The sequence below is a fragment of the Actinocorallia herbida genome (genome assembly GCF_003751225.1).
Taxonomy (GTDB): domain Bacteria; phylum Actinomycetota; class Actinomycetes; order Streptosporangiales; family Streptosporangiaceae; genus Actinocorallia; species Actinocorallia herbida.
This window is the reverse complement of the sequence record NZ_RJKE01000001.1, coordinates 4,986,831-5,044,364: the sequence shown is the minus strand read 5'-3', so window position 1 is coordinate 5,044,364 and position 57,534 is coordinate 4,986,831. Positions and strand designations below refer to the sequence as shown.

The window sequence follows — 57,534 nt, the reverse complement described above, 5'->3', positions numbered from 1 at the left end:
ACGCCCATGACCTTGGCCATCTGCTCGGGCCGGGCCGCGCGCATCGTGATCATCGTGCCGATGGGGACGAGCAGGCCGCCCGACAGGCCCTGCAGGGCGCGCGCGGCGATGAGGACCTCGACGGAGCCCGCCAGGCCGCACAGGAGCGAGGCCAGCGCGAAGACCGCCAGGCCCGCGACGTAGACCTGGACGGCGCCGAACCGGTGCGCCGCCCAGCCGGAGATCGGGATGGCGGCGGCCATCGCCAGCAGGTAGGCCGTGATGACCCACTGGATCGTGGCGAGGCCGGCGTGCAGCTCGTGGGTGAGCGTGTCCAGTGCGACGTTGACGATCGTCGATTCCAGGAAGGCCATGAACGCGCCGAGCGTGGTGACCGCGATCGCCCTGGTGAGCGCGGGTGAGAATCCCGGTCCGGTGGTGGGGGGTGGCGCGCCGTTCTCGATAGCTGACACGGTGGGTCTCTTTCCGGGTGGAGAGAAGGCTCCCGTAGTATGCGGAGCAGTGCTCCGCAAGCATATGGAGCACTGCTCCGCTTTAGCAAGGGTGGGTTTGGCATGGTCGGGCACCAGGAGGATTCGACGCTGCGCGCCGACGCGCGCCGCAACCGGGACGCGCTGGTCGAGGTGGCGCGCCGGGTGATCGCGGAGGAGGGGACGGACGCCTCCCTGCGTGACGTCGCGCGCCGCGCAGGTGTCGGCATCGGCACCCTCTACCGGCACTTCCCGACCCGCGAGGCACTGCTGGAGGCTGTGGTCAGGGACGGCTTCGACGCGCTGCGCGACCTCGCCGACCGGCTGCTGGAAGAGGAACCCTCGCCCCGCGCGGCGCTGGCCGTCTGGCTGCGGCGGTTCTCGGCGAACTCCGGCGCCTGCCGGGGCCTGTCGGGGTCGGTCCTGTCCGGCCTGGGCGATCCGGCCTCCGAGCTCCACGCGTCCTCCGAGGCGATGCACCTCGCCGCGACCCGGCTCCTGGCCAGGGCCCAGGAGGCGGGCGAGGTCCGCGCCGACGTCACGCCCACCGACCTCATCACGATGTCCGCGGCCGCGGGCTGGGTCGCCCAGATCAGCGGTGCGGAGCAGTCCCACCGCATGCTCGACGTCATCATGGACGGCCTCGCGCCCACCCCCTGAGGCGTCCCGACCCCGCGTCTTGATTCCCAGGTCAGCGTCCGCGGCCGGTAGGGTTCTGGCATGTCTTGGATGCCGCCTGCCGTCGCCGATCTGTCCGCCGAGGTTCAAGAGAACCTGGGAGTCGCCCCCGTCACCGAGCAGGTCGGTTCCGACGTCTGGCGGATGACGATCGAGAACGACCGCGTGAAGAACGTCATCGACTTCAAGCGGACCTCGGGGTCTCGCTGGATCTGGAAGAAGTCGATCCTCCTCGTCGACGGCGAGCCCTACCCGCCCCGCGACACCCACGCGGAGTTCTACGACCTGTTCCTCAACACCGACGAGGCCCTCGAACGCGCCGCCTCCGAGGAATCCGCCGACCACGACCACGACCACGGTCATGGCCACGGCCACGGGCACGGCCACTGATCGGACCACATCCCACCTGATCCGTCCCGCTTCGCGCTCCTCGGCGCGAGACGGAGCCGTCCGCCAGGGTCAGGTGGATTTCGCGCAGGGGATCATCGGCATCACCATGAGTGATGCTCCCGGAGGCGCGGCGCACCCGCCTTGACCCGATCTGCCGCTGCCGGCGGTGGTGCTCTCTGGCGCGCTCACCACCGCGGTCATCGCGATCCTTGCGGCGCTCTACTTCAGCACCAGCGCGGACTCCGCCTCGCTGGTGCTGGGGTCGCTCTCCCCCCGCGGCTCGCTGACTCCCCCGGGGACCCGCCGCGCCGTCCCCACCGGGGCATGTCCCCGGGCTCCGTCCGCCGCGCCGGCGCAGAGAACGAGGGCTGGAAGGGCGACCGGGCGGCGCCGATGCGCGGCGGACGTGCCGGCATCCGGTCGTCGGGGGAGGCCGCCGTCCGGCGGGTGCCCGTGCCGGTGGGGTCACCGGCACAGGCGGGTGCGGGTTCAGACCCGTCGGGGTCGGGTGGGGCCAGGGGTCAGAGGCCGGGGCCGGTGAAGGTGTACTGGCCGCTGACGTTGATCGTGGCGGGGCAGAGGCCGCTGAGGATGCCGCTGCCGGAGATCTTGCTGATGGAGGCGCCCGAGAAGGTGACGGCGATCGAGCCGCCGCTGAAGGAGCCGGCGGTGCCGGCGAGGGTGCCGCCGTAGAGGCAGTTGACGAGGCCCGTCACCTTGGCGCGCACCTGGAAGCCGGTGAACGAGGAGGCGGCGTTCGGGGTGAGGTTGCCGCCCCAGGGGGTGCCCTCGGGGGTGACGGTGAGGCCGGAGACGCCGTCGGCGGTGCAGCCGCTGATCGCGGCCGTGCTGACGACGAGGTTGGCGTTGCTCGCGTTGGTGCTGCCGCTGAGGGTGGAGGTGGTGCAGACCGCGTTGGCCAGGGAGACCGTCAGGGGCTGGGTGAGGGTGGCCGAGACGGAACCGCCCGTCCAGGGGGCGGCGCTGGCCGAGGTGGCCGTCAGGGCGACGGCGGCCGCGGCGGCCGCGGCGACCGCGGCGAGTTCGGTGATTCGGGACATGGGTCTCCTCTTTCGGGAGCGGGCGTGTGAGAGACGCCCTGGGGTGGGAGCCGGCCCGGCAAGGCCGGTGAAAGGACGGCGCGGCGGCACGGCCGCGCCGGGGGGTCCATCCCGCCGGGGTCGGGTGGGCGGCGGTGGATCCGCGACTTCGGACGGCGGTCGCTGTCGGGACGGCCGCGCCGGTCTTTCCTCTCTATCCTTTCAATGATGTGAAGTCTCTTAATGAAAGGTAACAAAGCGCACCGCGCAGTCAAGATCAACAAGGCCCCGCCCTCCCGTCTGATACGGCCAAATCCGGCCGAACCGGACAAATGGCAAACGCCGGGGCCGTTCCCGTGGATCTGGAACGGCCCCGACCGGGTACTCGTGTGGCCGTTAGGAGGCGAAGGACTGCTCGAGGCGGGGGATCAGGTCCTGAAGGTCCTGTTCCCAGCAGTAGGCGTTGTGGCCGCCGTTGCACTGGGTGCCCCAGCCCGCGCCGTCGCCGTAGTTGACGTAGTAGTAGGGCAGGTTCAGCGCGTCGAGGCGGGCCTTGACGTTCTTGGCCGCGCCGGCCACCCAGAACTCGAGGTCGACGGGGGAGCCCCCGCCGTCACCGGTGTAGATGGAGATGCCCATGCCGGCGAGCCGGTCCATGTGCTGGGACGGGTCCACCTCGTTCCACCGTCGGTCCCGGTTGAAGATCGGGTAGGGCGAGCCGAACAAAGCGTCGCTGTCCACGCCCGGCGCGAAGCCCTGGTCCGGGCTGCAGGTGCCGGACGACGAGGCGCACATCGCGCCCAGTGCGTCGGTGACGGAGGCCACGACGGCCAGTCGCAGGTCCATGGAGTTGACCGACAGGTCGATGTCGCCGGACAGGGACGCGGTCTGGCTGAACAGGTCGGGGCGGGCCTGGGCGTAGTGCAGGGCCCCGAACCCGCCCATGGAGATGCCGGCGATGGCCCTGGACTGCTTGGCGGCGATGGTCCGCAGGTTCGCGTCGATGAACGGGATCACCTGGTTGAGGTGGAAGTTCTCCCAGTTCTGGGCGCCGAGCGCGGTGTTCTGGTTGAGCCAGTTGGCGTACCAGCCCTTGGCGCCGCCGTCCGGGATGACGGTGATCATCTCGTCCGACGTGTACAGCGCCGGGTAGTTCTGGTTGATCGGGTCGTCGGGCGCGCCGTGCAGGAAGTAGAGCACCGGGTAGCGCCGCTCCGGCTGGTCGTGGTAGCCGCCGGGCAGGATGATCTTGATGTGCTGCTCGCCCTTGACCTGCGGCGTGGTCACGGTGAGATAGAAGTCGGTGGCGCTTCCCGTCGGCGTGCCGACCTGGGTCAGGCCGAAGCCGTTCGCCATCGCGGGCGGAGCGGTGTCGTCGGCGGACACCGCCGTGCCCGCCGTCGCGGTCATCGCCAGCGCGGCGACCGCAGAGGCGGCCAGCACACGCCACCGGTTCGCTCTGATCTGCACGGAGTTCTCCCTCGTTGAGTCTCGTCTTGTACGGCGCACACTCAGTCCAGGACCTTGGTCACCAGGACGGGCGAGGCCGCGATCTGCGCCTCGGTGTAGCGCTCGGTCACCCACTGGCCCGCCGAGAACAACCGGGTCTGGTCGGCGTAGTGCGGTGAGGTGGAGTCCGTCGACTGCGAGTAGGCCAGGACGGAGTACGACTCCGGCGGGCCGTCCGCGGTGAACCGCGTCTGCTGGATGAAACTGGAGCCGAAGACGACGTCGAGCTTGCCGTCGACCTGCCCTCCGTTGATCACGTTCAGCACGCCGAGTTCCCCGGGCGCGCCGTGGATCGGGATCTGCGCGCCGTTGCGGGTGACCGTCTGGACGGCCGACAGCGGCGCGTTCAACGGGATGCCCGCCTTGCGCAGCGCGATGACGGCGCGGCCGAAGGCGTCGCGGACGGCCGAGTTGCCGGAGTCCAGCGAGTTGGGCGTGTGCACCGGGTCGGCCGGGTCGAACGGAACCCGCCACGGCAGCTTCTCGACGCCCTGGCCGCCGAGCAGGTTGCTCCAGTAGTTCGCGAACAGCACGGAACCCCGGCTGGTCAGCGAGAAGTCGTGGTCGGTCCAGGCGGCCAGGATCGGGCACGCCTCGCTCACGTTGACCAGGGTGGCGTCCACCAGGATGAGCCCGAAGGGCTGGCTCTGGCACATCGTCACCGTGGCGTTGAGCGCCAGGTCGGCGGCCCTGCTGTTGTCGGCGAACAGCAGCTTGCCCATGTTCTCCGGGGTGAAGCCCCGGCCGGGCAGGCCGTCGGTTCCGTTGATCCGCTTCTGCGCGGTCAGGATCAGCTCCTGGGTGCGCAGCGACCTGGGGGCCGCCGTGTCGCCCATCACCCGCGGGTAGGACAGCGGCTGCGCGGGGTTGGCCAGCCACGGGCTGTCGTTGGCGTTGCCCGCGAAGTCGGTCCGGATCAGCCGGGGCTGCGCGGCAGGGTCGAGCAGTCCGGGCGCGACCGCGTTCGGGTCGTTCGGCCAGTCGCACGCGCTGCGCTTGCCGTCGAGGATGGAGATCGGCGGCACGATCGGCAGCCGCAGCTCCTTGTTGAACAGCAGTTTGCCCGTCTCGGTGAGGCAGGACTGCGCGTGCGCGTCGGTGATGTTCGGGACGGCCTGGATGTCGGCGTAGAGCGCCTTGCCCTGACGGTCGGTGGCGATGGTGTTGAAGAAGGGGACGCCCTGGGTCGTCTCCAGCACGTCCACCACATCGTCGACGTCCGTGGCCTGGTCGAGGCCGAACCAGGTGTTCAGCGCGCGCAGGTTGCCCAGGTTCGGGTCGCGCACCACGTGCGCGCTGACCAGCCACGGCAGCGGGAAGCCCTGGATCGAGGTGGTGACCGGGCCGTAGCGGGTGGACCACAGCGTCCTGGTGACCTGGCCGATGGAGCCGTTGGCGTTCAGCACGTCGACCGAGACCGCCTGCGAGGTCATCTCCTCCCAGGCGCCGTCGACCAGGTAACGCGTCGGGTTGTACGGGTCCACCTCCACGTCGAACAGCCCGAAGGGGGCCACGGTGGCCACCGTATGGCTCCAGGCCACGTTGTCGTTGTGCCCGATGTTCACCGCGGGGAGCCCGAGCAGGCCGGCCCCGGAGACGTTGAGCTCGCCCGGGATCGTCAGGTGGGTCTGCCACATGCGGTTCTTGCCCTGCCACGGGAAGTGCGGGTTGGCCAGCAGCATGCCGGTGCCGCCGGACACGCCCTGCGCGCCGACCGCCAGCGCGTTGCTCCCCATGCCCTGCTGACGGGCCGCCGCGATCGCGTCGCCGATCTTCTTCGCGCTCGTCTTCGGGTCCACGGCGGCCGCGGAGGTCGCCGCCGCGGACGCCGCCGATTTCGGCGGAGGCTGGGCGCTCACCTGGCCTTCCAGCAACGGGTCCGCGGCGCCCATGATGATCTCGGCGTGGGCGTGCCGGTAGACGTCGAGCTCGGTGATCGGCCGCACCCAGGCCGCCCCGCGGCAGGCCGGGTCGGAGATGCCGGCCGCGCCCGTCTCGGCCAGGTACCTGTTGTACCCCTGCACGAAGCCGCGGACCGTCTCCTTGACCTTCGGCGCGGGGCCGTGCGGCGCGGGCAGGTCGAGCTGCTGCTCCACCACGTGGCTGTCGTTGATCCGCTGGAAGTACAGGTCGCTGTTGAGGTTGGTGGTGCTGTTCTGGCTCTGGCCGGGGCTCGCCTTCCCGGTGGGCCCGAGATAGCGGGATCTCTGGGCGTTGACCATCAGATAGGTGTCGGCCAGGGCGCAGATGTTGTCCTTGGCGGCGGCGTACCCGTAGCCCGTGCCGAGACCCTCCCAGTCCTTGGCGATGATGTGCGGGATGCCGTACTCGGTGTAGCGGATCGTCGGCTTGTCCGGCCCCTCGTCGGCGGCCGCCGACCCGGTCGCCGCCGTCATGCCCAGTACGGCCGCCGCGGCGACGAAGACCGCCATCGGCAGTCTCGCTCTGTGTCTCCTCCGCACGATCGAGCCATCCTTTCCCTGCGGTGCAGGTCCGCTCCGGATGCGGCCGCGCGAGACGAAGGCCGACGGCGATGCGATGCCGCCGCCCGTCCCGGGCCGCGCTGAGATCAGGGAACCGCCGGGCCGCGCGGGTGTCACTCCGGAGCGTTCCGGATGCCCTGCCCGGGGCCCTCGCCCCTACGTTGTCGACGGCGTCCCACCGGACCGGTCCGACGCGGCACGCGGGCTCCCCGCCGCGCCCGGACACTTCGTCAGCTCCCGACCCAGGAGGTCATGTTGAGCGCACAGCAACCCACCCGCAGGAACATCCTGAAGGCCGCCGGAGGGCTCTCCGCCGCGCTGGCCGTGGGCGCCGGAGGCGCCCTGGCCGGCGCCACGCCCGCCGCCGCGTCCGGCGACGGGTTCGGCCTGCGGATCGTGGACCGCAACGAGAGCGACCCCCGGATGTGGTACTACCGGTTCCAGACCGCGGAGATCGGCTGGAACCCCGGCGTCAACGTGCTCCTGCCGGACGACTACCACTGGAGCGGCCGCACCTACCCGGTCCTGTACCTCTTCCACGGCGGCGGCACCGACCAGGACTTCATCACCTTCGACCGCGCGGCCGAGGGCGGCATCCGCGCCTGGACCGCGGGCAAGCCCATCATCGTGGTCATGCCCGACGGCGGCCACGCGGGCTGGTACTCCAACCCGGTCAGCTCGAACGTCGGCCCGCGCAACTGGGAGACGTTCCACATGGGCCAGCTCCTGCCCTGGGTCGAAGCCAACTTCCGCACCTACGCCGAGTACGACGGCCGGGCCGTGTCGGGGTTCTCGATGGGCGGCTTCGGCGCGCTGAAGTACGCCGCCAAGTACTACGGCCACTTCGCCTCGGTCAGCGCCCACTCGGGGCCCGCGAGCCTGCGCCGCGACAACGGCATGGTCGTCCACTGGGCCAACGCCAGCTCCGCCGCCCTGGACCTGGGCGGCGGCACGGTCTACGGCGTGCCGCTCTGGGACCAGAACCGGGTGAACGCCGACAACCCGGTGCAGCGCATCGAGAGCTACCGCAACAAGCGGGTGTTCCTCGTCTCGGGCACCAGCCCCGACCCGCTCAACTGGTTCGACTTCGCCAACGAGACCCATGTCCTCGCCGGGCAGCGCGAGTTCCGCGGCCTTCTCGGCAACGCGGGCATCGCGCACGAATGGTACGAGGAGCCCTACGGCCACATCATCCGCCCGGAACTGATGCGGCGCGACATCGACGGCATCATCGGCCGCCTCCGCAAGGCGTGACCGGCGCACCGAGTTCCGCGCACCCGTCCCAGCCATCCCGAGACGACCAAGGAGAGGAGCGTCCCGTGCCGATCGGAACCTCCCGGCGCACCCTGACCTGTGTCCTCGCGGCGACAGCCGCCCTTCTGCCGGCACTGGTGGCCACGTCCCCGGCCGCCGCCTACTTCCCGGCGGCCTGCCCGGCCGTCGGAGCCGTGTCCCAGCACTTCCACAGCGGGCACAACGGCGTCGACATCGCGGCCGACTACGGAAGCCCGATCTACGCCGTCGGTGACGGCGTGGTGACCATCTCAGGATTCGAGCCCGGATACGGGCAGTGGATCCGGATCCAGCACCCGGACGGGACGATCTCCGAGTACGGCCACATGTACGACCGGTACGTCTTCGAAGGCGACCACGTGGTGGCCGGCCAGGAGATCGCCCCGGTGGGGTCCGAGGGGAACTCGTCAGGCCCCCATCTCCACCTGCGGATCTGGGATGACCCGTCCGCCTCGCACGGCATCGACCCCGAGCCCTACCTCGCCGAGCGCGGCGTGACCCTGCCCTGTGTCCCGGGCACAGGTCCGCAGCCCGCCCCGCTGGTGTATCCGGCGGAGTCGGGACGGGTCGTGTCGGCGCGGTCGGCGGACGGCCGTCTCGAGGTCTTCGCCGCCGGCGCCAACGGGGTCCACCACGCCTGGCAGGCCGAGGCGAACGGGGCCTGGTCGGCGTGGGAGTCGCTGGGCGGCCCGGGCGGCGCGGAGCTGGCGATCGGCCCGAACAAGGACGGCCGTCTCGAGCTGTTCGCGATCAACGGCAATGTCTTCCAGCACCGCTACCAGCTGTCCGCTTCGGGTGGCTGGTCGGGCTGGGAGGAGTTCGGCGGGGGCGGCAAGGACATCGCCGTCGGCGCGAACGCGGACGGCCGTCTCGAAGTGTTCGCGTCGGGCCCGGTCGGGGTCTTCCACAAGTACCAGTCGGCCCCCAACAGCGGCTGGTCGGAGTGGGAGTCGGCGGGCGGCGGCCCGGCGAACAGCCGGCTGGAGATGGAGAAGGCCCCGGACGGTCGTCTTGAGGTCTTCGCGCTGAACGGTGACGTCTTCCAGCACCTGTTCCAGACCGCGGTGAGTGGCGGCTGGTCGCAGTGGGAGGCGTTCGGCGGCGGTGGCCGTGATCTGACCGTCGACCACAACCAGGACGGACGCCTGGAGGTCTTCGCCTCCGGACCCGTCGGGGTGTTCCACAAGTACCAGAACAGCCCCACCACCTGGTCGGAGTGGGAGCCCACGGGAGGCCCCGCCGACTCTCAGCTCACCAGCGAACGCTCCGCCGACGGCCGGGTCGAGGTGTTCGCCATCAACGGCGGCGTCGCCCAGCACCTGTGGCAGACCGGGGTGAACGCCCCCTATGGCCAGTGGGAGTCCTTCGGCGGCGGAGGCACGGAGATCACCGCCGCGGTCAACCTGGACGGCCGCATCGAGGTCTTCGGCACCAGCGGCGCGGGTGTCTACCACAAGTGGCAGACGGGCTTCGCGTCCTGGTCCGAGTGGATCTGGCTCAACAACACCGCAGGCCCCCCGATCAATTGAGGAGACATCAGATGACAGGACCAGAGGTGAACCCCGTGCGGCGTTCCCGGAGAGCGCGCCGCGTCATGCTGTCGGCGCTGGCCTCGCTCGCGCTCGCCGCGGGGGCCGTCGTCGGCGCCTCGCCGGCGTACGCCGCGGGGAGCGACCTGTGCGCCGAGACCGGCTACAACGCGGGCTTCCGCGGCGACGGCCTGGTGACCGCCATCGCCGTCGCGCTCGCGGAGTCCAGCTGCAACCCCTCCGCGACCAACACCTACAACAACACACCCCCCTCGAGCGACCGCGGCCTGTGGCAGATCAACGACCACTGGCACCCTGAGGTCGACGACGCCTGCGCCTATGACGCCCAGTGCAACGCGAACGCGGCCTTCGAGATCTCCTCCGGCGGCACGAACTGGCAGCCCTGGTCGACCTACAACGCCGGCCTGCACTGGCAGCACATGGACGAGGCGCAGGCCGCGGTGGACCGGCTCGGCCACCACGAGCCGGGACCCGCCCCGCTGGTGTATCCGGCGGAGTCGGGACGGGTCGTGTCGGCGCGGGGCGCGGACGGCCGTCTCGAGGTCTTCGCCGCCGGCGCCGACGGGGTGCACCACGCCTGGCAGACGAGCGTCAACGGCGGCTGGTCGGCGTGGGAGTCGCTGGGCGGCCCGGGCGGCGCGGAGCTGGCGATCGGCCCGAACAAGGACGGCCGTCTCGAGCTGTTCGCGATCAACGGGAACGTCTTCCAGCACCGCTACCAGCTCTCGCCGTCGGCCGGATGGTCGGGCTGGGAGGAGTTCGGCGGGGGCGGCAAGGACATCGCCGTCGGCGCGAACGCCGATGGCCGTCTCGAGGTCTTCGCGTCCGGGCCGGTCGGGGTGTTCCACAAGTACCAGGTCGCGCCGAACAGCGGCTGGTCGGAGTGGGAGTCGGCGGGCGGCGGCCCGGCGAACAGCCGGCTGGAGATGGAGAAGGCCTCCGACGGTCGTCTTGAGGTCTTCGCGCTGAACGGTGACGTCTTCCAGCACCTGTTCCAGACCGCGGTGAGCGGTGGCTGGTCGGCGTGGGAGGCGTTCGGTGGAGGCGGGCATGATCTGACCGTCGACCACAACCAGGACGGACGCCTGGAGGTCTTCGCCTCCGGACCCGTCGGGGTGTTCCACAAGTACCAGAACAGCCCGACGACCTGGTCGGAGTGGGAGCCCACGGGAGGTCCCGCCGATTCCCAGCTCAGCAGCGAGCGGTCGCCCGATGGCCGGGTCGAGGTGTTCGCCATCAACGGCAGCGTGGCGCAGCACCTGTGGCAGACCGGGGTGAACGCCCCGTACGGCCAGTGGGGATCCTTCGGCGGCGGAGGCACGGAGGTCACGGCGGCGACGAACGCCGACGGCCGCATCGAGGTCTTCGGCACCAGCGGCGCGGGCGTCTACCACAAGTGGCAGACGGGCTTCGCGTCCTGGGCCGAGTGGGCCTGGCTCAACACCACCTCGGGTCCCGCGGTCAACTGACCCGTCGATCCGTCATCACCCAGCGGCCGGCCGACCCCGTACGGGACGGCCGGCCGCACCCCCACCCCCCACCCCCACCCTGGAGAGACCCATGCTTCCGATCAGCCGACGGAACCTGCTGCGCGGCGCCGCCGCGGCGGGCGCGCTCCCGCTCCTGGGCGCCGGGCGCGCCTCGGCCGCGGACGTCCCGCCCCACCGGTGGGTCGGCGCGGGCCCCTTCACCTACGTCCATGACCCGTCCACCTTCGCCGGGCCCCGCTACCTCAACGACCACACGCTCGTCCGGGCCCAGGACCGCTGGCACCTGTTCGGCATCGTCGGCAGGAGCGCGCCGCGCGGCGAGGCGCCGGACAGCGCGGCGGAGATCGCCTTCACGCACGCCTCCGCCCCGGCGCCGACCGGGCCGTGGACCGCGCACGCCGACGCCCTCACCGTCGACCCGTCCTACGGCGAGGAGCACCTGTGGGCGCCGCACGTCATCGAGGCGGGCGGCACCTACTGGATGTTCTACGCCGCGGGCGGCGAGACCGGCGCCGCGATCGACCTCGCCACGTCCACCGATCTGCTCACCTGGACCAGGGAGCCGTCCGGCCCGCTGTTCCGGGGCATCGCCGCACGGGATCCGATGGTGGTCCGGATCGGCGGCGAGTGGATCATGTACTACACCGAGCTGTCGGAACCGGGCGGCCACCACATCGTCGCCTACCGCCGCTCCGCCGACCTGCTGCACTGGAGCGGGCCCGCGACCGCGTTCACCGACGCGAGCACCGACTCGACGGTCTCGGTGACCGAGTCCCCGTTCGTCGTCGAACGGGACGGCTGGTACTACCTGTTCATCGGCCCGCGGGGCGGCTACGAGGGCACCGACGTGCTGGCGTCGCGCGACCCGTTCCACTTCGACCTCGACGGGTACGCCGGACATGTGCCCGGCCATGCCGTCGAGGTGGTGGCCGACGGCGCGGACTGGTACGTGAGCGCCACGGGCTGGTTCCGGCAGGGGCTGTACGTCGCGAACCTGGAGTGGCTCGACGCACCGGTGCCGTGGCAGAGCCCCGACAACCCGGTGGCCTGTCTCGACGCCGCCGGCCGGCTCACCGTGTTCGCGCTCGACGCGGGGGACCGGTCGATGCTGCGCCGCGTCCAACTCGACCCGAACGCCGACACCTGGTCGGCGTGGGAGGTCTTCGGTGGTCCCGCCGGGGCGGTCCCCACGCTCGGCCGGAACACGAACGGCACTCTTGAGGTGTTCTCGCTCGCCCCGGGTGGCGCCAACCTGCACCACCGGGTGCAGCGGCCGGACGGAGGCTGGCACGGGTGGGAGGAGTTCGGCGGCCCGGCCGGCGCGGCCCCCGCCGTCGCCCGGGACGCGACCGGCCGGCTGGAGGTCCTCGCGCCGAGTCCCGGCGGCGCCTCCGTCGCCCGCAGGCGCCAGGCCGCGCCGGGGTCGCTCACCTGGGAACCCTGGGAGCCGGGATTCTTCGGCGCCGCGGGCGCGCCCCCCGTCGTCGCGGCCAACGCGGACGGCAGGCTGGAGGCGTTCGTCCTCGCGCCGGGCGGTGCCGCGATCCAGCACCGCTGGCAGGAAGCGCCGGGCGGGCCGTGGACCGCCGCGTGGCACCCGTTCGGGACCGCGGCGGGCGCCGCGCCGCGGGTGGCGCGGGACGGCAGCGGCCGGCTCACCGTCGCCGCGATCGGGCCGTCCGGGGTGGGGACGTTCCATCGTCGGCAGTCCGTGCCCAGCGGCGGCTGGGACGGCTGGCTGCCGCTCTTCGGCTGGAGCGCCGCCGCCCCGGCTCTCGTCGGCAACGCCGACGGCCGCCTGGAGGCCCTGTCCCTCGCGCCCGGCGGGGCACGGCTCGATCACCGCTGGCAGCTCGCCCCGGGCGGCGGCTGGGGCGCCGCCGCGGAGTTCGGGGAGCCCGGCATCCGCCTCGCCGCCACACCCGCGGCCGCGCTCGACGCCACCGGACGGATCCAGGTCTTCGCCGTCACCGCGGAGGGCAGGATCCGCCGGCGGGTCCAGGTCTCGCCGAGCAGCGGGTGGGGGCCGTGGACGGCCTTCGGCGACCGTCCGATCGCGCCGGTCGTGGCGGGCCGTCCCGCCCTCTGAGCAGGGGCCGGATCCCGCCGTCCGGCAAGGGCCGAGCCCGCCGATCACCCCCTTTTCCGACGGCTGCTATCGTTCCGCCCGTCCGCCACTCCAAGAGACGTGGTACCGGGGGAGCCGTGAGCGGTGTAGTCGTCCATCTTCCACGCGGCGCAGACGGCGCGGAACCGGTGACATTGCGGCTGGGCCCCGGCGAGGTCGCGCGCTTCGGGCGCGGTTCCGCCAGGACCCCGGTCGAACTCCGCCTGGACGACGACGCGGTGTCGCGGCTCGCGGGCGAGATCCGGGTGACCGACGACCACTGGCAGCTGACGAACCACAGCACCAGCCACAGCTACCTGGTGGAGAACCCGGAGGGGGCGGGCGAGTACCTGCGGGTTCCGCCGCGCCGGGTCGGCGCGCCCATCCCGTTCGAGTTCTCACGCGTGGTGCTGCCCACCCGCGCCCAGGTGCCCGTCGCCTTCCAGGTGTTCGCGCCCGACCATGTCTACCTGGATCCGGACGCCATGGGCGTGCCGTGGGGGAGCCGCACCGTCACGGCGTACTCCCTCGACGAGACGGCCACGTACTTCCTCGTCCTGGTCGCCCTGTGCGAGCCGCGGTTGCGCGACCAGTCGCGCGTCGCGGTGCCCACCACGCCCCAGATCGCGGAGCGGCTCAACGGGCAGACCACCTCCGGCGCCCTGACGACGCGGGCGATCAGCTCTCACATCGACTACCTCGCCGAGCAGAAGCTGCGCATCGGCCCACCGGACCCGCACGACCCCGGAAAGGGTGACCGCCGCAACGGCAAGCGCGAGGAGATCGTCGGGCTCGCGCTGCGCTTCGGGCTCGTCCGGGAGGAGCACCTCGCGCTCCTGCCGGCACCGGCGCGGTGACCCCGCTCCGCCGTCGGCGCTGACCGGCCTTCATACCATCCCCGTCGCCTTTCGCCGGGCACCTCTTGCCGGTGCCCGGCCTCGTGATCAAACTCAGATAGACAGTCATGTCTTTTTGTTGATAAGACTGCATCATGCCTGCCATCACGGTTCAGGGTGCGGTTCTCGGGGCGGGGATCTCGGGTGCGGCCGGTGCCACGGAAGAGTCCGTGGACCTCCTGCCGAGGGGCCACCGCGTGGGGAAGTGGACGGTCGGCGAACCGATCGGGGTCGGCGGCTGGTCCACGGTCTACGCGGCCCGCCCGTCCGGTCGCGCCGGAGGACCGGATCTGCCCGCCGAGGTCGCCCTCAAGATCATGCCGACCGCCGGACTCGCGCCCCGCCAGGCCCGCCGGATCGTCGAGTCCGCGCACCGCGAGGTCGAGCTCGGCCGCAGAACGGGGCACCCGCGCCTCATCGGCCTCATCGAGTCGTTCGTCCTCGGCGCGCCGGACCGCCCGGCGCTGGACGGTGCGATCGTCCTCGTGATGGAACGGGCCGCGGGCAGCCTGCGCGAGCTCCTCGACGCCGGGGTGCCCGAGGCGGACCGCGGCCGGCTGATCGAGGGCATCTGCGCGGGGCTCGCCCATCTCCACCGCGCCGGCTGGGTGCACGCCGACCTCAAACCCGAGAACGTCCTGCTCGGCCGGGACGGCTCGGTGAAGCTCTCGGACTTCGGCCTCGCCGCGGAACTGACCGGCACGCACGGCTACGCGCCGCCCCTCGGCACCCTCGACTACCTACCGCCGGAGCGCTGGAAGGCCCCGCTGGGCGCGCAGGGCGTGCAGGTCCGGCCGAGCGCCGACATCTGGGCGCTGGGCGTCGTCATCCACGAGGTGTTCGCCTCCGGCACCTCGCCCTTCGCCGGCGCCACGCCCCTGGCGCGCGGCGCCGCCGTCCAGGAGTACGGCGAAGGCCGTGCCCCGCTGCGCATGGACCATGCCGTCCCGCCGTTCTGGCGCCAACTCGCCGCGGACTGCCTGGCCCCGACGCACGAGGCACGCGCCGGGCACACGGCCGACAGCCTGCTCGGCCGCATCGCCGCCGCGCGGCGGACACCGCGCCGCAGGCGCATCCGACCGCGCGGCCGAGCCCGCGCGGCCCTGCTCGCCGTCGCCCTGTGCGCCACCGCGGGCGCGGCCCTCTCCGGCGGGACCCCCCGCGACGACCCCGCCCGGCCCACCGGCGACCTCACCGTCTTCAACGCCGACCGAACCTGCCGGAGCCGCCCCGCCCGAGAACCGCAGTGCAGCCTGGGACTGGCCATCGACCCGATGGCCCCCTACACCCCCGCCAACGTCGTCCCGATCCGCGTCTGGCACGGCGACCCCCTCACCGCGGAATGCCGGCTCCCCCACGGCCTCCCCATCGTCGACGAGGACGGCCACCGCTCCACCCAATGGTTCCGCGTCCACCTCCCCACCGGCTCAACGCCCCCCACCGCCTGGCTCCCCGCCGTCCGCACCAGAACCCACCCTTCGCTCCCCGACTGCCCGCACCCCTCCCCCTGACCCCGACCCCGTACCGTCCGACATGCCCACGCGTCAGAACCCGGCCGGGGGAGGGTTCCGGAGGGGCCGCGGCCGGGTGGGGAGTTCGATCGGCTGGTGCGGGAGGGACGGACGGCGCGTGGACCACATCCCCCGGCGGGCGTTCGTCGGCCTGCCCGACGGCGGCGCGTTCGCCGCCGCGCCCGACCTCCTCTACAACTACGACGCCCGCACCATCGGGCCCCTCGAATTCCTCCTGGAACCCCTGATCACCGCCCCCTCCTGACGGGGCCGCGGGCCCGCCCCGGCGCCGTGCGGGCGCCGGGGCGGACGGACCGCCGCGGGTGCCGGGGAGGGTCAGGCACCGTGGCTCCGGCGGCGGCCCAGGAGGGTCGACAGGGTGACGGCGCCGGCCAGCGCGAGGCCGTTGAAGAGCTGCTGGATCCAGGAGGCGGCGCCGATGAACTGGAAGCCGCTGACGGCGAAGGCCACGAAGTAGACGGCCAGGACGGTGCCGGGGACGTTGAACCTGCCGGGGCTGAAGGCGCTGCTGCCGAGGAAGGCGGCGGCGAGGGCGGGGAGGAGGATTCCGCCGAGTGAGTTCTGGGGGTCGCCGGACCCGGCCTGGCCGGTCTGGAGGACGCCCGCGAGGCCCGAGACGACGCCCGCGGTGACGAAGGCGGCGACGGTGATCCAGCGGACGCGCAGGCCGGCGAGGCGGGCGGCCCGCTCGTTGGACCCGGTCGCGCCGAGGTGGCGGCCCCAGGGGGTGTGGCCGAGGACGTACCAGAGGACGAGCGCCACCGGCAGCAGCCACAGCACTCCCTTGGGGATGCCGAGCCAGTTGCCGGAGCCCGACGAGATCAGGCCGGGTGAGATGTTCCCGGAGATCGTGTCGCCGCCGGTGTACCAGAGGACGAGGCCCTGCAGGACGGTGGCCATCGCGAGGGTGACGATGAACGAGCTGACGCCGAGGTGGGCGACGACGACGCCGTTGACCAGCCCGACCAGCGCCCCGACAGCGAGCGCCGCCGCGACCGCGACGGCCAGGTGCCGGTGCCCGTGGGACATGACGGCGGCAGTGACGATCGAGCAGGTGCCCATGATGGCGCCGACGGACAGGTCGAACTGCCCGGAGATGAGCGGGATGATCGAGGCCAGCGCGACGAGCCCGAGGACGGCCTGGGTGCCGAGGATGATGCGCAGGTTGTTGGGACTGGCGAACGGTTCGGAGACGAGCCCGAACACCACCATGACGACGACGAAGAGGCCGAGCAGTCCGAACCGCTCGATCTGCCAGGCGAAGGACGAGGTCCGGACGCGCGGGCCCCGGCCGGGCCGGGCGGTGTCCTCCCCGGTGGGCGCGGCGGGCGCCGGGGGCGAGGCCTGACTGCTCATCTGCGCGACTCCTTGGTGAAGAGGGGGTGGTACGGCGGGTGCGGAGGGTGGAGGGGCGGGTGGTGCGCCCCTCCACCCGGGCGGGGGAGGGTCAGCGCCGCGACCGGCGGGTCAGGAGACGCCCCACACCTTCTTGTAGGCGGAGACGAAGTCGACGGGGTTCACCCACGGGCCGGACGCCGGGAGGTTGTGGTCCTCGTCGACGAGCTGGAAGCCGATGCCCTGGTCGACGGCGGCGGATCCGGGCTCGGCGAACTCCCGGTTGAGGGCGTCCACGGCGGCCCAGCCGGCCCACTCGGAGTTGAGCACCACGCAGGCCCGCTGCGGGCCGCCGGACCGGATCTGCTCGATGTTGTCGGGCAGGCACTCGCCGCCGATCGCCGCGATGCCCTGACGGCCGGTGGAGTTGATCGAGGCGTTGAGGAACTGCTGGAAGACGCCGTCGGCGTAGGCGTGGATCGCGTTGGCGTCGGGGTGCCGCTGGAGCACGGTGCTGAAGGCGGCCCCGGCCCGGTTGGCGGCGAGGTCGGCGAGCGAGATCTCGTGGTGGTCGACGATCTCGCACTCGGCGCACTGGGCCTCGAGCGCCTGGGTGAACCCTTGGTCGGTGAGCTCGGTCATGAGGAAGCCGGGGACCCACAGAGTGACGGCCTTGGCCTTGCCGCCGGTCTTCTCGATGACCCAGGGCGCGCGGGCCGCGCCCCAGCCCCGGATCGTGTCGCCGACGGTCTCGTAGCCGTGGTACTTCACGAAGGTGGAGAAGACTCCGGGGCCGGTCTTGTCGGCCGGGTCGTCGCAGTCGAAGGCGTAGAGCCCGACGAGCGCGATGTCGGCGGCCTTGGCCTGGGTGTAGGGGCCGACCACGCCGGCGCAGTCGATGGCCTGGGTGAGGATGCCGTCGGCCCCCGCGGCGATGGCCTGGGTGATGCCCTGCCCGAACCTCGTGGGGTTGCGCTCGCCGTCGAAGACCGTGACGTCCCAGCCGATCGCCTTGCCCGCGGCCTCCATCGCGTTGACGGGGGTGGCGCAGGCCGTCGAGGCCTGGCCGCAGGAGATGATCCAGACCTTCTTGCCCGGCTGGGCCTTGGGCCCTGAGGTCGGCGGGGCGGTGGAGGTGCCCTGGTAGAGGGCTTCCAGCGCCTCGGCGCTGGTCCCCCACTCACTTCCCGGCACGGGGCCGGCGGCCGCCGGGGCCGGCGGCTCTTCGCCGTTCGCGGAGCAGCCGGCGACGAGCAGGGCGAGGACCGCCGAGACCGCCAGCGCGCCGCGCCGCAGCGCGGTTCTTTCAGAGGGACGACCCATCATGACCTCCGTGGTGCTGGGACGGATGAAGAGAGCCCCCGCGCTCTGTACTGATCGGTCAGTACCTGAGTACCGACTGATCGGTACGGTAAGTGGCCGATCGGTATCGGTCAATGGTTCATTGCGCGGGTGTTACGCGAATGATTTATGGAGAATTCACGATCTCTATGGAGAATTTCCTTTCGGGCATGCCGATGTCCCCGCCCTCTCCTTCGAGGGAGAACGGGGACTCGTGCGCTTTCAGGCCCGCGCGGACCCGGCGGTCAGCGGGCGGTCCACCCGCCGTCGACGGCGAGGATCTGCCCGGTCATGAAGGAGCTCGCGTCGCTGGCCAGCAGGAGCATCGCGCCGTCCAGCTCGTCGGAGCGGCCGACCCGGCCCATCGGGGTGTTGCGCCGCACCCAGGAGCCGCCCTTCTCGTCGGCGAAGAAGTCCTCGGTGACCTCGCTGGGGAACCAGCCCGGCGCGATCGCGTTGACCCGGACGCCGGTGCTCGCCCACTGGCAGCCCAGCTCCCGCGTCAGGTTCACCACGCCGCCCTTCGCCGCGCAGTAGGACGCCTGCGAGGACGGCGCGGCGGCGACCATGCCGAGGATCGAGGCGATGTTGACGATGCTGCCCTGCCCCGCCTCGATCATCGAACGGCCGAACAGGGTCGCCAGCGCGAACGTCGCGGTGAGGTTCAGCGTGAGGGTGCGCTCGAAGTCCTCGACCGTCTCCTCGAGGGCGGGCTTGCCCTCGCCGTGCCCGGCGTTGTTCACGAGCAGGTCGACGGCCCCCTGGTAGGAGCGTGCCGCGTCGTGCAGCTCCTGCCGGGCGTCGGCGTCGGTGACGTCGCAGGTGATCGGGACGATGCCGTCGACCCGGTCGGCCAGGGCGTCCAGCCGCTCGCGGCGGCGGGCCGCGGCGAACACGGTCGCGCCGCAGCCGGCGAGCAGTTCGGCGAACCGCATGCCCAGGCCGCTGGACGCGCCGGTGACGACCGCGACCCTTCCGGCCAGGTTCGCGGTCAGGGTTCCGGGTGCGGTCATCGCGGGTCCTCCGTGATCGGTGTGTTCTTCGGCGTGGCCCTCGCGGGGAGGGACGGGCGGCGGCTCACGTCCACCGTTCGATCAGCGTGGCGTTGGCCATGCCGCCGCCTTCGCACATGGTCAGCAGGCCGTACCGGCCGCCGCTGCGCTCCAGCTCGCCCAGCAGGGTCGCCGTCAGCTTGGTGCCGGACGCGCCCAGGGGGTGGCCGAGGGCGATGCCGCCGCCGTTGACGTTGACCCGGTCGAGGTCGGCGCCGAGCTCGCGCTGCCAGGCCAGGACGACGGGCGCGAACGCCTCGTTCACCTCGAACCGGTCGATGTCGCCGAGGACCAGCCCCGCGCGGGCGAGGAGCCTGCGGGTGGCGGGGATCGGCGCCGTCAGCATCAGGACGGGGTCGGCTGCGGCCAGCACGCCGTGCGCGACGACGGCCCGGGGGCGCAGCCCGAGCGACAGGCAGCGCTCCTCGCTCATCACCAGGACCGCCGAGGCCCCGTCGGTGATCTGGGAGCTGTTGCCCGCGGTCACCCGGCCTTCGGGAAGGAACGCCGGCTTGAGCGCCGCGAGCCGCTCGGCCGTGGTCTCGCGGATGCCCTCGTCCTCCGTCGCCATCGCGTCCTCGACGACGACCGCGCCGGTCTCGCGGTTCCGGCGGCGCACCTGGACCGGCACGATCTCGTCGGCGAAGCGGCCTGCGTCCCGGGCGGCGGCGGCCAGGACCTGGCTGCGCAGCCCGAACGCGTCGAGCTCCTCGCGCGTCAGGCCCCACCGCTCGGCGACGAGTTCCGCCGAGACGCCCTGCGGGACGAGCCCGGTCTCGCCGAAGGACTCGCGGCCGGCGTAGCGGGCGTGCACGGCGTCGCCGTACGGGTCGGCGCCCGCGGCGTTGGAGAACATCGGGACCGTGCTCATGCACTCCACGCCGGCCGCGACGACCACGTCGTAGGCTCCCGCGACCACGCCCTGGGCGGCGAAGTGCAGGGCCTGCTGGGAGGAGCCGCACTGGCGGTCCACGGTCGTCGCGGGAACCGACTCGGGCCAGCCCGCGGCCAGGACCGCCGATCTGCCGATGTTGGTCGACTGGGCGCCCACCTGGGTGACGCAGCCCATGATCACGTCGTCGATGAGTGCGGGGTCGAGGCCGGTGCGGCTTTCGAGCGCGCGCAGCGTCTCGGCGGCCAGTTCGGCGGGGTGCCAGCCCGACAGTCGCCCGCCGCGCCGCCCTCCGGCGGTCCGCACGGCGTCGACGATCACAGCTCGGGTCAATGCAGCTCCTCGGGGGAAGGAGGTCCGGCCCAGATCGGCCCGGACCCGTTGACGCCTACCGAAGAGTGGTTCTACTGTACTGATCAGTCGGTACGCAAGTGACCTGGAGCACTCCGCGCCCGGCTCCACGTTCGGAAGGGGTGAGGTCGATGAGCGGCCATGACCAGGCGGAATTCGCCCTGATCGCCGACGACCTGTCGAAGACCTACGCGGGCCAGAAGGCCCTGGACGGGGTCGGCCTGCGCGTGCGGCGGGGCACCGTCCACGCCCTCATCGGCGGCAACGGGTCGGGGAAGTCGACGACCGTCAAGATCCTTGCCGGGGTCCTGCACGCCGATCCCGGGGGCAGCGTCGTCATCGACGGCCGCCGCCAGGACGCGCACCGCCTCGGCCCCGCCGACGCCAAGGCCATGGGCCTGCACATCGTCCACCAGGACATCGGGATCTTCCCCGACCTGAGCATCGCCGAGAACCTGGCCATCGGCCGCGGATTCGAGCTCGCCCCGGGCGGCCGCATCCGGTGGCGGCGACTGCGCGAGCGGGCCCGGCGCGTCCTGGACAGGTTCGACCTCGACGTCGACCCCGCGCTGCCCATCGGCGACCTGCGCCCGGCCGAGCAGATGGTCGTCGCGATCGCCCGCGCCCTGCAGGACCAGGAGGGCGCCCACTCCGGTGTCCTCATCCTCGACGAGCCGACCGCGGCCCTGTCCGCGTCGGAGGTCGACCTGCTCCTGAAGAGCCTGCGCCGCTACGCCGAGCGCGGCCAGTCGATCCTGTTCATCAGCCACCGCCTCGACGAGATCTGCGCGGTGAGCGACGAGGTGACCGTGCTGCGCGACGGGCGGCGCGTCGCCACCGTCGAGAACGACGGCCTCGCTCCCGCCGACCTCGCCCGGTTGATCATGGGCGCGGAGGTCCCTGAGGCCGCCCCGCGCCTCCGGTCCGCCTCCGGCCGGGCCCGTCTGGAGGTGCGCGGCCTGTCCACCGGAGGGCTGCGCGACGTCTCCTTCGACGTCGCCGCCGGGGAGATCGTCGGCATCGCGGGGCTGCTGGGCTCGGGACGGTCCCGCGTGCTGCGCGCCCTGTTCGGCCTGGAGCGCGGCTCGGGCACGATCACCCTCGACGGGGAGCCCGGCCGCTTCGCCGGCCCGGCCGAGGCCCTGGGCCGGGGCGTCGGCTACGTACCGGAGAACCGGGTCGAGGACGCCCTGTTCGCCGAGCAGTCCGTGTCGCACAACCTGTCGGTCACCGACGTCGGCCGGTACTGGGGCCGGGGGCGGCTGCGGCACCGGGCCGAGCGCGCCGACGCGGTGGCCTCCATCGCCGAGTTCGGCGTCGTCGCGCCAGGGCCGGACGCGCCCGTCACCGCGCTCTCCGGCGGCAACCAGCAGAAGGTCGTCATCGCCCGCAGCCTGCGCCGCGCCCCTCGGCTCCTGCTCCTCGACGAGCCCTCCCAGGGCGTCGACGTGGGAGCCCGTCTCGACCTCCACCGCATCATCCGCGACGCCGCCGAGGGCGGCACGTCGGCCCTGGTCGTGAGCTCCGACTTCACCGAACTGGCCGACCTGTGCGACCGGGTGCTCGTCCTCGTGGACGGCCGGATCGAGACCGTGCTCCAGGGGCCGGGCATCGATCCCTCCGCGCTCGCCCACCTCGTCTACGGACCGGCGGGAGTCTCCGCGTGATCCACCCCATGCGCCCGGCACGATTGGGAGAACCATCTATCATGAGGCCAGTCGACCCAGAGAACGGCGGTTATGGTGCTGCGAGAGACATCGCAGAAAGAGCGAATTCTGCACGCTGCGGCGGAACTGTTCGCCCGGCATGGCTACCACGGGGTGGGCATGTCGCAGCTGGAGAAGGCGGTCGGTCTGCAACGCGGCGCCCTCTACCACCACATCGGCAACAAAGAGGCGCTGCTCTACGAGATCAGCGTCTCCCAGTTGAGGGTGATGGTCGAGTCCGCACAGAAGATCTCGGCCGCGTTCTCCGACGAGGAGGAGCGCATCCGGGCGCTGGCGCGGGCCATCCTGCGGAACATCGCCGAGCACCGGCTGGAATGGACGGTGCACTACCGCGATTTCAACGCGCTCACCGGCGAAAGGCTGCGGGACGTCCTGGACCTGCGCGCGCAGTACGAGCGGGCCTGGCTGGACGCCTTCCACACCGGCACCGCCAAGGGGCTGTTCCGGTCCATGGCCGACGACGTGGCCTTCAAGGGCATCCTGGGCATGTTCAACTACTCGTACGTGTGGATGGACCAGAGCGGCAGGGTCTCCACCGACACGATCGCGGACATGTTCTGCGACATCATCCTCTCCGGCATCCGGCCTCCGCAGGCGGTGGGCGGCTCCTCCGCCTGATCCGCGACGCGGTCCGGCCCGGCGCCCTCGAAGGGCGGGCCGTCCGGTGAAGCGCGCGCTCTTCGACGACGATCACGAGGCCTTCCGCGAGACCGTCGCGGCCTACCTGGACCGCGAGATGGTCCCGCACGCCGAGCGGTGGGCGCGCGAAGGCGTCATCGACCGCGCGGCGATGACGGCCGCGGGCCGCGCCGGCCTGCTCGGCTTCGCCGCCCCCGCCGAGTACGGCGGCGGCGGGGTCGCCGACTTCCGCTACAACCTCGTCATCACCGAGGAGATCCAGCGGCGCGGCCTGGCCGGCGCGGGCATGGCGATCACCCTGCACAACGACGTCGCCCTGCCCTACCTGCTGGACCTGGCCGACGCCGCCCAGCTCGGCAGGTGGCTGCCCGGGGTCTGCTCCGGCGACCTGATCTGCGCGCTCGCGCTGACCGAGCCGGGCGCGGGCAGCGACCTCGCCTCCCTCACCACCACCGCGATCCGCGACGGCGACCACTACCTCGTCAACGGCGCCAAGACCTTCATCACCAACGGGCTCAACGGCGATCTCGTCATCACCGCGGTGAAGACCGACCCGTCCCGCAGGCACGACGGCGTCAGCCTGCTGGTGCTGGAGCGCGGCATGCCGGGCTTCGAGCGGGGCCGCAAGCTCGCCAAGATCGGCCAGCACGCCCAGGACACCGCGGAACTGCACTTCACCGACGTGCGGGTGCCGGTCGCCAACCTCCTGGGTGAGGAGGGCCGCGGGTTCACGTACATGATGGCCAACCTCGCCCAGGAGCGGCTGTCGATCGCGATGACGGCGATCGCCGCCTGCGAGGCCGCCTTCGGCTGGACGCTGGCCTACGTGAAGGAGCGGTCCGCCTTCGGCAAGCCGATCGCGGACTTCCAGCACACCCGGTTCGTGCTGGCGGAACTGGCCACCGAGCTGGAGATAGGGCAGACGTTCGTGGACCGGCTCGTGCTCGAGCTCAATGCGGGCACGCTGACCGCCGAGCGCGCGGCCAAGGCGAAGTGGTGGTGCACGGAACTGCAGAAGCGGCTCGTCGACCAGTGCCTGCAATTGCACGGCGGATACGGCTACATGCTCGAATACCCTATTGCGCGCGCCTATCAGGACGCCCGGATCACCACGATTTACGGCGGGACCACCGAGATCATGAAAGAGATCATCGGCACATCGCTGGTCCGCGGCGGCGCGGCCGGCCGAGACGCAGAGAAGACCGCGCGATGACCCCGATCGCGCTTCCTCACGACCACCCCTGGAGTGCGCAATGAGCATGCCCGCAGCCGTGCGGTTCTGGGCCGTCTGGCGGCCCGACGGAATCGCGCTCCGATGCGGCGAGGAGAGCTGGACCTGGCGCGAGCTCGACCGGGCCACCAACGAGATCGCCGAAGGCCTGGCCCGTGCGGGCATCACCGCAGGGGAGCGCGTCGGAATCTTCTCCGACAACCGCCCGGAATGGTGCCAGACGGCGATCGCCGCCGGGAAGATCCGCGCGGTGGCCGTTCCGCTGAACGTGCGGATGACGGCGGCGGAACTGCGCTTCACGCTGGAGCACTCCGGATGCCGTCTCCTCGTCGTCGACGACGCCCACGCCGAGCGCGCGGCGACCGCGGCCGAGGGCCTTCCGGACCTGACCGTCGTCACGGTGGGCGAAGTCCGGGAGGGGTTCCGCCCGTTCGCGGACCTGGTGGCGGCCGGCGCCCCGGACCCCGAACAGGTGCCGGGGGAGGAGGAGATCGCCTACCTCTGCTTCACCTCCGGCACCACCGGACGCCCCAAGGCCGCCATGATCACGCACGGGAACGTGTCGGCCCTGGCGATGAAGAACGGCCTCGCCGACGGGCTCACCTGGGACGACCGGTCCTACCTGCCGACCTCCCTGTCGTTCACCGGGAGCGTCCTCACCGTCTGGGCGCCGATCGCGCACGCGGGCGGCACCCTCGTGCTGGCCCCCCAGTTCGACCCCGTCGAGACCGTCGAAAGGCTCAGTACGGACATCACCGTGTTCTACGGCCCGGTGCCGCTCTGGGCGGCCATGGCCGAGGTCCCCGGCATCGACGACCGCGACTTCGGCGGGCTGCGCCTCGCCCGCGCCGGCGCGGGCCCCGTGCCGCCCGGCCAGCTGAGGGCCTGGCAGGCGCGCGGGATCACCCTCGGCCAGGGATACGGCTGCACCGAGTCCAGCGGCTCGGGCATCATGCTGCCGCCCGCGGACGCCATCACCCGGAGCGGCTCCATCGGACGTCCGCTGATGGGCACCCGGGTCAGGATCGTCGCCGACGACGGCCGGGACTGCGAGACCGACGAGGTGGGCGAACTGCTCATCCGCGGCCCCGAGGTGATGGCCGGGTACTGGCGCGACGAGGCCGAGACCCGCAGGGCCCTGGCCGGCGGCTGGCTGCACACCGGCGACCTGGCCGCCCGCGACGCCGACGGCTACCTGCGCATCGTCGACCGCAAGAAGGACATGTTCGTCTCCGGAGGGCTCAACGTCTACCCCGCCGAGGTCGAACGCGTCATCGGCGGCATCCCCGGCGTCGCCGCGGCCGCGGTCGTGGCCCGCCCCGACCCGCGCTGGGGCGAGGTCGGCGTCGCGTTCGTCGACGCGGACCCCGACCGGATCACCGCCGAGGACGTGCTCGCCGCCGTCCGCGCCGAGCTGTCGGACTACAAGGTCCCGCGCGCCGTCGTGGTGGAACGTGACACCCTGCCCCGGACCATGTCCGGAAAGGTGATCAAACCCGCCCTGCGGGAACGCGCCCTGGCCGACCCCGCGGCCCGTTCCTGAACCTCCCTCCACCCGCTTCTCGAGGAGATCACGTGGAATCCTTCATCCAGTTCCGCAAGGGGACCACCCCGCGCCATGTCCACCGGGACCTCGACGGGCTCAAGGACGACGAGCTCGGCCGGATGGGCTTCGTGGGCCGTCAGGCGCAGCTCTACCGGCGCAACGACCCCACCGCCTACCGGTACGAGGGGCCGATCCGCCCGACCGACGCCCTGGTCGGCGACCTGGAGCCCACCGACCTGACGGACCCCGAAGGCGCCCCGGTGCCGTTGCTGTCCAACGCCGACGTCCGCTTCCTGCTGAGCCGCCGCAGCGCCCCCATGCCGTTCTTCGCGCGCAACGTCTCCGGCGACGAACTGTTCTTCGTGCACCGCGGCACCGGCGTGTTCCAGACCGAGTTCGGCGCCATCCCCTACGAGCCCGGTGACTGGGTCCTGCTGCCCAAGGCCGTCACCTACCGTCAGATCCCCGACGCCGACAGCACCGCCGGCGCGTTCCTCATCGTCGAGACCAGGGACGAGCTGACCGTCCCCAAACCGGGCGTCCTCGGTCGGCACTTCCCGTTCGACCCGTCCACGGTCTTCGTGCCGGAGCCGGAGGTCCTGACCGACGGCGGCCCCGAGTGGCGTGTGCGGCTGACCTCCGGCGAGCAGACCGGCTGGCTGGTCTACGACCACAACCCGTGCGACGTCGAGGGCTGGAAGGGCGACTACTTCCCCTTCAAGCTCAACATCCGCGACTACAACCCGATCACCTCGGAATCGATCCACCTGCCCCCGACCGTCCACCTGTTCCTGCAGGCCGAGGGCGTCGTCGTGCTGAACTTCCTGCCGCGCGGCGCCGAGATGAGGCCCGGCGCCGAGCGGATGCCCTGGTACCACCGCAACGTCGACTACGACGAGGTCGCCCTGTTCCACGGCGGCTCGCTCTTCGGCATCGACATGCCGCCCGGCCTGATCAGCCACGCCCCGCAGGGCATCCACCACGGTCCCCCGGAGCGGGCCCGCGAGCGCGCCCGCCGCAAGTTCCCCGACTACGACCGCATCGAGTGGGAGGTCATGTCGATCGACGTGCGCCGCCCCCTCACCGTCCACCCCGCCTTCTCCCACGCCGCCGGAGGCCCCGCGTGACTTCAGTGCCCTACCAGCGCACCCCCTTCATCGTCGTCTTCCCCGACTCCTCTTCGGCCCGCGACACCTACGGAGGCGGCGGCGCGAACGTCGTCCTGGAGGCCCAGCTCCTGAAGCCCGAGACCGAGTCGGACACCGTCGTGGTGTTCATGCACCCGATCGGCGGCGGCGCCTACCTCCCGATCACCCCCGCCCTGGCGCGGGCGGGGCACCACGTCATCTACTGCAACAGCCGCTACCGCGGCGTCGACTCGGCGCTCATCATGGAGAAGGTCGTCGAGGACCTCGGCGCCTGCGTCGCGCACGCCAAGAAGGAACTCGGCTACCGCAACGTGGTCCTCGCGGGCTGGAGCGGCGGCGGTTCCCTGTCGGTCTTCTACCAGCAGCAGGCCGAGAAGCCGACCATCACCGCCACCCCCGCCGGGGACCTCCCCGACCTGACGGCCCTCGGCCTCACCCCGGCCGACGGGCTGATGCTGCTGGCCGCCCACGTCTCCCGCCACGGCACCCTCACCGAGTGGATCGACCCCTCCATCCTGGATGAGGCCGACCCGTCCAAGCGGGACCGGGAACTCGACCTCTACGACCCGGAGAACCCCAACCAGCCGCCGTACACCGAGGAGTTCCTCCAGCGGTACCGGGAGGCGCAGATCGCCCGCAACCGCAGGATCACCGCCTGGGTCAAGGCCGAGCTCGCCGCGCTCCGGGAGGCCGGGCGGCCGCTGGACGAGCACGCGTTCGTCGTCCACGGCACGATGGCCGACCCGCGCTGGCTCGATCCGGCCGTCGACCCCAACGACCGCGAGCCCGGCACCTGCTACCTCGGCGACCCGCAGGTGGTGAACAACAGCACCGTCGGGCTCGCCCGCTACACCAGCCTGCGCAGCTGGCTGTCGCAGTGGAGCTACGACGACGCCCGCGGCGACGCGCCGAAGGCCGCCGCCGACGTCACCGTGCCGGTCCTGGTCATCGGCAACTCCGCCGACGACGCCTGCACCCCCAGCCACACCCGCCGCCTCTTCGACGGGTTCACCCAGGCCGACAAGACCTTCCACGAGGTCGCCGGCGCCACCCACTACTACCTCGGCCCGGACCAGCGGCCGCAGCTCAGGGAAGCCGTCTCGGTGATCGGCCGGTGGCTCGCCGAACGCGGCTGGGCGCCCGAGAGCACGGCCTGATCCGTCCGTCATCCCGGTGGACGCCCCTCGGCGTCCACCGGGCGGCGGGACCCCCGCAGAAAGGAACCCCATGAGCCGAGCCACCGCCGCCGCGTTCTTCGCGGCGATCGAGTCCGGGGACATCGACGCCGTGCGCGCGCTGTACGCCCCCGACGCGGTCATCTGGCACAACGACGACCTCGTCGAGCAGACCGTCGAGGAGAACCTCATGGTGCTCGGCGGGCTCCAGCGGATCGCCCGGCACCTCCGCTACGAGATCCTCCGCCAGGCCGACACCGGTGACGGCGTCCTCCAGCAGCACATCCTGCACGTGGGCCTTCCGGACGGACGGGACTTCGGGCTCAACGTCGCCATCTACGTGCAGGTCAAGGACGGCCGCGTCACCCGGATCGAGGAGTACCTGGACTCCGCCCAGCGCGCCCACATCAGCCGCTTCCGCGAGGCCCTCGCCGACTGAGCGCCGCGCCGCCCGCCCTCCCACCCTAGCGAAGAAAGGCCGATCCGTGCTGCTGGCCGACATCGTCGAACGGAACGCGCGTTCCTTCCCCGACCGCCAGGCCCTCTGGTTCGACGAAGACACCACCCGGTCCTGGGCCGCGCTCGCGCGCCGGACCCACCGCCTGGCGAACGCGATCCGCGGCCTGACCGCGCCCGGCGAGCGGGTCGCGATCCTCGCCGAGAACTGCCCCGAGTACTACGAGTGCTACTACGGCGTCCCGGACTCCGGGCGCGTCCTGACCCTGCTGAACTACCGGCTGCACCCCGAGGAACTCCTCTGGATCCTCAACGACGCCGAGGCGACCGTGCTCATCGCCCAGTCGTCCTACGCGGCGGTCCTCCAGGACCTGCGCGCGGAGCTGCCCTTCCTGCGCGAGATCGTGACGGTGGGGCCCGAGGTGACCGGGACGTCCTCGTACGAGGCACTGCTCGGCGCGGCGAGCGACGGGAGGTCGCCCGAGGCGGACGGCGACGACCCCGCGTGGATCGTCTACACCAGCGGCACCACCGGACGTCCGAAGGGGGCGATGCTCAGCCATCGCAACCTCCTCACCGCCGTCGTGCAGTCGGTGGTCCACTACGCGCCGGGCCCGCGGGCGCGGTTCCTCAACGCCTTCCCGCTGTGCCATGTGTCCGGGTACATGGCGATCACCCACCAGTTCCGCGGCGGGACCGTCCTGCAGCAGGGCCCGTGGCGGCCGGACGCGTGGCTGCGGACCGTGGAGGAGCAGGGCGTCACCAGCGCGGGCATGGCCCCGTCGATGATGGCCGACGTCCTGGACGATCCCGCGATCGGCCACCGCGACGTGTCCTCCCTCGCCGCCCTCGGCTACGGGTCGGCCGGGATGCCCGTCGGCACGCTGCGGCGCGCCGTCGACAGGTTCGGGCCGATCATCTTCACCGGGTTCGGCATGACCGAGACGGCCGGGAACGTCCTGGCGCTGGACCGCGAGACCCACGCGCGCGCCGCCCGGGGCGACGACTTCCTGCTGGAGTCGGCGGGCGCGGCGATGTGCATGTCCGAGGCGAGAATCGTGGACGAGGACGGCGCCGAGGTCCCGAACGGCACGGTCGGCGAGCTCGTCGTGCGCGGCGACCAGACCACCCTCGGCTACCTCGGCCGCCCCGAGGCCACCGCGGCGGCGTACGCCGACGGCTGGCTCCACACCGGCGACCTCGCCCGCAAGGACGACGAGGGCTTCTTCTACATCGTCGACCGCAAGAAGGACATGATCATCACCGGCGGCGAGAACGTGTACTCGACCGAGGTCGAGCACACCCTGGCCCGCCACCCCGCCGTGGCCGAGTCCGCCGTCTTCGGCGTTCCCGACCTCCACTGGGGCGAGGCCGTCGCCGCCGCCGTCGTCCTCCGCCCCGGCCACCATCCCACCGCCGACGACCTCATGGACTTCTGCCGCGCCCACATCGCCGGCTACAAACGCCCCCGCCACGTCTTCTTCACCGATGCCCTCCCGAAGACCGTCACCGGCAAGGCCATGAAGCACGAACTGAAGCGGTCCTTCGGCCGGTCCCTTCCGTAGGACCGCGCGGCGGCCGCACCGTCACGGGGCAAGTCGCGCGTGGCGCTCGTCAGGTGGAGCCCAGTCGGGAGAAGCCCGACTCGTGCAGGCCGGAGGCCTGGGCGAGGCGGGCGGCGAGGGCGCGGCTCCGCGCGATCTGTTCCGCCTCGTCCACGGTGGTGCACGCGTGGTCGGCCACGACGCGGCGGCCGTCCACCCACACCGAGCGGACCGCGCGGGGGGACGCGCCGTAGACGAGCTGGCCGCACGGATCGTGCAGGACCGAGACGCACACGGAGTCCTGGAGCAGCACGAGGTCGGCGCGTTTGCCGGGTTCCAGGGACCCGACGAGGTGGTCGAGGCCGAGCGCGCGGGCGCCGTCCAGGGTGGCCATCCGCAGGACCGTCGGGGCGTCGATGACTGAAGGGTCCAGCGCGTGGACCTTCTGCAGGAGCGCCGCGGCCTTGACGGCCTGGAGCATGTCCTGGCCGTCGTTGGAGGCCGCGCCGTCGGTGCCGATGCCGACCGAGATCCCGGCGGAGCGCAGCCGCGGCACGGGACAGACGCCCGAGCCGAGGATCATGTTGGCGACGGGGTTGTGTGCGATCGCGACCTCGTGCGCGGCGAGGATCTCGATGTCGGCCTCGGTGACCCACACCCCGTGCCCGGCGATCAGCGGCCGGTCGAACAGGCCGAGGGCGAGGGCGTGCGGGATCGTCCGGCGGCCCCACCGCTGCGCGGCGGCCACAAGTTCCTCGCGCACCTCGGCCAGGTGGGTGTGCACGGCCCAGCCGCGGTCCCGGCAGACGTCGGCGCCCGCCTCCAGCAGCGCGTCGCTCTGCCCGAGCAGGGTGCCGATCCCGTACCGGAAGGAGACGAGTTCGGCGGCCGCGCACGCTTGCGCGAGGGCGTCCTGCTCGGCCATGACCCGGTCGACGTCCGCCCAGGGCGGGGCGCCGGGGATCGCGGCGTCCTCGGCGCCGAACGACACGACGCCGCGCAGGCTCGCCTCCTCCAGCCCCGCGACGACCCCGACACTCGCCAGGTCGTCGGGATTGCCGTGGACGAACATGTCGTTGACCGTCGTCACCCCGGACAGCAGCATCTCGACCGCGCGCAGCCGGGTGCCCTCGCGGGCGTCCTCTGCGGTCAGCACCGACCCGAGCGGCCCGACGATCCGCTCGCCCCACTCGAACAGCGTCAGTTCCGACCCCATCCCGGTCGCCAGCGCCTCCGACAGATGCGTGTGCGTGTTGACCAGGCCGGGGATCAGCAGGCCCGTCCCGTCGCCCTCGACCGGCAGGCCGGGCAGCCGCCCGCGCAGCTCCCGGTACCCGCCCACCTCGACGATCCGGCCGTCGCGTACATGGACGGCGCCGTCTTCGATCTCGCCGCCGGGCCCGACCGTCAGGACCCACGCGGCCCGGACCAGGACCTCCTCACGCGGCACACGGTCGGCGGCGGTGCGGGCGTTCGGCAAGGGTTCCTCCCGGTGGGTCGGCTTCGCGGGCGCGGAGGGGGTTCCGCGCCTGGCCGGATCAGGGCTTGAGGCCGATCGCGGGGTCGATGAACTCGTTGGTGACGAGGTCGTCGGGGGTGATGCCCGTGATGTCGGCGTCGGGCGCGTACTCGCCGATCAGATCGATGAGGGTCTGCACGCGCTCGAGGTCGTAGTTTCCGAGCGTGGCGTCGTCGCCGTTGCCGACGAGGCCGAGGTCGACCTGGGCCTTGACCGCGGCCTCGGCCTGGCCCGAAGTGTAGGTCCAGCTCGTCCGGTACTCCTCGACGAGCTCGGTGATCAGCTCGTTGGTGGCGGCCGGGTCGGTGATGTAGTCGACCTGGGCCTGCTGGAGGATCGGGACCAGCTTCGTGAGGCAGTCCTTCTCCTTGGTGACGTCCTCCTCGCGCACGACCACCGACTGGAAGTACTCGGGGAAGCCGGTGTCGTGGATGAGCTGGCCGACGACGGGCTTGCCCCAGGCCTCCGTCTCGACCTCGTACATGTAGGGCTCGGCGGTGATGAAGCCCGTCTCCGCGACCTTGCCCCCCTCCGCGACGAACGTCGCGGGCTTGGGCGAGTCGCTCTGGTCGACCTGCGCCTTGTCGACGAGGCCGGCGCCGACGAGGTACTCCTGCCAGACGGTGGCCTCCGCGCCGAAGAGGATCTTGACCTTGTCCTTCTTGAGGTCGGCGATCGTCTTGGCGGCGGGGTAGGTGGCCGGATCCCAGTAGACGGCGTACGGGCTCTTCTCCAACTGGGCGAAGACCGAGACGACGGGGGTGTCCTTCTGGGTCACCAGGTGTTCCGACACCCGGCCGTACCCGAGAAGGATGTCCTTGTCCTGGTAGAGCAGGGGCTGGGCCGTCTGGTAGCCGACCGGGGCGCCGCCGATGCGGAGCTCGACGTCCACCCCGGTGTCCGCCCCGGACGCCAGAAGCGGCCCCCTGACGGACTTGGCCTCCACATCGGCGGTGTGGTCGTCGCCGAGAAGCCGGTAGAGCCCGCCGTGCTCGGCCTCCGGTTCCCAGTCCGTCTGGATGACGACGGTCGCGGGGCACACGCCGGACAGGACGCCGGAGCGGGGCGCCGACTCGGTGGCCTGCTCGCCACCGCACGCGGCGAGGAGGGTGAGGGAGGCGGCGAGGGCCGTGGCGCCCAGGACGCGATGGGAGGGGAGGCTGGACATGGCTCGTCCTTTTCAAGGGGATGGGGAGATGCCGAGAGAGCTGAAGGGAGAGCCGCCGGTCAGGACCCACGGGCCGCCCGGTCGCCCGCGCCCCAGGCCTCCGACCAGCCGCCCACGACCCCGCGGCCCAGGGCGCCGAAGACCCAGAAGACGACGACCCCGAGGAAGGCCGCGGCGAAGACCGTCGCCAGCATCTCGGCCGACTGGAGCCGCCCGCTGTAGCGGGACAGCAGTAGCCCGAGCCCGATGGCGCCCCTGCCGAAGAAGAAGTCGCCGACGACCGCGCCCACGATCGACAGCCCCGCCGCCGTCTGGAGCCCGACGAACACCTGCGGGAGCGCCGCCGGGATCTGGAGCTTCAGCAGCCGGGTCAGGGGTGTGGCGCGCGCGAGGGTGAGCAGGTCGTGCAGGCCCCGGTCGGTGCCGAGCAGGCCTTGGAGCGGGTTGATGACCAGCGGGAAGATCGAGATGATGACGCAGACGACGACCCGGGCCGTCAGCTCGTAGCCGAACCAGAAGCCGATGACCGGCACGATCGCCAGGATCGGGACCGTCTGCAGGAACACCACCCACGGGTAGAGGGACCGCTCGATCCAGCGCGCCTGCGCCATGAGCACCGCGAGCAGGAAGCCGAGGACGAACGCGATGGCCAGGCCGATGAGCGCCGCCTTCAGCGTCTCCCAGCCCGCCAGCAGGATGTCCTCGCGGACGCGCTCGTCGAGGAACCCTTCGGTGACGACCTCGTCGGGAGGCGGCAGCAGGAACCTGCGGTCCTCGGCCAGCGCCCCGTAGGTGACGGCGTACCAGCCGGCGATGATCAGGGCGAACACCCCGAGCGGGGGCAGGGCCCGGCCCAGCGCGGCCACGAGGCGCCCGCTCATGACGCGTCCTCCAGCGCCCGCGCCACCTTCCCCGCGAGGCCGGTGAACTCCGCCGTGTAGCGCAGTTCCGCCGGGCGCGGGAAGGCGAACGGAACGGTGAACTCGGCGGTGATCCGGCCCGGTCCGGCCGACATCACGACGACCCGGTTCGACAGGAACACCGACTCCTCGACGGAGTGGGTGACGAACAGCGCGCCGAAGCCGCGTGCCACGAACAGGTCCATGAGCTGGACGTTCAGCCGGGTCCGCGTGATCTCGTCCAGCGCGCCGAACGGCTCGTCGAACAGGAACAGAGCGGGCGACATGACGAGGGCCCGCGCGAGACTGGCCCGCATCCGCATCCCGCCGGACAGCTGCCGGGGCAGCCGCCCGGCGACGTCGGCGAGCCCCACCGACTCCAGCGCCGCCTGCGCGCGCACCCGCACGTCCTCGCGGTCGGCCCCGGACAGCTCACCGAGCAGTTCCACATTGCGCCGGACCGTCCGCCACGGCATCAGGGTGGCGTCCTGGAAGACATAGGCCACCTCGTCCGTCGCGGTCTCCACCACGCCGGAGGACGCCTCGTCCAGCCCGGACGCGAGCCGCAGCAGCGTGGACTTCCCGCACCCCGACGGCCCGATGACCGAGACGAACTCGCCCCGCCCGACCGTCAGCGTCACGGGGTCGAGCGCCCGCACCGTCCCGAATCGACGGGTCACCTCGCTGAACGAGAGCAGCGGCCCCGTCACACCGGCCCGCCCATCGCATGATCCAGTCCCACGACGACGACGATGCCGCCACCGGCGGACCACCACAAGGCCTCAATGTTGTCGCCGCGGCGGCACCTTGCCGGGCACGAACCCTGTGCGCTATACCCCACCCGGTTCCCGCGGGTGTCCGATCGAGGGGCGGGAAGGACGAGGGACCGAGGGTCCCTCGTCCGTGGGTTCTAGTCGATGGCTTCGGCGCGGTCGATGACGATGTCGTGCAGGGGGACGTCGCCGTGGCCGCCGCGAGGGCCGGTGGGGACCGCCTTGAGGGAGTCGACCACGTCGCGGCCCTCGACGACCTCGCCGAAGACGGCGTAGCCCCAGCCCCGGGGCGTGGTGGAGGTGTGGTCGAGGGCCGCGTTGTCGGCCACGTTGATGAAGAACTGCGCCGTGGCCGAGTGGGGCTCGTTCTTGCGGGCCATGGCGACGCTGTAGGCGATGTTCTTGAGCCCGTTGTCCGCCTCGTTCTCGATGGGCGCGCCGGTCGCCTTCGGCGTCAGGCCGGGCTCCAGACCGCCGCCCTGCACCATGAAGCCGTTGATGACGCGGTGGAAGATCGTCCCGTCGTAGAAGCCGTCGGCGACGTAGCCGAGGAAGTTCTCGACCGTCTTCGGCGCGTTCTGCGCGTCGAGCCGGATGACGATGTCGCCGAGGCTGGTGCTCAGCTTGACCTTGGACACGGGAGTCTCACCTTCTGATGCTTTCCGAAGGGCACCCATGATGGCAGGCGCGCAGCCCGCCTCGCCCGGCGACGGGCCCGCCGACACCGCCGCACGGTGCGATCTGAGAATTGCCGCCCGCTCCGGAAAAGCGTTTTTCCCGATGGTCGACGATGTTGATGTCTCTCTATTGGACAATTGAAATTTTAATCACGGGCCTGCCGAGATCTGTTAGATATAACGCGACGAGGTAAGGAGCGAACAGAAAGTGACTACTTTCTTTTTCTTGATCCGTGATCTATGTTGTCTTTCGAGCAGGGCTTGATCGTCGAACGCCCGAAGGGGCGGAGGAGTGATCGGAATGCGCAAGAAGACCACGTCGACGCTGGTGCTGGCCTCGGTCGTCGCGCTGGGGGCGCAGGCCGCGCCCGCGGCGGCGGCGACCACCACCTGGACCGTCGTCAACCCCGACGCCAATGGCGGTTTCACCGCCACCGCCCCTGGTCTGACGGTGCAGAGCGGGAGTCGCACCCTTTTCACCTGCGCCGGCTCCGTGACCATTCAGGGGAGTATCGCGAGTAAGTCGAACAGCGATGTCGCGCTGGGCGGCGGGACCGTGGGGTGGACGCCCGAGTGCACGGGAGCGGACGGCAGCACGTGGGCCGGGATCCTGAGCGTTTCCGCGGGGCCGAACACTTTCAGGGCCAGTGCCTATAACGCCTCGACCGGGGTGACCACGCTCAATCACTCCGCGCCGGCTTCGTTCCCGGTCTGGACGTGGGTCAGGACCGACTCCGACGGCACGTGCTGGTTCATCGCGACGTCGGTCGCGGCGACCTACACCAACGCCACCTCCGTCCTGAAGACGACGACCGCCAAGGTCTACGTCCCCCCGACCGCCAACGGCGTGCCCAACTGCGTGGGCCAGGTCACCGACGGCGCGACCCTCACCCACACCGCGTCGTTCAAGGTGACCCCCGCCATCAAGATCACCGCCGTCACCTCCTGACCCGTACCGGCCCGCCCCGTCGACGCGCCCGCCCCGGCATCCGCCCGGGGCGGGCGTCGGGGCGTCGGGCCCCATCGCGATCAGCGAACGTCGGGGGCGGCGTCCAGCACGGCCTTCAAGAGGGCGTCGGGAGCGTCGCGCATGAGGTTGTGGCCGCCGTCGAGGGCGTGGACGGTCCAGGACGGGTCGGCGCGCAGCCGCTCGTAGGTCGCGGTGAAGGGCGACGGGCCGGGCCAGCCGGCCGCGTACACGTAGACGCTGCGCCGGACGTGCGCGAGGTCGCCGGTCGTGCGCAGCGGTTGGAGCAGGGACGCGAGGGGGTGCGGGGTGGCTCGCGGATCGAAGAACGGCAGCGGGCGGACGGCGTCGCCGGTGTCCACGACGTCCAGGTACCAGTGCCGCTCCCGGTCGGAGACCAGAGCCCACATGGTGTCGCCGTTCCCGGGCACGACCGCGTCGACGTAGACGAGTGAGCGCACCCGGGACGGCGCGCGGTCGGCCGCGCCGGTGATGACCATCCCGCCGTAGCTGTGCCCGACGAGCACCGCGTCCTCGACCTGTTCGGCCTCCAGAAGGGCCGTCACGTCCTGGAGGTGCGTCTCCAGGTTGACGCCGGCGTGCCGGAGATGGCTCCGCTCGCCGACGCCGGTCAGCGTCACCGGCAGGACGCGGTGCCCCTGCTCGCGCAGGCTCTCGGTGAGCTCGCGGTAGCACCATCCGCCGTGGCACATGCCGGGGACGAGGACGAAGGTGGTCACTGGTGTTCTCCTTGTTCGGGTGCGGTCCGGCCCGCGGGGACCGGAAGAAGGGACGCCGGGCCCGGAGGGGGCCGGACGGCGGCGGCGACGAGGGCCGCGGCGGTGCACAGGGCCGCGGTCCACGCGAGGGTCGCGTCGGTCGAGGTGCGGTCGGCCAGGACTCCGGCGAGCCAGGGGCCGGCCGTCTGGCCGAGGGCGAACAGCATCGTGAAGGCCGCCAGAGTGGCCGTCCAGTCGCCGGGCTCGGTGCGGCCGCGGATGAGCGCGGTGACCGCGGCGGGCACGCACATGAAGGTGGCCCCGTAGACGAGCGCGGACGCGAGCACGACCGGGAGCGCGGGGGAGACGAGTGCCAAGGCGGCGCCGCCGCCGAGGAGGGCGAGCAGGACGGCGAGGGCGCGCCCGCCCGGCCAGGTGGTGAGGGGCCCGCTCCAGAGGACGGGCGCGGCCACGACGGCGAGGCCGAGGACGGTCCAGATGAGCGTCACCTGGGCGACCGAGGCGTGCCGGTCGGCGAGGTAGGCCGACAGGAAGGTGATGTAGGTGATGTATCCGGTGGCGAACAGCAGGTACGCGACGGCGACGCGCCACAGCGGACGGACCCGGGCCCGTCCGGCCGCCGCGGAGGGCGGCGCCGCCCCCGCGGGGGCGGCCGACCAGCTCACCGCGGCCGCCGCGGCCCCCGCCGCGCCGAGGACGAGCCAGGCCGTGCGCCAGTGCCCGCCCAGCGCGGGGACGACCGCGCCGCTGAGCGCGATGCCGAGGCCGGTTCCGGCGAAGTACAGGGTGAGCGGCGCGCCGGAGGCGACCCGTGCGGCGAGGCGCGCGGCGATGACGCCGCCGGTGATGAAGACGACGGCTCCCGTCAGGCCCGCCGCCGCTCGGAGGGCGAGCAGCACGGGGTAGGAGCCGGTGGCGGCGGTGGCCGCGAGTGCCGCGGCGGTGAGGAGGATGCTCCAGCGGAAGGCGGCGGCGTCGCCCGCGCGCCGCACGGCGAGGGGGGTGAGCAGCGCGCCGAGGAGGTAGCCGAATCCGTTGGCGGCGCTGAGCGCCCCCGCCTGCGCGAGGCTCCACCCCAGGTCTTCGCGCATGGCGGGCAGCAGCAGCCCGTAGGCGAACCGGGCGAGGCCGAGCGCCGAGGCGGTCCCGAAGGCCAGCCGGACCGCCTGCGCGATGGGCGACCTCATCGACGGCTCCGGGCGGGACGGGACGGCGCGGGCGCACCGCGCGAGAGCACGTGCACAGGAACTCCCCAAGATCGAACCGATCGTTACGATCTCGGACGCTAGCAGCTCATCGAACCGGGCGGTACCATCTTCGTCATGCCCGTTCCCAAGGGATCCACGATCGACCCGGCCCGCACCCGGGCCGCCATCCTCGCCGCGGCGACGCCCGTGCTCTACGCGCGCGGCCTCGACGGCATCGGCGTCGCGGAGCTGTGCGCCGAGCTCGGCGTGTCCAAGGAGACCCTTTACCGCCACTTCGGGACGAAGGACGGCCTGGTCCGCGCGGTGCTGGAGCGGCGCAGCGACCACGTCGTGGGGTGGCTGGCCGAGGCCGCGGAGGCGGCGGGCGACGATCCGGCGGCCCGGCTCGGCGCGGTGTTCGACGCGCTCGGCCGCTGGTACGCCGAGCCGGTCTTCCGGGGCTGCGCGATGGTGAACGCGGCGGCCCAGCACCACGCCGAGGACGTCCGCGCCCTCACCGCACGGCACCTGGACCGCTATCTCGCGCTGCTCACCGACCTGGCGGTCCGCGCCGGAGCGGCGGCCCCCGCGACGCTGGGCCGCCAGCTCCTCATGCTGGTCGAAGGGGCCACGGTCGTGGCCGCACACCAGGGCTCGCCGGGCGCCGCCGCCGACGCGAAGGCGGCGGCCCTGGCCCTGCTGGGGGCGGCCACCCGCTGAGGCGGGACACGCGCTGCGGACGCGCCCGCCGCGTCACGCCGGCCCGAGTCAGGGTCGTCGTCTACGGGGTCTGCGGGTCCAGGAGGCGGGAGGGGTGGAGGCCGTCCACGGCGCCGATGAACGGGGGGTGGATGCTGTAGCCGAGCATGCGGCGGATGTCGGGGGAGACGGCGCGGGCGGTGTCGCGCGGGGTGGACAGGGCGAACGCCTCCTGGGTGCGCAGCCATGGCTCGCAGTACTGGGCGGTGGCGGCCAGCCTGGGACGGCCGGTGCGGTTGGCGCCGCCGCCGTGCCAGAGGGTGCCGAGGAACAGGATGCAGGATCCGGCGGGCATGACGGCGGCGGTACGCGGGTCGGCGTCGACGGGTTGCCGTCCGTCGGGCCAGCGGTGGCTGCCGGGCACGACGACGGTGGCGCCGTTCTCCTCGGTGAAGTCGTCGAGCGCCCAGATGGTCGCCACGGACAGCGCCTTGCGGGGCCTCGGCACCGGATAGAAGCCGTCGTCGGGGTGCGGGAGCTGGGCGTCCTCGCCGGGTCCGATGCTGATGATCTGGAGTTGGGAGAGCAGGTAGTTGGGCCGGAGCAGCCGGTCCAGCAGGGCCAGCACGTGCGGATGGTCGACGAGGCGGTCGGCGGCGCGGGTCTTGGCGAGCACGCTGTACACCCGCCGGGTGCGATGTCCCTCGAACGCGTTGCGGCCGCGCGGCCCGAGGAGCGGCGTCACGGCGGCGCGCAGCCCGTCCAGCTCCGCGCTCGACAGCAGGTCGGGCAGTACCACGTAGCCGTCGCGGCGCAACGCCGTCAGCTCGGACTCCAGCCTTCCGGCGTCCACGCCGCGATCGCCGCCGTGGTCGGAACGGTGCGTCCTGGCCAGGTCGGTGGCGAGGTCCTCCAGCCGGTGCACCTGCGGATCGGTCATGACGCGTGCCCTCTCTCCTCGGGAGCGCCGACGGCTCCGGTGACGAACGCCCACAGCTCCGGCGCGACCCCGGCCCGCGCCGGCCGGGGCGTCCGGCCGAGCGCCAGCACCACGGCCTGCTGCACGCCGCCCAGCACGGCCGCCGCCAGCAGTTCGGGATCCCGGTCCGCGGGCAGGTCGCCCTCCCGCTGCCCACGCTGAGTCGAGTTCAACTCAATTTCAACACCGGAGACCGATGAATTTCGACCTTACGGTCGATTCGGTCGAGCGAGGTCGGACGGGCCGGCGATCCGCGGACCCGGAAGAGGGCTCAGATGTCCTTGAAGCGCGGTGGGCGCTTTTCGAATCTGGCGGCGACGGCCTCTACCTGGTTCGGGCTGCCGATCAGGGCGGCGATCTCCTTCTGCTCGGCGGCGAATCCGGAGGCGAGGTCGGTGCGGCCGGCCAGTTCGAGCAGCCGCTTCGCCGCGCGGATGGCGTCCGGGTTGTGCCGGGCGATCTCGCCGGCCATGGTGAACGCCGCCGCGAGCGGGTCGGGGTCGGTGCGGGTGGCCAGCCCGATGCGGGCGGCCTCCTCGCCGCTGACGACGCGCGCGGTGAAGGTCAGTTCCTTCGCGACGTCCCGGCCGACGAGTTCGGGGAGCAGTTGCGTGCCGGTCATGTCCGGGATGAGGCCCCAGGCCGCCTCGAAGACGCTGAGCCGGGCGTCCGGGCTCACGATCCTGATGTCGGCGCCGAGGGTGATCTGCAGGCCCCCGCCGAGCGCGTTGCCGCGCACCGCGGCGATCACCGGCACGGGCAGTTCGGTCCACACGTACACCGCGCGCTGGGCGACGGCCCGCGCGGGCCCGGTCGAGGGCGGGAGCTTCGCGGGCGCGGAGAACGGCTGCCCGTCCCGCATGGCCTGGAAGGCGGTGAAGTCCAGCCCCGCGCAGAAGTCCGGGCCCTCTCCCGAGAGCACCACCACGCGCACGCCAGGCTCGGTCTTCAACCGCTCTCCGGCCAGCGCTAGCGCCGCGAACGTCTCCAGGTCGAGCGCGTTGCGCTTCTCAGGCCGGTTCAACCGGACGTCGGCGACCCCATCGGTCACCGAGACGGTGACCCTCTCGGACGAATCCACCATGCGCGTTCCTCTCCTGGCCCAGCGATCTCAGCCCTAGTCACTTAGCCCCCTCCCCCTCCCGCCGTCAACCCGCGCCGACATCGCCCACGCCCACCGGGCGCTGTGGTGGTGCGGTCGTCCGTGGAAGGGGTACGCGGGTGGATCGTTAGGGTTTGCGGCCGACCGCGCCGACGCTCCAGAAGGCGTCCGGGGCGACGGCGTGCGGGGCGGGCTCGGGGTGCCAGGCGGGGAGGGGGACCAGGCCGGGGGGCAGGAGGTCGAGGCCGTCCAGGAGGGCCTGGATCTGGGCGAGGGTGCGGACCTGGCCGCGGCCTTCGTCGAGCAGGCCCTCGTCGGTGAAGAGCCTGGTCATGTCCGCGGATTTGCGTTCGGCGGAGTCGCGGACGACGTGGATGAGCAGGAAGCGGTCGCCGGGGGAGAGCCGGTCGACGAGGCGCCCGGCCACGGTCGCGGCCGTGGCGTCGTCCATGACGGCGAGGATGTTGCGCACCAGGACCGCGGTCGGCTTCGCGGGGTCGAGGAACCCGGTCAGTTCCGGGTGGTCGAGGATGCCGTCGGGGTCCCGGGGGTCGCCCTGCAGTACCCGGACGAGCGGGCGGCCCGGCGTGACGACCTTGCCGCTGTTGTCGAGGATCGCGCGCCCGTGCACCACGACGACCGGATCCTCGTCGACGTAGGCGACGCGGGCGTCGACGCCGAGGTCCTGGAGGATCTCGTGGGGGCTGCCGCAGGTGGGCAGCCCGCAGCCGATGTCGACGTACTGGCGGATCCCCTCCTCGGCGAGGCGGGCGATCGCCCGGCGCAGGAACCTGCGCTGCTCGGCGACGATGACCGGCAGGTCGGGGGCGATCCCGAGGAGTTCGTCGCCCACCTTCCGATCGACCGCGAAGTGGTCCTTTCCGCCTTCGAGGTAGTCCATCACGCGCGCGAAGTTGGGGACTCTCCCATCGATCCGGTGCAGAGGCTCACTCATCCCCGGAAGCCTAGACGTACCACACGGTCGTGTCACATCCGTCACATCCCAGAAATCCTGGAGGCAGGGGCCACATAGGGACAAAAGTGGTTTGCGGGGGGCGGGTGGGTGAGGATGTGTGTGAAAAGTTCTCACGTTTGGGAGGCGGCATGCCCGTTCGTCAGGCTTTGGGCCGGATCGGCCTGGGCGGTGCGCTGGTCCTCGCGGGGATCGCGGCACCCGTGGTGGAGGCCGGTCCCGCCTACGCGGACGGCGCGCCGCCGCCCGCCATCACCGACGACCTCGGCCGGACCCTGATCCTGCACGGCCTCAACACCGCGAGCAGCGCCAAAGGCCCGAGCGGGCTGCCGTGGATCGACCGCGACGACGTCGCCCGCGAGGCCCGCGACATGGGCACGAACTCCGTGCGGTACCTGATCCAGTGGAAGAACGTCGAGCCGGAACCCGGCCGGTACGACGACGCGTATCTGGACGCCGTCGCCGAGCGGGTGGCCTGGTATCGGGAACAGGGCATGCACGTCATCCTGGACATGCATCAGGACGTCTACGGCCCCGCCGCGTGCGACGGCGCGGGCAACGGCGCACCCGCGTGGGCCACGGTGACCGACGGTCTGCCGTGCACGCCGCAGGATCCGTGGGTGCTGACCTATGTCCAGCCCGCCGTGCTGCGCGCCTTCGACAACTTCTGGAACCACCGCGGGACGCATCCGGAGCTGAGGCAGCGGTACGCGGCGATGTGGCGGCACGTGGCGGAGCGCTTCGCCGACGAGCCCGCCGTCCTGGGCTATGACCTGATGAACGAGCCGTTCGGCGGGACCCGGCACTTCGGCTTCTTCGAGGGTCCGGTTCTCACGCCCTTCTACCAGCAGGTCGTCGACGCGATCCGCGAGGTCGACGCCAACGGCTGGATCTTCGTGGAGCCGGAGTCGCTCAACGCCAACCAGGGCGCCCCGTCGTCGCTCGGTGTCGTCGCGGACCCGCGCCCGGGGACGCCCCGGATCGTCTTCGCGCCGCACTTCTACCCGGGCGGGGTCGATCTCGGCGGTTCCTACGACGGCGTCGCGAAGGCGCTCGTGCGTGCGCAGTTCGCCCTGTGGAAACGGAACATGCCGGCCGCGGCGCGGCGCCTGGGCACCCCGATGTGGCTCGGGGAGGTCGGCGGCATGGGGCAGGGCGCGTCAGGCGCGGCCGACTTCACCCGCGACTGGCTCGCCATGGCCGACGACCTCGGCATCGGCTGGTCCTACTGGTCCAACGACCCGGGATCGTCCGGGGTCATCGACGGCGGGGGAGGGCCGACGATCTTCACCGGGCTCCTGGCCCGTCCCTACGCCCGCGCGATCGCCGGCCCGCTCACCGCGATGTCGTACTCCGCCGGCACCCTGACGGTCTCGTGGCGGACCGTGCCCGGCGTCGGCGGCCCGACGGAGATCTGGTTCCCGTCGGCGCCGCGGATCACCTCCACCGATCCGGCCGGCACCTGGACGTCGGCCTGGGACGAGACCCGCCATGTCCTGTCCGTCTGGGCCGACCCCGGCACGGCCGCCCACACCGTCACCGTCACGCCGTGATCACCGGCCACGTCCCCGGCCGGCAGGCGAGGGGCATGCCCGTCAGGCGGTGCACGAGGGCCCGCCCGGGACGTCCCGGTCGCCCGGCGGGCGGCCTGATGCCGATCGGGTGCGGCGGTTCTTGGAGGAATTTAGGTAAATATAGTGGATTGTCCGTGTGCTGTTCTTGGGGAATGGCCGGCGATGGTGCTCCTCGGCAGGGATTTGGGGGCGCTTTAGGAGGTGTCGGTAATCTGACGGGATGATCGCTGGGATGGCGGGGCGGAGCCGATGAGCTCATTTCTTCGGGTGCTGGGCAGGGTCGTCTTCGACGTTCTCCTGCATTGCAGATACTGCGCGCTGGTCGCGGTCAACGTGCCGTTCGTGAGTCCCGACGCGGAGGCGGGAAATCCGCCGGCGTCGCATCCCGATGTGCAGGCGGCGGCGGCGTTGACGGACCGGGAACTCAGGGCGTGGCGGGAGATCGTCGAGGCAGGGTTCGGGCGGGCGGGCCTGCCCGGGGGCGCCGAGTAGGCGCCGACGCCCCCGCGGGTCGTGCACGTCGGCCCGGTAAGGCCAGGCCGCCGAGGGCCTTGGCGAGGTGCGGGCGGCGGCTCACGTTCAGCTTCCGGTAGACCCGGGTGAGATGCTGCTCGACCGTGCTGACCGTGATGAACAGCCTGGTCGCGATCTCCCGGTTGGACAGGCCCGCCGCGGCCAGCGAGGCCACCCGCTGCTCGGCGTCGCTCAACTCCGTCGCCGAGGGGCCGGGCTCGGTCGGGGACTGCGCCGGGGCCGGGCCCTCGAACGGGGACTCCATCCCGGTTCTGGCGATCAGCGCGCTCGCCCGCTGCCAGGTGGCCTGCGCGGCGGTCGGCTCGTCCACCGCCTGCAGGGATCTGCTGAGCTCGGTGAGGACGTGCGCCAGCCCGACGAGGTCGGAGGTCTGCTCGAGCGCCGCCGCCGCCTCGGTGAGCACCTTGATCCGGTCGGCGCCGTCCATGAGCAGGGCCAGCACGCCCAGCGTCCCGCCGCGGGTCCGCAGGTCCCAGGGCTCGGTCAGCTCCAGCTCCTCGGCCAGCAGCGACCGGGCGTAGGCGGTGCGGCCGAGCTGCAGCCCGGCCAGCGCGGCGCCGCTCCGCCACGGGATCAGTCCCGGCTGGTCGATCCCCCAGGAGCGCATCAGGTCACCGCAGGAGTTGTAGTCGGCGAGCGCCGTCGGATGGTGCCCGATCGCGGTGTGGTGACGCGCCCGCGCGTGCATGTAGTAGAGGCCCGGCAGGGTCTGGAACATGCCGTCGGGCAGCGGGACCGCGAGCAGCGCCTCCGTCTCGTCGTGGCGGCACCGGTCGGTCAGGGCGTTCATCGCGCTCGACAGCGGAAGTCCGATCGCCATCCCCCAGCTCCGGTTGGACAGCAGGGACAGCGCCCGCCGCGCGTCTGCGTCGGCGGAGCACAGGTCGCCGCGGCGCAGGTCGATGATGGACAGCGCCGTGGACAGCAGCGCCTGCCACGTCACCGAGCCGCGCCGGTCGGCGGCCCGCAGCAGGATGTCGATCCAGGTTCCGGCACGTTCCAAGCGCTCGGTGTAGACGAGGACGGCGAGGGCGTTCAGGGCCGGGACCAGGGCGGAGTCGTCGAGCCGGGTCTTCAGCAGTGCCTGCTCGGCCGCGATGAGCATGTCGTCGTCGATCTCGATGCCGGGGATCACCGCGTCCTCGACCGAACGGTCGCCGTCCGCCGGAAGGATCTCCGGGATCAGCGACGGGTAGAGCCAGGAGCGGAAGCGCTCCGCCCAGCCGTCCGGGGCGGCGATGGCGGTGCCGCCCGTCAGGAGCGCCTCGGCGTTCTCCCGCTGCCCGTGCCAGAGCAGATAGGTGACGAGGTTCTCGGCCTGGGAGGCGTTGAGCCTGCCCTCCCGGGCCGCGGTGTCGAGGTCGGGCAGGAGGCGGACGACCGAGAGCGGGTCGATCTGCCATTCCGCGGCGGCCAGATCCGAGGTGATCTGGGCGTGCTCCGGCCCGCCCCGCACCGAGGCGTGGCGGGCCAGCCGCAGGTAGCGGACGGCGCGCGGGAAGTCCCCGCTGCGCTCCTCCTGGTCGGCGGCGTCCCGCAGGACGTCGACCATCCACGGCTCGTCGACGTCGCCCGCCTCCGCCAGCAGCCTGGCGAGGCGGATCGGTGGTTCCCCGTCGTCCCGCAGGACGGCCGCCGCGCGCCGCAGCAGTTCGGCCTGGCGTTTGGCGGGGATCTTGGACCGGATGCTGTCGCGGGCGGCCGCGGCCCGGAACGTCTGGCCGCAGAGCAGGCCGGACGCCTCAAGGGCGTGCAGCCCTTGGGCGGCGACGGTCGGGTCCATGGCGAGGATCTCGGCGAGCAGGCCGGGCGTGGCCTCCCCGTCGAGGACCGCGATGGCCTGCGCGAGCTGGGTGATCACCGGGTCGCTGCGGTGCAGGAAGCGCCACACCGCGCGTACGTAGTGGCCTCCCGCCACCGCCGCCTCGGCCGGGGGCCGGTGGTCGCGGGCGTCGGCGATCAGCGCGGACAGCAGCAGCGGGTTGCCGGCGCTGAGCCGGAGGAAGCTGCTGTGGTCGGACTCCGCCGCGGCGGGGCCGAGATCGCGCCGGATCGCGGCGGCCACCGCCGTCGGCGGCAGCGGGTCGAGCCGGACGTGCCGGACGTGCGGCTGGCTGCTCATCTCGGCGGCGAACTGGGGACGCTCGTCGAGCGGGCAGGACGACAGCGTCACCACGACGAGGATCGGCACCGTCTCCAGCCGCCGCGTGAGGTACAGCAAGGCCCGCAGCACATCGGTGCCGGCGTGGTGGGCGTCGTCGATGCCGATGACCACGGGGGTCCGCTCGGCGAACTCCTGGACCGGCCGCCACACCCGGTACAGCTGGGCGGCGGACGGTGGGCGGGCCCTGTCGCCCCAGAGTTCGGACAGGTTGCCGACCGTCGACGACGGAATCCGCGGATGCAGCAGGAGTTGGCCGAAAAGCTCGACGGCGTCGTCGTCGGCGCGGGGCGCGGTCGCACTGAGGAAAATGGCGCCACGGGCCACGGCTTCGTTGCCGAGAGACCGCAGCAAACTGGTTCTGCCATAACCGACGAGACCGGTAACGAGGGCCGCGCCTCCTTTCCCTTGGAGGACATCGGACAGAAGCGAGGAGAGGATCTCGAACTCAGCTATGCGTTCCATCGTGACACGCACACCCCAGAGGCGCTAGGCAATGGATGGATTGTGCGATGGTTCCCGGGACCGATCCGACTCTCTCATCCGTTCGGCGCACCGGGCAAGAAGCAAGGTCACGATTGCTTTATACCCGCGTGACCGGCCGAGTTTCGGCCCGGCTACACTGTTCGGCCGACCAAGATCAGTGCTGGATTCGCCGCACCTCATCGAGGCGGCCGAGCCCGTCCAGCGCGGTCTCGGTGTCGATGCCGAAGTCGACGAGGCAGGCGAGATCGTCGACGCCGATGTCCTTGAGCGTCTTGACCGTCTTCAGCGCATCCGACACGGTGCCGAACAGGCCGCCGGTGTCGAAATAGCGGTCGAAGGCGCGGGCCACGAGGAAATCGAGGTCGGCCGGGGTCAGCCGCTCCAGGTCGATTCCGGGCATGTCCGCGCCGATGGCCCGCTTGAACAGGCCGAGGGAACTGCGGAGGTAGGTGCTGAAAGGAGCGCGGACCAGCTCCCTGACCTCGTCCCGGTCGGTCCCGATGTAGGTGTGCAGCATGAGCGCGACGTGGCCGGGCCCGCCGTGGTGCTCGGCGTGGGTCTCCCGATAGACCCCGATCTTGCCGGCCAGGTCGTCGAGGTCCTGGCCGAGCAGGTGGGTGAGGACGCCGACGCCCAGCTCGCCGGCTTTGCGGAAGGTCTCGATCGAGCCCGCGCTGGTCAGCCAGACCGGGAGTTCGGGCTGGATGGGCGGCGGGAAGATCCGCACCGCGGAGGTGCCGCCCGCGCCGTCGACGAACTCGAGTTCCTCCTGGCGCCACAGCCGCCGGACCGCCTCGACGGTCTCGCCGAGCACGCGCTTGCTGTCGCTGAAGTTCTCCGGCCGCAGCGCGAAGTCCACCGCGTTCCAGCCGGAGGCGAAGGCGATCCCGGCGCGGCCTCCGGAGAGGTTGTCCACGACCGACCACTCCTCGGCGATCCGGACGGGATGGTGCAGCGGCGCGACCACGCTGCCCGCCCGGACGCCGACGCGCTCGGTGACGGCGGCGACGGCGGCGGAGGTCACCGATGGATTGGGATAGAGGCCGCCGAAGGAATGGAAATGGCGTTCCGGGGTCCACACCGCGGAGAAACCGTGGGTGTCGGCGAACTTGGCGCCCTCGATCAGGAGTTGGTATCTGTGCTGTGCCGCGATACCGGTGTCGGCGAAGTAGAACAGACTGAAATCCACGGGAGCACTCCCTGTCAGCACAATCATGATGGCGAATGGCGGTGCCGTTCATGTCCTCGGCCGAATCGCACAATAATGGCTGCGGTCCGGGCCATGACCCCTAACCGGGCCCCTATTCCAGGACCCTCCCGCGGCCCGTGCGGTAGGGGTTGCGGGGTGGGCGCGTGGCCGAAAAGCACTTCGGCCGGACCGCCCGCAGGGGTGGTCCGGCCGAAGGCGGTCGGTGCTAGTCGGTGACGCCCAGTGGCTTCTCCTGCGGGACGGGGTCGGGGGCGGCGTGGGGCTTGGCGGGCTCCTTCAGGCCGCGCGGCATGAGGAAGGCCGTGACCGCGGCGCCCACGAGCGCGACGCACCCGCTGGTGATCGCCGCGGCCTGGAGGCCGGAGCCGAAGGCCTCGGTGGCCTCGGCGGCGATCCGTGCCGCGTCGCCGCCGAGCCGCGCGGTGGCGGCGAGGGCGCTGCCGAGCGAGTCCTGGACGGCGGACCGGTCGGCCTCGCTCAGCCCGTCGAGGGACGGCAGCGCGTTCTGGTAGGCCGAGGTCATGGCCGTGCCGAGGACCGCCACGCCGATCGCGCCGCCGACCTGGAGCGCGGTGTCGTTGACCGCGGACGCGGTGCCGGCCTGGTGGTCGGGAGCGTTCGCGAGGATGCCGTCGACCGACGGCGGGATCGACAGGCCGATGCCGAAGCCCATGACGGCGAGGCTGATGAGGACCGTCGTCTCGGCGTCGACGGCGGCGGTCGACAGCGCGAACGCGCCGACCCCGATGAGCACCATCCCGACGATGATGGTGAGCTTGTCACCGATGATCTTCACGAGGCTCGGCGCCAGCGGCGAGGAGATGATCAGCGTGCAGATGGCCAGGATGCGCACGCCCGAGGCGAGCGGGTCGTGGGCCCTGGCGATCTGGAAGTACTGGGTGAGCACGAAGAGGCTGCCGAAGAGCGCGAACGCCTGGCAGGCCAGGGCGGCGGCGGATCCGCTGAACCGCCGGTTCGCGAACAGCGACAGCGGCAGCATCGGGTTCGCCGACCGGGCCTCCCAGGTGATGAAGGCGCCGAGGAGCACGGCTCCGCCGAGCAGGGAGGCCAGCGTGGCCCCGCTGCCCCAGCCGCGCGAGGACGCCTCGATGAGGCCGTAGACGAGCGTCACCAGGCCGGCGACCGACAGGAAAGCGCCGACGAGGTCCAGCTTGATGACCTTCGCCGAACGCCAGCTGGGGATGAGCAGGACGGCGCCCAGCAGCGCGATCGCGACGACCGGGATGTTGATCAGGAAGATCGAGCCCCACCAGTAGTGGTCGAGCAGCAGGCCGCCGACCACCGGGCCGAGCGGGATGCCGATGCCGGCGGCGCCCGACCACACGCCGATCGCCTTGGCCTGCTCCTCGGGCGGGAAGACGTGCTTGATGATCGCGAGGGTGGCGGGCATGACCATCGCCGAGCCGATCCCCATGCCCGCCCGGAACGCGATGAGCGTGCCGGGGCCTCCGGCGAACGCCGCGGCGACGGAGAAGGCGAGGATGAGGACGAGCCCGCCGACCAGCATGAGCTTGTGGCCGTAGCGGTCGCCGAGCGTTCCGGCGAGCAGGAGCAGCCCGCCGAACGCCAGCGTGTAGGCGTCGACCGACCACTGCATCTCGCCGACGGTGGCGCCGAGATCCATCTGGATCTTGGGCACCGCCATCGCGATGACCAGCGCGTCGAGGCCGCTGATCACCAGGCAGAGACTCAGAACGGAGAGGATCAGCCAGCGTCGGCTGTGAATTCGAGCGGCATCCATGGCGTGGGGTCTCCTAGACAGGGGAAGCGCCGGGTTCAGGGTGCCGTCGTCGCCATCGGTCCGGGACTCAGTCCGAGCACCGTCAGCTCCACCATCTGGTGCAGCCTGCGGTGCAGCGACTCGGGCGGGGCATCGGCCTGGCTGATGCCGACGACGGTGTCGAGCAGGAGTTCTGCGCAGTCGCGCGCCGAGATGACCGTCCCGAGGGAGAGCTCACCGGACGATGCCGCGAGCAGATCCTCGATCAGGTCCGCGAACTTCTTCTTGAAGGAGACCAGCAGGTCCGCCGCGACGGTGCCGGCCTCATTGAGCAGCTCGCCCCGGTGCTCGGCGTCGACCGAGCCCAGCACGAGTTCGAGCTTGACCGACAGGGCCGCGTACAGCCTGTCGACCAGGGAGCCGGGCGCGCTCGCGGCGTCCCGCGCGGTGCTCAGCACCCCGTCGAGCATCCGGGTCCCCATCGCGCGGAAGACGTCCTCGCGTCCACTGAAGTGCTGGTACAGCGCAGGACGCGAGATCCCCGCGGCCTTCGCGATCAGCTCCATGGAGGTCCTGCGGTAGCCGTAGCGGCCGAAGACGCTCATGGCCGCGGTGAGGATCTCGTCACGCCGATCCTCGGGCGTCCTCCTCGTTGTCATGCTGACACTCTGACGTCAGGATGTCAGAATGTCAATCCAGTTAGGGCCGCTGGGGCACGCGGAGCCCCAGCAGGCCGCCGTCGATGACGTGCACGGTCCCGGTCGTGGCCGCCGAGAGGGGCCCCGCCAGGTGGCAGATCGCCTCGGCCACCTCGTCCGCGGTGATCAGCCGACCGTTGGGCTGCCGCGCGTGGACCGCCTTGAGGGCCGCCTCCGGGTCGGGCGCGGCGGCGAGTTCCCTGCGCACCCACGGGGTGTCGACCGGCCCCGGCGCCACGCAGTTGACCCGTACGCCTTCGTCGAGCAGGTCGGCCGCCATCGACAGGGTCAGCGAGTACACCGCGCCCTTGGACGCGCCGTAGACGGCCCCACCGGGCATCCCGACCAGCGCGGTGATCGAGCAGGTGTTCACGATCGCCGGATCCCGGCCCGACCGGGCGGACGCGCGCAGCCACGGCATCGCCGCCCGGCTCACCCGGACCGTCCCGAGGACGTTCACCTCGAACACCCTGCGCCACTCGTCCAGCGGGTTGCCCTCGAAGGAGCCGCGGGCCAGCAGCCCGGCATGGTTGACCAGGATGTCGAGCCCGCCGAGGAGCTCGGCGGCCTCCGCGACGACCTCGGCGACGCCGTCGTCGGCGATGTCGCCCCGCAGCCCGGTCAGCGGGCCGTCGACGGCGGACGGGTCCAGGTCGACGCAGGCGACGGCGGCGCCGCGGGCGGCGAGCATGCGGGCCGTCGCCAGGCCGATCCCGGAACCGCCGCCCGTCACCAGGGCGGTGGCGCCGGCGAAGGGCCCCGCGGGGTCGGTCCGCGGCCGGGTCACCGGCCCCATCAGGTCCGCCGGCCCTGCACCGGGAAGCTGCCGAAGATCCCGGCCTTGGTCTTGCCGGTCATGTGATCGCCGTCGACCTCGACGGTGAACGTCATGGTGAGCTTCATCGGCTTGCGGATCTTGAGCTTCCAGGACGCGTGCGCGCCGTCCAGCGTGCCCGCGATGATCTCCGGGACGACCTCGCGCCCCTCGGCGGATCCGGTGCCGATCAGCTCGGCTCCGGCGGCCTTCAGATCGAAGTCGAATTCCTGCCGCCCCATGGCGCTGTCGAGAGTCAGATGCCAGGTTCCGTCGATGCTCATGCCCACTCCAGTTCTGCGGGAAATTCCGGCTCGATTTCGGCATTCCGTTCGGGCAGGAGCGTAGGTCGGGGGCCGGTGCCACAGCAGCCCCTATCGACCCCTAGAGCGGACAAAGGCCATAAATAGCCGGGGCGGCTAGGGGTTCCTGCGCGAGGAGGGCGGGTGCGAATGTTGTCCCGGTTCAGAGCTTTGATACCTATGCAGAGCGAGAGGCGAAATGGCACAGCCGGTCGCGTTCAATGTCCTTCGCGGTTCTTCGACCGCGGACCTGATACTCGCTTCGGATTTCGCCGCCGCCACGGGGCGGACCGTCGGTTCCTTCAGTGACCTGATCCCGAAGGTGCCGACCTCCGAGGCCGTCTGGGAGACCAGGCCGCCGGCCCCCGGGGACCGGTCCGCCGACGATCATCTCGACCGTTGGGCCGCGGAGGCCCGAGCCTCCGGAATGACGGTCCGGTGCGTTCTCGGCTACTGCGTCGGCAGTGTGTTCGGCGCCGGTCTGGTCGAGCGGATCTCGGCCTGGCAGGAGCCGCCCGCACTGATCGTCTTCGACCCCGAGGCGCCGCACCCCGCCCTGCTGCACCGCCACTACCTCGACGCCATCGGCGCGCTCACCGGCTTCCTGACCGCCGACCAGGCCACGGCGGCCCGCACCGACGGGGACGCCGCACTGGCCGAGCGCACCGCGATGCCGGAACTGGCCAAAGTGCTGAGCGACCTCGTCGTGGCGCACGGAGAACCCGCCCTCACCAGGATCGGCCTGGCGGCCGACCGCTCCGCCGAGCTGCTCGGCGGCTTCCGCGCGTTCCTGTCCTACCTGGTGTCGGCGGCCGAGCTGGACCCGGGCCGAGGCTGGGCCGCGGCGACCGCGATCACCTCGGCGAGCGAGCACAACGGCCTCAACACGCTGCCCGCCGGCCGGCGCGAGGGCGTCGTCGCGCGGGAGATCCGGTTCGACCTCCCGCACGCCGAGCTGTTGCGCGCTCCGGAGGTCGCCGCCGCGGTCCACGACCTGCTCATCGAGGGGGCGCGATGAACGACGCGACGCCGACCGCGGAGACGGCCTCGGTCAAGGAGGAGGCGCTCTGGCTGCTCGACCGGATGACCCCGGACCGGGTCCCGAACAATCTCGCCTTCGGCTTCCGCACCGACGGCCGGCTCTCGGTCCCCGCGGTCCGGGCCGCGCTGACCGCCCTGATACGACGGCACGAGTCCCTGCGCACCGTGTTCCGGGCGGACGGCGTGGCGCTCGTCCGGACGGTCCTGCCCGCCTCGGCCGAAGCCCCGGACGTGACCCTGCTGTCCGCCTCCGGCGGAGTCCCCGAGGAGGACCTCGCCCCGTTCGTCGCCATGCCCTTCGCGTTCGCGGACGAACCCCTGGTCCGCGCCGCCGTCCTGGCCGGTGAACGCGCGGACGGCCTCTGCTTCGTCGTCCACCATCTCGTCTTCGACGCCACGTCGATCCCGGTGTTCGTCGAGGAGTTCGCGGCCGCCTACACCGCGCTCGCCGCGGGCGGGCCGCTGCCCGCGACGCTCACCGGGACGGTGCCCGCGCTGCCCGACCCGCCCGTCACGGCCGAGAGCGAGGCGCACTGGCGCGGGCGGCTGACCGGCCTGGTCGCGCGCCCCGCCGACCTGTGGTGCGGCCGGCCGGACGTGTCCGCGCCGACCCTGGCGGGCGACCATCTGCTGCGCGCGCTGCCGGACCCGGTCATCGCGGCCGTGCGGCGGATCCAGCGGGCGGTGCGCGCCCCGGAGACGGTCGTCCTGCTCGCCGCCCACCTGCTGCTGCTCGACGCGCACGGCGCGGGCCCCGACCTCGTCGTGGGCGTCCCGGTGAACACCAGGCCGCGGTCCGCGCCCCGGGCCATCGGCTACCACGTCAACGTGCTGCCGCTGCGGACCGCGATCGACCACGCCGAGAGCGGCCGGGACTTCGTCCGGCGCGTCCGCGACCTCTACTTCGACGCCCTGCTGCACGCCGACGTCCCGGTGGACGAGCTGACGCGCCGCGCGGACCGGTCCGGCGACTCCTGGCGGACCATGCTGTTCCAGCACGCCTTCAACTACGTCGAGGGCTTCGGCATCCCGCCGTTCGCGCTCGACGGGGTCAAGGCCGAGCCGCTGCACCTGGAGAACGGCGCCGCCAAGTTCGACATCGAGCTGTTCGTGATGTCCGCGCCGGACGCCGTCCGGATCCGGGCGGTGTACCGGACCGAGCTGTTCGACCGGGACGACGTCGAGCTGCTGCTCGACCGCTATGAGCGGCTGCTCCGCGCGCTCGACGAGAACCCGGACGCGCCCGTCGGCGCGCTGCGGGCGTGGGGCGACCGCGACCACGCCGTCATCGACGCCGCCAACGCGACCGAGGCAGGGCCCGCGCCCGGCGTGCTCACCGCCGTGCACGCCCGCGCCGTCGAGAACCCCGCGGCCCCCGCCGTCCTCGACGGCGACCGCGTCGTCACCCGCGGTGGCCTGTGGGCGGGCGCGCTCGCCGTCCGCGACCTGCTGGCCGGCACGGGACCCGGGGACATCGTGGCGATCGCCGCCCCCCGCGGACCGGAACTGGCCGCCGCCGTCCTCGGCGTGTGGCTGACCGGCGCCGCCTACCTCCCGATCGACCCCGACCATCCGGCGCCGCGCGTCGCCCACCAGCTGACCGACTCCGGCGCCCGCACGCTCCTGTGGCACGGTCGCAGGCCCGCGGCCGACGCCCCGGCGATCCTGGAGATCCCGGAGGCGCCGGACACCGCGGACGTCCCCCGGGATCGGGGTCCGGACGACGACCGGGCCGCGCTCGCCTACCTGATGTACACCTCGGGTTCCACCGGCAAGCCGAAGGGCACCCTCGTGGGGCGGGCCGCGCTGGCCAACCTCGTCGCCCACTTCACCGACGAGCTCGGCGCGGACGCCGGCCACGCGACGGTATGGCTGACCACGTTCGCCTTCGACATCTCGGGCCTGGAGCTCTTCGTCCCACTGGCCTCGGGCGGCCTGGTCGTCGTCGCCCCCGACCGGGCCAGGGTCGACGGCCGGGTCCTCGCCGAGCTGATCGAGCGGCACGGCGCCCACGCGGTCCAGGCGACGCCCACCACCTGGCGGGCCGTCCTGGACGAGGCGGGGTCGGCGCTGGGCGGCCGCCAGGTGCTCAGCGGCGGCGAACCGCTCGCGCCCGAGCTGGCCAGGCGGCTGCTGGAGACCGGATGCGAACTCCACCACGTCTACGGGCCGACCGAGACGACGATCTGGTCGACCTCGGCGGTCGTGCCGGGGCCGGTCGGGCGCAGGATGGACGTCGGGCGGCCCATTCGCGACACCCGGGCGCACGTCCTGGATCCGCGCGGCAGGCCGCTGCCGATCGGGGTGCGGGGCGAGCTGTGCATCGCCGGAGGCGGTCTGGCCGACGGCTACCACGGCCGTCCGGACCTGACCGCGGAGCGGTTCCCCGAAGCGCCGGGGCTCGGCCGGTACTACCGGACCGGTGACGCCGCCTACTGGCAGGCCGACGGCAGCCTCGTCCTGCTCGGCCGCGGGGACCGGCAGATCAAGCTGCGCGGCAACCGGATCGAGCTGGGCGAGATCGAGGCGGTCCTGGCCGAGCACCCCGCGCTGCGGTCGGTGGCCGTCGTCCTCGACGGCGACCCCACCGCGGACGGCCGGCTCGTCGCGTTCGTCGCCCCGGCGGGCACGGCGCCGCCGGCCGACGAGCTGTGGCGCTGGGCGGGCGAACGGCTGCCGAGGTCCATGGTCCCGGCGGAGTTCGCGGAGCTGGCGGAGTTCCCCAAGACCGCCAACGACAAGGTCGACTACCCGGCGCTCACCCGGCTCGCGGCCGAGCGCACCGGACCGGCCGGTTCCGGTGACGCCGCACCCGTCGACGACGAGCTCGTGACGGCCCTCCTCGGGATCTGGCGCGATCTGCTCGGCGTCCCGGGGGCCGACGGCGACACCAACTTCTTCCTCAGCGGCGGGAACTCGCTCCAGGGCGCGCTGCTGGGCCAGCGGGTGGAGGAGCTCACCTCGGTGGTCGTGCCGCTCGCCGAGATATTCGAACATCCGACGCCGCTGGCGCTGGCCGCCAGGATCCGGAGAGGAGGCGGCCTGTGAAGTACCAGGTGCTGGGACCGATCAAGCTGGTCGACGGGGACACCGCGCAGGTGATCCAGGCCCAGAAGATGGGCACCGCGCTCGCGGTGCTCGTGGTGCACGCGAACCAGGTCGTCTCGACCAAGCAGCTCATCGGGGAGATCTGGGACGAGGATCCGCCGCTGCGCGCCGTCCCCGCGCTGCACGTCTACATCTCCCAGCTCCGCAAGCTCCTGTCCCGGCCCGGCGACGAGGACAGCCCGATCGTCACGCAGGCGCCGGGATACCTGCTGAAGGTCGACCCGGAGGACATCGACTACCTGGTGTTCCAGGAGCTCGTCAGGACGGGCCGCGGCCATCTGATGCGGGGCCGCGGCGAGGAGGCGCTCGCGGCGTTCGAGCAGGCCCTCGGCCTGTGGTGCGGTCCGATGCTCAGCGGCCTGCCGATCGGGCCGATGGGCCGGGGCCTGGTGACCCGGATCGAGGAGATCCGGGTGGAGTGCCTGGAGCGGCTCGTGGAGACGAAGCTGATGCTGGGCCGCCACCGGGAGCTGGTCAGCTCGCTCTACGGGCTGATCAACGAGCACCCGCTCAACGAGGTCTTCTACGAGCAGCTGATGCGCGCGCTGTACAGCTCCGGGCGGCGCGCCGACGCGCTGCGCGTCTACCGGACCGCGTGGGAGACCCTCGACCGGGAGCTCGGCCTCGAACCGGGGGCCAGGCTCCGCGAGGCGCAGCGGACCATCCTCGCCCGCGACGCCGACCGGGTCCGCGTCGCCGGCTGAACCCGACCGAAGGCCGCGGGCCCAGGGAGCGATCCCTGGGCCCGCGGCCTTTTCCGTGTTCCGGTGCTCAGGGTGTTCCGGGTTCGGCCGTCCGGGCCCGGTCTCCCGGGCCCGGACGGACGGTCAGCTCGCGGTCCCGTCGAGGAAGGCGAAGAGCTCGTCGTCGCCGGCCCCGCTGAACGGGTCGTCCGGGGAGGCCCCGGTCCGCTCGTCGAGCCGGGAGAGCAGGTCCCGCAGCCGCCGGGCCGCCGCCGCGCGCAGGTCGAGGTCCGCGGGGAGCTCGGCGAACGCGGCCTCCAAGTCGGCGAGCGCGGCCAACGGCGCGGCGCCGCCGGACGCCCCGGCGGCGAGGCCGTCGCGCAGATGGCCCGCCAGCTCGCTGAGCGTCGGGTAGTCGAAGACCAGCGTGGCCGCCAGCTTCAGGCCGGTCGCCCGGGACAGGCGGCCGTGCAGGTCCATCGCGGTCAGCGAATCGAGGCCCAGGTCGAACAGGCCCCGGTCGGGGGACACCGACGCCGGGCCGTCGAGGCCCAGCACCTCGGCGACCTGCCCGCCGATGAGGTCGGCCAGCAGGCCCTCCTGCTCCTCTGCGGTGCGGCCGGTGAGCCGCTCCGGCCAGAGCACCGCGGGCGCCCGGCGGGCGGCGCCGCGCGGCACGAGGTCCCGCAGCACCTCCGGGAGGGCGTCCTCGGCGGTGGCGCGCAGGGCGGCGGTGTCGAGGGCGATGGGCACCGGGACGGGGCGGTCCGCGGCGAGGGCGGCGTCGAAGAGGGCGAGGCCCTGTTCGGGGGTGAGCGGGCTGATGCCGGCGCGGGCGAGCCGGGCGAGGGCCGCGGGGGACAGGGAGCCGCCCATGCCTTCGGTGCTCTCCCACAGGCCCCAGGCGATGGAGGTGGCGGGGAGCCGGTGGGCGCGGCGGTGGTGGGCGAGGGCGTCGAGGTAGGTGTTGGCCGCCGCGTAGTTGGCCTGTCCGGCGTTGCCGAGGGTGCCCGCCGCGGAGGAGAAGAGGACGAAGGCTTCGAGGTCGAGGTGACTCGTCTGCCGGTGGAGGTTCCAGGCCGCGTCGACCTTGGGGCGGAACACGTCCGCGAGGTGCCCGTCGGTTTGCGCGTGCAGCGGCGCGTCGCGGAGCGCCCCGGCGGCGTGGATCACCGCGGTGAGGGGGTGTTCTTCGGGGATGGTGGTGAGGAGGGCGGCGAGTGCTTCGGGGTCGGCGGTGTCGCAGGCGGCGATGGTCACGTGTGCGCCGAGTTCTGTCAGGCGGGTGTGGAGGTCGGATGCGCCGGGGGTGTCGGGGCCGCGGCGTCCGGTGAGCAGGAGGTGGCGGACACTGTGCGCGGTGACGAGGTGTGCGGCGACGAGCGCGCCGAGGGAGCCGAGACCACCGGTGATCAGCACGGTGCCGGGCCGGGACAGCGGGCTCGGCGCGTCCGGCACGGCGGCCAGGGGCGTCAGCCGCGGGACCAGGGCGCGGCCGTCGCGCAGCGCGAGCTGCGGCAGGCCCGAGGCGATCGCCGTGGTGAGCGCGTCCGCCGAGGCGGGGCTCGTGTCGGTGTCGATCAGGACGATCCGGCCGGGGTGCTCGGACTGCGCCGTGCGGACC

50 protein-coding genes (2 of these 50 running past the window's edge) are annotated in these 57,534 nt (G+C 72.3%); 24 read left to right on the top strand and 26 right to left on the bottom strand.

Translation table 11 applies throughout. The features are described 5' to 3' along the window. A protein-coding gene (locus tag EDD29_RS23055) for an MDR family MFS transporter (RefSeq protein ID WP_123666413.1) crosses the window boundary here: on the bottom strand, positions 1-452 show its 5' portion. The gene continues 1,018 nt to the left of window position 1, outside the view; only the first 452 of its 1,470 coding nucleotides appear in the window; it begins with the start codon at positions 450-452; its stop codon lies off the left edge, out of view. Between the two features lie 102 nt (positions 453-554). Between EDD29_RS23055 and EDD29_RS23050 the strand changes: the two genes are divergently transcribed. After that, positions 555-1,130, top strand: a complete 576-nt coding sequence (locus tag EDD29_RS23050; RefSeq protein ID WP_123666412.1) for a TetR/AcrR family transcriptional regulator — start codon at positions 555-557, stop codon at positions 1,128-1,130. 60 nt (positions 1,131-1,190) lie between these two features. Further along, a complete protein-coding gene (locus EDD29_RS23045; RefSeq protein ID WP_148086059.1) occupies positions 1,191-1,538 on the top strand; it encodes a hypothetical protein in 348 nt (115 codons plus the stop codon). A gap of 521 nt (positions 1,539-2,059) precedes the next feature. Here the strand turns inward: EDD29_RS23045 and EDD29_RS23035 are convergent. The 3 genes from EDD29_RS23035 to EDD29_RS23025 all read right to left on the bottom strand — a co-directional run bounded on the left by EDD29_RS23035 (position 2,060) and on the right by EDD29_RS23025 (position 6,519). Continuing rightward, positions 2,060-2,599, bottom strand: a complete 540-nt coding sequence (locus EDD29_RS23035; protein WP_123666410.1) for a hypothetical protein — start codon at positions 2,597-2,599, stop codon at positions 2,060-2,062. Between the two features lie 375 nt (positions 2,600-2,974). Then, a complete protein-coding gene (locus EDD29_RS23030; protein ID WP_123666409.1) occupies positions 2,975-4,048 on the bottom strand; it encodes an alpha/beta hydrolase in 1,074 nt (357 codons plus the stop codon). 41 nt (positions 4,049-4,089) lie between these two features. After that, positions 4,090-6,519, bottom strand: coding sequence for a penicillin acylase family protein (locus tag EDD29_RS23025; protein ID WP_211359849.1), 2,430 nt, complete (start codon positions 6,517-6,519; stop codon positions 4,090-4,092). A gap of 303 nt (positions 6,520-6,822) precedes the next feature. On the opposite strand from EDD29_RS23025, the gene EDD29_RS23020 reads away from it, so the two are divergent. The 7 genes from EDD29_RS23020 to EDD29_RS45590 all read left to right on the top strand — a co-directional run bounded on the left by EDD29_RS23020 (position 6,823) and on the right by EDD29_RS45590 (position 15,682). Next, on the top strand, positions 6,823-7,824 hold the full coding sequence (locus EDD29_RS23020; protein WP_123666408.1) for an alpha/beta hydrolase: 1,002 nt from the start codon (positions 6,823-6,825) through the stop codon (positions 7,822-7,824). A gap of 65 nt (positions 7,825-7,889) precedes the next feature. Next, complete coding sequence (locus tag EDD29_RS23015; protein WP_123666407.1) at positions 7,890-9,392, top strand: DUF8189 domain-containing protein; 1,503 nt, start codon at positions 7,890-7,892, stop codon at positions 9,390-9,392. Positions 9,393-9,403: 11 nt separating this feature from the next. Further along, a complete protein-coding gene (locus EDD29_RS23010; RefSeq protein WP_211359847.1) occupies positions 9,404-10,882 on the top strand; it encodes a DUF8189 domain-containing protein in 1,479 nt (492 codons plus the stop codon). A 91-nt stretch (positions 10,883-10,973) separates the two neighbouring features. Beyond that, positions 10,974-12,992, top strand: coding sequence for a DUF8189 domain-containing protein (locus tag EDD29_RS23005; RefSeq protein WP_123666405.1), 2,019 nt, complete (start codon positions 10,974-10,976; stop codon positions 12,990-12,992). A gap of 116 nt (positions 12,993-13,108) precedes the next feature. Then, positions 13,109-13,867 carry an FHA domain-containing protein gene (locus tag EDD29_RS23000; RefSeq protein ID WP_211359846.1) on the top strand — a complete coding sequence of 253 codons (759 nt, stop codon included), beginning with the start codon at positions 13,109-13,111 and terminating at the stop codon, positions 13,865-13,867. Between the two features lie 236 nt (positions 13,868-14,103). Then, positions 14,104-15,417 (top strand): serine/threonine-protein kinase, encoded by a 1,314-nt coding sequence (locus tag EDD29_RS22995; RefSeq protein ID WP_211359845.1) that lies wholly within the window; start codon positions 14,104-14,106, stop codon positions 15,415-15,417. Between the two features lie 118 nt (positions 15,418-15,535). Then, a complete protein-coding gene (locus EDD29_RS45590) occupies positions 15,536-15,682 on the top strand; it encodes a hypothetical protein (protein WP_170201520.1) in 147 nt (48 codons plus the stop codon). 71 nt (positions 15,683-15,753) lie between these two features. On the opposite strand, the gene EDD29_RS22990 is transcribed toward EDD29_RS45590, so the two are convergent. The 4 genes from EDD29_RS22990 to EDD29_RS22975 form a co-directional block, all read right to left on the bottom strand. Then, positions 15,754-16,794, bottom strand: a complete 1,041-nt coding sequence (locus EDD29_RS22990) for an ABC transporter permease (protein WP_123666402.1) — start codon at positions 16,792-16,794, stop codon at positions 15,754-15,756. 111 nt (positions 16,795-16,905) lie between these two features. Next, positions 16,906-18,096 carry a sugar ABC transporter substrate-binding protein gene (locus EDD29_RS22985; protein ID WP_170201519.1) on the bottom strand — a complete coding sequence of 397 codons (1,191 nt, stop codon included), beginning with the start codon at positions 18,094-18,096 and terminating at the stop codon, positions 16,906-16,908. Positions 18,097-18,359: 263 nt separating this feature from the next. After that, entirely contained in the window at positions 18,360-19,127 is a 768-nt protein-coding gene (locus EDD29_RS22980) for an SDR family NAD(P)-dependent oxidoreductase (RefSeq protein WP_123666400.1), read from the bottom strand. A gap of 64 nt (positions 19,128-19,191) precedes the next feature. Next, positions 19,192-20,391: a thiolase family protein gene (locus EDD29_RS22975; RefSeq protein WP_123666399.1), complete on the bottom strand. Its 1,200-nt coding sequence runs from the start codon at positions 20,389-20,391 to the stop codon at positions 19,192-19,194. A 149-nt stretch (positions 20,392-20,540) separates the two neighbouring features. Between EDD29_RS22975 and EDD29_RS22970 the strand changes: the two genes are divergently transcribed. The 8 genes from EDD29_RS22970 to EDD29_RS22935 all read left to right on the top strand — a co-directional run bounded on the left by EDD29_RS22970 (position 20,541) and on the right by EDD29_RS22935 (position 29,896). After that, positions 20,541-22,076 (top strand): sugar ABC transporter ATP-binding protein, encoded by a 1,536-nt coding sequence (locus tag EDD29_RS22970; RefSeq protein ID WP_123666398.1) that lies wholly within the window; start codon positions 20,541-20,543, stop codon positions 22,074-22,076. A 72-nt stretch (positions 22,077-22,148) separates the two neighbouring features. Beyond that, complete coding sequence (locus tag EDD29_RS22965) at positions 22,149-22,754, top strand: TetR/AcrR family transcriptional regulator (protein ID WP_123666397.1); 606 nt, start codon at positions 22,149-22,151, stop codon at positions 22,752-22,754. Between the two features lie 46 nt (positions 22,755-22,800). Beyond that, entirely contained in the window at positions 22,801-23,988 is a 1,188-nt protein-coding gene (locus EDD29_RS22960) for an acyl-CoA dehydrogenase family protein (protein WP_123666396.1), read from the top strand. Between the two features lie 40 nt (positions 23,989-24,028). Further along, complete coding sequence (locus EDD29_RS22955; protein ID WP_123666395.1) at positions 24,029-25,549, top strand: class I adenylate-forming enzyme family protein; 1,521 nt, start codon at positions 24,029-24,031, stop codon at positions 25,547-25,549. 32 nt (positions 25,550-25,581) lie between these two features. After that, entirely contained in the window at positions 25,582-26,679 is a 1,098-nt protein-coding gene (locus tag EDD29_RS22950; RefSeq protein ID WP_123666394.1) for a homogentisate 1,2-dioxygenase, read from the top strand. Then, positions 26,676-27,857, top strand: coding sequence for an alpha/beta hydrolase (locus EDD29_RS22945; RefSeq protein WP_123666393.1), 1,182 nt, complete (start codon positions 26,676-26,678; stop codon positions 27,855-27,857). Before EDD29_RS22950 ends, EDD29_RS22945 begins: the two co-directional genes overlap by 4 nt. Positions 27,858-27,927: 70 nt before the next feature. After that, positions 27,928-28,314 carry a nuclear transport factor 2 family protein gene (locus EDD29_RS22940; RefSeq protein WP_123666392.1) on the top strand — a complete coding sequence of 129 codons (387 nt, stop codon included), beginning with the start codon at positions 27,928-27,930 and terminating at the stop codon, positions 28,312-28,314. Positions 28,315-28,360: 46 nt separating this feature from the next. Continuing rightward, entirely contained in the window at positions 28,361-29,896 is a 1,536-nt protein-coding gene (locus EDD29_RS22935) for an AMP-binding protein (protein WP_123666391.1), read from the top strand. A 49-nt stretch (positions 29,897-29,945) separates the two neighbouring features. Here EDD29_RS22935 and EDD29_RS22930 read toward each other — a convergent pair whose 3' ends face one another. The 5 genes from EDD29_RS22930 to EDD29_RS22910 form a co-directional block, all read right to left on the bottom strand. Beyond that, positions 29,946-31,355: an amidohydrolase family protein gene (locus EDD29_RS22930; RefSeq protein ID WP_123666390.1), complete on the bottom strand. Its 1,410-nt coding sequence runs from the start codon at positions 31,353-31,355 to the stop codon at positions 29,946-29,948. Between the two features lie 58 nt (positions 31,356-31,413). Further along, positions 31,414-32,562 carry a substrate-binding domain-containing protein gene (locus EDD29_RS22925; protein ID WP_123666389.1) on the bottom strand — a complete coding sequence of 383 codons (1,149 nt, stop codon included), beginning with the start codon at positions 32,560-32,562 and terminating at the stop codon, positions 31,414-31,416. Positions 32,563-32,621: 59 nt separating this feature from the next. After that, positions 32,622-33,443 carry an ABC transporter permease gene (locus EDD29_RS22920; protein WP_123666388.1) on the bottom strand — a complete coding sequence of 274 codons (822 nt, stop codon included), beginning with the start codon at positions 33,441-33,443 and terminating at the stop codon, positions 32,622-32,624. Continuing rightward, positions 33,440-34,141: an ABC transporter ATP-binding protein gene (locus EDD29_RS22915; protein ID WP_123670629.1), complete on the bottom strand. Its 702-nt coding sequence runs from the start codon at positions 34,139-34,141 to the stop codon at positions 33,440-33,442. Before EDD29_RS22915 ends, EDD29_RS22920 begins: the two co-directional genes overlap by 4 nt. Positions 34,142-34,371: 230 nt before the next feature. After that, positions 34,372-34,872, bottom strand: coding sequence for a peptidylprolyl isomerase (locus EDD29_RS22910; RefSeq protein ID WP_281280923.1), 501 nt, complete (start codon positions 34,870-34,872; stop codon positions 34,372-34,374). Positions 34,873-35,212: 340 nt separating this feature from the next. Here EDD29_RS22910 and EDD29_RS22905 point away from each other — a divergent pair, with 340 nt between their 5' ends. Continuing rightward, positions 35,213-35,860, top strand: coding sequence for a hypothetical protein (locus EDD29_RS22905; protein WP_123666387.1), 648 nt, complete (start codon positions 35,213-35,215; stop codon positions 35,858-35,860). Positions 35,861-35,940: 80 nt separating this feature from the next. On the opposite strand, the gene EDD29_RS22900 is transcribed toward EDD29_RS22905, so the two are convergent. Together EDD29_RS22900 and EDD29_RS22895 are read right to left on the bottom strand one after the other, a co-directional pair. Beyond that, positions 35,941-36,618, bottom strand: coding sequence for an alpha/beta fold hydrolase (locus EDD29_RS22900; RefSeq protein ID WP_123666386.1), 678 nt, complete (start codon positions 36,616-36,618; stop codon positions 35,941-35,943). Next, positions 36,615-37,805, bottom strand: a complete 1,191-nt coding sequence (locus tag EDD29_RS22895) for a YbfB/YjiJ family MFS transporter (protein WP_170201518.1) — start codon at positions 37,803-37,805, stop codon at positions 36,615-36,617. The genes EDD29_RS22900 and EDD29_RS22895 overlap by 4 nt, the downstream gene beginning before the upstream one ends. A 135-nt stretch (positions 37,806-37,940) precedes the next feature. Here EDD29_RS22895 and EDD29_RS22890 point away from each other — a divergent pair, with 135 nt between their 5' ends. After that, the gene (locus tag EDD29_RS22890; RefSeq protein WP_123666385.1) at positions 37,941-38,525 is read left to right on the top strand and encodes a TetR/AcrR family transcriptional regulator; all 585 of its coding nucleotides are present in this window, start codon (positions 37,941-37,943) and stop codon (positions 38,523-38,525) included. Between the two features lie 61 nt (positions 38,526-38,586). Here the strand turns inward: EDD29_RS22890 and EDD29_RS22885 are convergent, their stop codons facing one another. From EDD29_RS22885 to EDD29_RS22870, 4 genes are all read right to left on the bottom strand, one after another. Then, positions 38,587-39,444 (bottom strand): phytanoyl-CoA dioxygenase family protein, encoded by an 858-nt coding sequence (locus tag EDD29_RS22885; RefSeq protein WP_123666384.1) that lies wholly within the window; start codon positions 39,442-39,444, stop codon positions 38,587-38,589. Further along, complete coding sequence (locus tag EDD29_RS22880; RefSeq protein WP_123666383.1) at positions 39,441-39,656, bottom strand: hypothetical protein; 216 nt, start codon at positions 39,654-39,656, stop codon at positions 39,441-39,443. The genes EDD29_RS22885 and EDD29_RS22880 overlap by 4 nt, the downstream gene beginning before the upstream one ends. 98 nt (positions 39,657-39,754) lie before the next feature. Beyond that, positions 39,755-40,567, bottom strand: coding sequence for a crotonase/enoyl-CoA hydratase family protein (locus EDD29_RS22875; protein ID WP_123666382.1), 813 nt, complete (start codon positions 40,565-40,567; stop codon positions 39,755-39,757). Positions 40,568-40,712: 145 nt separating this feature from the next. Further along, positions 40,713-41,540 (bottom strand): SAM-dependent methyltransferase, encoded by an 828-nt coding sequence (locus tag EDD29_RS22870; RefSeq protein WP_123666381.1) that lies wholly within the window; start codon positions 41,538-41,540, stop codon positions 40,713-40,715. Positions 41,541-41,689: 149 nt separating this feature from the next. On the opposite strand from EDD29_RS22870, the gene EDD29_RS22865 reads away from it, so the two are divergent. After that, entirely contained in the window at positions 41,690-43,111 is a 1,422-nt protein-coding gene (locus EDD29_RS22865) for a cellulase family glycosylhydrolase (protein WP_123666380.1), read from the top strand. A gap of 270 nt (positions 43,112-43,381) precedes the next feature. Beyond that, on the top strand, positions 43,382-43,624 hold the full coding sequence (locus EDD29_RS44970) for a hypothetical protein (RefSeq protein ID WP_148086058.1): 243 nt from the start codon (positions 43,382-43,384) through the stop codon (positions 43,622-43,624). Here the strand turns inward: EDD29_RS44970 and EDD29_RS22860 are convergent. From EDD29_RS22860 to EDD29_RS22835, 6 genes are all read right to left on the bottom strand, one after another. After that, entirely contained in the window at positions 43,557-46,292 is a 2,736-nt protein-coding gene (locus EDD29_RS22860) for a helix-turn-helix transcriptional regulator (protein WP_123666379.1), read from the bottom strand. The genes EDD29_RS44970 and EDD29_RS22860 overlap by 68 nt on opposite strands. A 175-nt stretch (positions 46,293-46,467) precedes the next feature. Next, complete coding sequence (locus EDD29_RS22855) at positions 46,468-47,502, bottom strand: LLM class flavin-dependent oxidoreductase (protein ID WP_123666378.1); 1,035 nt, start codon at positions 47,500-47,502, stop codon at positions 46,468-46,470. A gap of 226 nt (positions 47,503-47,728) precedes the next feature. After that, complete coding sequence (locus tag EDD29_RS22850) at positions 47,729-49,285, bottom strand: MFS transporter (RefSeq protein WP_123666377.1); 1,557 nt, start codon at positions 49,283-49,285, stop codon at positions 47,729-47,731. A gap of 35 nt (positions 49,286-49,320) precedes the next feature. Next, on the bottom strand, positions 49,321-49,923 hold the full coding sequence (locus tag EDD29_RS22845; RefSeq protein WP_123666376.1) for a TetR/AcrR family transcriptional regulator: 603 nt from the start codon (positions 49,921-49,923) through the stop codon (positions 49,321-49,323). A 40-nt stretch (positions 49,924-49,963) separates the two neighbouring features. Continuing rightward, positions 49,964-50,749 (bottom strand): SDR family NAD(P)-dependent oxidoreductase, encoded by a 786-nt coding sequence (locus tag EDD29_RS22840; RefSeq protein ID WP_246052942.1) that lies wholly within the window; start codon positions 50,747-50,749, stop codon positions 49,964-49,966. Positions 50,750-50,757: 8 nt separating this feature from the next. After that, the gene (locus tag EDD29_RS22835) at positions 50,758-51,060 is read right to left on the bottom strand and encodes a hypothetical protein (RefSeq protein WP_123666374.1); all 303 of its coding nucleotides are present in this window, start codon (positions 51,058-51,060) and stop codon (positions 50,758-50,760) included. 217 nt (positions 51,061-51,277) lie between these two features. On the opposite strand from EDD29_RS22835, the gene EDD29_RS22830 reads away from it, so the two are divergent. From EDD29_RS22830 to EDD29_RS22820, 3 genes are read left to right on the top strand one after another with little or no spacing between them, the layout of a single operon-like run. Then, entirely contained in the window at positions 51,278-52,096 is an 819-nt protein-coding gene (locus EDD29_RS22830; RefSeq protein ID WP_123666373.1) for a hypothetical protein, read from the top strand. Further along, positions 52,093-55,167, top strand: coding sequence for a non-ribosomal peptide synthetase (locus tag EDD29_RS22825; protein WP_123666372.1), 3,075 nt, complete (start codon positions 52,093-52,095; stop codon positions 55,165-55,167). The genes EDD29_RS22830 and EDD29_RS22825 overlap by 4 nt, the downstream gene beginning before the upstream one ends. After that, positions 55,164-55,931, top strand: a complete 768-nt coding sequence (locus EDD29_RS22820) for an AfsR/SARP family transcriptional regulator (RefSeq protein WP_211359844.1) — start codon at positions 55,164-55,166, stop codon at positions 55,929-55,931. The genes EDD29_RS22825 and EDD29_RS22820 overlap by 4 nt, the downstream gene beginning before the upstream one ends. Before the next feature lie 123 nt (positions 55,932-56,054). On the opposite strand, the gene EDD29_RS22815 is transcribed toward EDD29_RS22820, so the two are convergent. Then, a protein-coding gene (locus EDD29_RS22815; protein ID WP_123666371.1) for a type I polyketide synthase crosses the window boundary here: on the bottom strand, positions 56,055-57,534 show its final stretch. The gene runs 17,795 nt beyond the window's last position; the window shows 1,480 of its 19,275 coding nt (coding positions 17,796-19,275); the start codon falls outside the window, past its right edge; it ends in the stop codon at positions 56,055-56,057.

What these genes read in the sequence shown, in the direction of transcription:
- EDD29_RS22885 (WP_123666384.1), bottom strand. Translation starts at nt 39,444, where the DNA reads ATGACCGATCCGCAGGTGCACCGGCTGGAGGACCTCGCCACCGACCTG.
- EDD29_RS22985 (WP_170201519.1), bottom strand. Translation starts at nt 18,096, where the DNA reads ATGGGTCGTCCCTCTGAAAGAACCGCGCTGCGGCGCGGCGCGCTGGCG.
- EDD29_RS23050 (WP_123666412.1), top strand. Translation starts at nt 555, where the DNA reads ATGGTCGGGCACCAGGAGGATTCGACGCTGCGCGCCGACGCGCGCCGC.
- EDD29_RS22835 (WP_123666374.1), bottom strand. Translation starts at nt 51,060, where the DNA reads ATGAGCATCGACGGAACCTGGCATCTGACTCTCGACAGCGCCATGGGG.
- EDD29_RS44970 (WP_148086058.1), top strand. Translation starts at nt 43,382, where the DNA reads ATGAGCTCATTTCTTCGGGTGCTGGGCAGGGTCGTCTTCGACGTTCTC.
- EDD29_RS22865 (WP_123666380.1), top strand. Translation starts at nt 41,690, where the DNA reads ATGCCCGTTCGTCAGGCTTTGGGCCGGATCGGCCTGGGCGGTGCGCTG.
- EDD29_RS22860 (WP_123666379.1), bottom strand. Translation starts at nt 46,292, where the DNA reads ATGGAACGCATAGCTGAGTTCGAGATCCTCTCCTCGCTTCTGTCCGAT.
- EDD29_RS22890 (WP_123666385.1), top strand. Translation starts at nt 37,941, where the DNA reads ATGCCCGTTCCCAAGGGATCCACGATCGACCCGGCCCGCACCCGGGCC.
- EDD29_RS22920 (WP_123666388.1), bottom strand. Translation starts at nt 33,443, where the DNA reads ATGAGCGGGCGCCTCGTGGCCGCGCTGGGCCGGGCCCTGCCCCCGCTC.
- EDD29_RS22895 (WP_170201518.1), bottom strand. Translation starts at nt 37,805, where the DNA reads ATGAGGTCGCCCATCGCGCAGGCGGTCCGGCTGGCCTTCGGGACCGCC.
- EDD29_RS22965 (WP_123666397.1), top strand. Translation starts at nt 22,149, where the DNA reads ATGGTGCTGCGAGAGACATCGCAGAAAGAGCGAATTCTGCACGCTGCG.
- EDD29_RS22925 (WP_123666389.1), bottom strand. Translation starts at nt 32,562, where the DNA reads ATGTCCAGCCTCCCCTCCCATCGCGTCCTGGGCGCCACGGCCCTCGCC.
- EDD29_RS22955 (WP_123666395.1), top strand. Translation starts at nt 24,029, where the DNA reads ATGAGCATGCCCGCAGCCGTGCGGTTCTGGGCCGTCTGGCGGCCCGAC.
- EDD29_RS23010 (WP_211359847.1), top strand. Translation starts at nt 9,404, where the DNA reads ATGACAGGACCAGAGGTGAACCCCGTGCGGCGTTCCCGGAGAGCGCGC.
- EDD29_RS22990 (WP_123666402.1), bottom strand. Translation starts at nt 16,794, where the DNA reads ATGAGCAGTCAGGCCTCGCCCCCGGCGCCCGCCGCGCCCACCGGGGAG.
- EDD29_RS23020 (WP_123666408.1), top strand. Translation starts at nt 6,823, where the DNA reads ATGTTGAGCGCACAGCAACCCACCCGCAGGAACATCCTGAAGGCCGCC.
- EDD29_RS22845 (WP_123666376.1), bottom strand. Translation starts at nt 49,923, where the DNA reads ATGACAACGAGGAGGACGCCCGAGGATCGGCGTGACGAGATCCTCACC.
- EDD29_RS22825 (WP_123666372.1), top strand. Translation starts at nt 52,093, where the DNA reads ATGAACGACGCGACGCCGACCGCGGAGACGGCCTCGGTCAAGGAGGAG.
- EDD29_RS22830 (WP_123666373.1), top strand. Translation starts at nt 51,278, where the DNA reads ATGGCACAGCCGGTCGCGTTCAATGTCCTTCGCGGTTCTTCGACCGCG.
- EDD29_RS22940 (WP_123666392.1), top strand. Translation starts at nt 27,928, where the DNA reads ATGAGCCGAGCCACCGCCGCCGCGTTCTTCGCGGCGATCGAGTCCGGG.
- EDD29_RS22905 (WP_123666387.1), top strand. Translation starts at nt 35,213, where the DNA reads ATGCGCAAGAAGACCACGTCGACGCTGGTGCTGGCCTCGGTCGTCGCG.
- EDD29_RS23025 (WP_211359849.1), bottom strand. Translation starts at nt 6,519, where the DNA reads ATGGCGGTCTTCGTCGCCGCGGCGGCCGTACTGGGCATGACGGCGGCG.
- EDD29_RS22980 (WP_123666400.1), bottom strand. Translation starts at nt 19,127, where the DNA reads ATGACCGCACCCGGAACCCTGACCGCGAACCTGGCCGGAAGGGTCGCG.
- EDD29_RS22850 (WP_123666377.1), bottom strand. Translation starts at nt 49,285, where the DNA reads ATGGATGCCGCTCGAATTCACAGCCGACGCTGGCTGATCCTCTCCGTT.
- EDD29_RS23035 (WP_123666410.1), bottom strand. Translation starts at nt 2,599, where the DNA reads ATGTCCCGAATCACCGAACTCGCCGCGGTCGCCGCGGCCGCCGCGGCC.
- EDD29_RS22870 (WP_123666381.1), bottom strand. Translation starts at nt 41,540, where the DNA reads ATGAGTGAGCCTCTGCACCGGATCGATGGGAGAGTCCCCAACTTCGCG.
- EDD29_RS23045 (WP_148086059.1), top strand. Translation starts at nt 1,191, where the DNA reads ATGTCTTGGATGCCGCCTGCCGTCGCCGATCTGTCCGCCGAGGTTCAA.
- EDD29_RS22875 (WP_123666382.1), bottom strand. Translation starts at nt 40,567, where the DNA reads ATGGTGGATTCGTCCGAGAGGGTCACCGTCTCGGTGACCGATGGGGTC.
- EDD29_RS22970 (WP_123666398.1), top strand. Translation starts at nt 20,541, where the DNA reads ATGAGCGGCCATGACCAGGCGGAATTCGCCCTGATCGCCGACGACCTG.
- EDD29_RS23005 (WP_123666405.1), top strand. Translation starts at nt 10,974, where the DNA reads ATGCTTCCGATCAGCCGACGGAACCTGCTGCGCGGCGCCGCCGCGGCG.